Origin of the sequence: Pseudomonas fluorescens, assembly GCF_902497875.1 — a bacterium.
Lineage (GTDB): Bacteria > Pseudomonadota > Gammaproteobacteria > Pseudomonadales > Pseudomonadaceae > Aquipseudomonas > Aquipseudomonas fluorescens_BR.
Genome location: NZ_CABVHY010000011.1, coordinates 115,188 through 172,858 on the forward strand (window position 1 = coordinate 115,188; position 57,671 = coordinate 172,858).

The 57,671-nt window shown below is 58.8% G+C and carries 51 protein-coding genes (2 of these 51 cut by a window edge); 25 read left to right on the top strand and 26 right to left on the bottom strand.

Features of this window, described 5'->3' with window-relative positions; translation table 11 throughout:
* The 6 genes from F8N85_RS13075 to F8N85_RS13100 form a co-directional block, all read right to left on the bottom strand.
* On the bottom strand, nucleotides 1-244 hold the start of the coding sequence (locus F8N85_RS13075) for a hypothetical protein (RefSeq protein ID WP_150804015.1). 977 nt of this gene lie to the left of the window's left edge; only the first 244 of its 1,221 coding nucleotides appear in the window; the start codon lies at nucleotides 242-244; its stop codon lies beyond the left edge, outside the window.
* Between the two features lie 111 nt (nucleotides 245-355).
* A complete protein-coding gene (locus tag F8N85_RS13080; protein ID WP_224795683.1) occupies nucleotides 356-1,612 on the bottom strand; it encodes a hypothetical protein in 1,257 nt (418 codons plus the stop codon).
* Between the two features lie 56 nt (nucleotides 1,613-1,668).
* Nucleotides 1,669-2,157 (bottom strand): CS1 type fimbrial major subunit, encoded by a 489-nt coding sequence (locus tag F8N85_RS13085; RefSeq protein WP_150804016.1) that lies wholly within the window; start codon nucleotides 2,155-2,157, stop codon nucleotides 1,669-1,671.
* A gap of 33 nt (nucleotides 2,158-2,190) precedes the next feature.
* Nucleotides 2,191-2,934, bottom strand: coding sequence for a molecular chaperone (locus F8N85_RS13090; protein ID WP_150804017.1), 744 nt, complete (start codon nucleotides 2,932-2,934; stop codon nucleotides 2,191-2,193).
* A 38-nt stretch (nucleotides 2,935-2,972) separates the two neighbouring features.
* Nucleotides 2,973-5,495: a CS1-pili formation C-terminal domain-containing protein gene (locus F8N85_RS13095; protein ID WP_150804018.1), complete on the bottom strand. Its 2,523-nt coding sequence runs from the start codon at nucleotides 5,493-5,495 to the stop codon at nucleotides 2,973-2,975.
* Nucleotides 5,496-5,601: 106 nt separating this feature from the next.
* Nucleotides 5,602-6,090: a CS1 type fimbrial major subunit gene (locus F8N85_RS13100; protein ID WP_150804019.1), complete on the bottom strand. Its 489-nt coding sequence runs from the start codon at nucleotides 6,088-6,090 to the stop codon at nucleotides 5,602-5,604.
* 592 nt (nucleotides 6,091-6,682) lie between these two features.
* Here F8N85_RS13100 and F8N85_RS13105 point away from each other — a divergent pair.
* A complete protein-coding gene (locus F8N85_RS13105) occupies nucleotides 6,683-7,255 on the top strand; it encodes a PadR family transcriptional regulator (RefSeq protein ID WP_150804020.1) in 573 nt (190 codons plus the stop codon).
* Nucleotides 7,252-8,037, top strand: a complete 786-nt coding sequence (locus tag F8N85_RS13110; protein WP_150804021.1) for a siderophore-interacting protein — start codon at nucleotides 7,252-7,254, stop codon at nucleotides 8,035-8,037. The genes F8N85_RS13105 and F8N85_RS13110 overlap by 4 nt, the downstream gene beginning before the upstream one ends.
* A gap of 178 nt (nucleotides 8,038-8,215) precedes the next feature.
* On the opposite strand, the gene F8N85_RS13115 is transcribed toward F8N85_RS13110, so the two are convergent.
* A complete protein-coding gene (locus F8N85_RS13115) occupies nucleotides 8,216-8,881 on the bottom strand; it encodes a Pr6Pr family membrane protein (RefSeq protein WP_224795684.1) in 666 nt (221 codons plus the stop codon).
* Nucleotides 8,882-8,890: 9 nt separating this feature from the next.
* Nucleotides 8,891-9,121, bottom strand: a complete 231-nt coding sequence (locus tag F8N85_RS13120) for a VF530 family DNA-binding protein (protein ID WP_150804022.1) — start codon at nucleotides 9,119-9,121, stop codon at nucleotides 8,891-8,893.
* Between the two features lie 414 nt (nucleotides 9,122-9,535).
* Between F8N85_RS13120 and F8N85_RS13125 the strand changes: the two genes are divergently transcribed.
* From F8N85_RS13125 to cmoB, 8 genes are all read left to right on the top strand, one after another.
* Nucleotides 9,536-10,918: a carbohydrate porin gene (locus tag F8N85_RS13125; protein ID WP_150804023.1), complete on the top strand. Its 1,383-nt coding sequence runs from the start codon at nucleotides 9,536-9,538 to the stop codon at nucleotides 10,916-10,918.
* A 106-nt stretch (nucleotides 10,919-11,024) separates the two neighbouring features.
* Entirely contained in the window at nucleotides 11,025-13,448 is a 2,424-nt protein-coding gene (locus tag F8N85_RS13130; RefSeq protein WP_150804024.1) for a glucose/quinate/shikimate family membrane-bound PQQ-dependent dehydrogenase, read from the top strand.
* A gap of 302 nt (nucleotides 13,449-13,750) precedes the next feature.
* A complete protein-coding gene (gene lon / locus F8N85_RS13135) occupies nucleotides 13,751-16,168 on the top strand; it encodes an endopeptidase La (protein WP_150804025.1) in 2,418 nt (805 codons plus the stop codon).
* 217 nt (nucleotides 16,169-16,385) lie between these two features.
* Nucleotides 16,386-16,820: a hypothetical protein gene (locus tag F8N85_RS13140; RefSeq protein WP_150804026.1), complete on the top strand. Its 435-nt coding sequence runs from the start codon at nucleotides 16,386-16,388 to the stop codon at nucleotides 16,818-16,820.
* A gap of 192 nt (nucleotides 16,821-17,012) precedes the next feature.
* Nucleotides 17,013-17,405 carry a protease inhibitor I42 family protein gene (locus F8N85_RS13145; RefSeq protein ID WP_150804027.1) on the top strand — a complete coding sequence of 131 codons (393 nt, stop codon included), beginning with the start codon at nucleotides 17,013-17,015 and terminating at the stop codon, nucleotides 17,403-17,405.
* Between the two features lie 2 nt (nucleotides 17,406-17,407).
* The gene (locus F8N85_RS13150) at nucleotides 17,408-18,058 is read left to right on the top strand and encodes a lysoplasmalogenase (RefSeq protein WP_150804028.1); all 651 of its coding nucleotides are present in this window, start codon (nucleotides 17,408-17,410) and stop codon (nucleotides 18,056-18,058) included.
* A 205-nt stretch (nucleotides 18,059-18,263) separates the two neighbouring features.
* Nucleotides 18,264-19,043 (top strand): carboxy-S-adenosyl-L-methionine synthase CmoA, encoded by a 780-nt coding sequence (gene cmoA, locus F8N85_RS13155; RefSeq protein WP_191636177.1) that lies wholly within the window; start codon nucleotides 18,264-18,266, stop codon nucleotides 19,041-19,043.
* Nucleotides 19,040-19,996, top strand: coding sequence for a tRNA 5-methoxyuridine(34)/uridine 5-oxyacetic acid(34) synthase CmoB (gene cmoB, locus F8N85_RS13160; protein ID WP_150804030.1), 957 nt, complete (start codon nucleotides 19,040-19,042; stop codon nucleotides 19,994-19,996). Before cmoA ends, cmoB begins: the two co-directional genes overlap by 4 nt.
* A gap of 149 nt (nucleotides 19,997-20,145) precedes the next feature.
* Here cmoB and tadA read toward each other — a convergent pair whose 3' ends face one another.
* Both tadA and F8N85_RS13170 read right to left on the bottom strand, forming a co-directional pair.
* Nucleotides 20,146-20,643: a tRNA adenosine(34) deaminase TadA gene (gene tadA, locus F8N85_RS13165; protein ID WP_150804031.1), complete on the bottom strand. Its 498-nt coding sequence runs from the start codon at nucleotides 20,641-20,643 to the stop codon at nucleotides 20,146-20,148.
* A complete protein-coding gene (locus F8N85_RS13170; protein ID WP_150804032.1) occupies nucleotides 20,643-22,016 on the bottom strand; it encodes a multicopper oxidase family protein in 1,374 nt (457 codons plus the stop codon). The genes tadA and F8N85_RS13170 overlap by 1 nt, the downstream gene beginning before the upstream one ends.
* Before the next feature lie 220 nt (nucleotides 22,017-22,236).
* On the opposite strand from F8N85_RS13170, the gene F8N85_RS13175 reads away from it, so the two are divergent.
* Both F8N85_RS13175 and rlmF read left to right on the top strand, forming a co-directional pair.
* Nucleotides 22,237-25,083: a valine--tRNA ligase gene (locus F8N85_RS13175; RefSeq protein WP_150804033.1), complete on the top strand. Its 2,847-nt coding sequence runs from the start codon at nucleotides 22,237-22,239 to the stop codon at nucleotides 25,081-25,083.
* A gap of 273 nt (nucleotides 25,084-25,356) precedes the next feature.
* The gene (gene rlmF, locus F8N85_RS13180; RefSeq protein ID WP_150804034.1) at nucleotides 25,357-26,370 is read left to right on the top strand and encodes a 23S rRNA (adenine(1618)-N(6))-methyltransferase RlmF; all 1,014 of its coding nucleotides are present in this window, start codon (nucleotides 25,357-25,359) and stop codon (nucleotides 26,368-26,370) included.
* Between the two features lie 80 nt (nucleotides 26,371-26,450).
* Here rlmF and F8N85_RS13185 read toward each other — a convergent pair whose 3' ends face one another.
* The gene (locus F8N85_RS13185; RefSeq protein ID WP_150640524.1) at nucleotides 26,451-26,732 is read right to left on the bottom strand and encodes an HU family DNA-binding protein; all 282 of its coding nucleotides are present in this window, start codon (nucleotides 26,730-26,732) and stop codon (nucleotides 26,451-26,453) included.
* 396 nt (nucleotides 26,733-27,128) lie between these two features.
* Between F8N85_RS13185 and yejK the strand changes: the two genes are divergently transcribed.
* Together yejK and F8N85_RS13195 are read left to right on the top strand one after the other, a co-directional pair.
* Nucleotides 27,129-28,133 carry a nucleoid-associated protein YejK gene (gene yejK, locus F8N85_RS13190; RefSeq protein WP_150804035.1) on the top strand — a complete coding sequence of 335 codons (1,005 nt, stop codon included), beginning with the start codon at nucleotides 27,129-27,131 and terminating at the stop codon, nucleotides 28,131-28,133.
* Nucleotides 28,133-28,483, top strand: a complete 351-nt coding sequence (locus F8N85_RS13195; protein WP_150804036.1) for a glutaredoxin family protein — start codon at nucleotides 28,133-28,135, stop codon at nucleotides 28,481-28,483. The genes yejK and F8N85_RS13195 overlap by 1 nt, the downstream gene beginning before the upstream one ends.
* A gap of 128 nt (nucleotides 28,484-28,611) precedes the next feature.
* Here F8N85_RS13195 and F8N85_RS13200 read toward each other — a convergent pair whose 3' ends face one another.
* The 5 genes from F8N85_RS13200 to F8N85_RS13220 form a co-directional block, all read right to left on the bottom strand.
* A complete protein-coding gene (locus F8N85_RS13200; RefSeq protein WP_150804037.1) occupies nucleotides 28,612-29,550 on the bottom strand; it encodes a glutathione S-transferase family protein in 939 nt (312 codons plus the stop codon).
* A 170-nt stretch (nucleotides 29,551-29,720) separates the two neighbouring features.
* Nucleotides 29,721-30,041 carry a GIY-YIG nuclease family protein gene (locus tag F8N85_RS13205; RefSeq protein ID WP_150804038.1) on the bottom strand — a complete coding sequence of 107 codons (321 nt, stop codon included), beginning with the start codon at nucleotides 30,039-30,041 and terminating at the stop codon, nucleotides 29,721-29,723.
* A 53-nt stretch (nucleotides 30,042-30,094) separates the two neighbouring features.
* Complete coding sequence (locus F8N85_RS13210; protein WP_150804039.1) at nucleotides 30,095-30,565, bottom strand: nuclear transport factor 2 family protein; 471 nt, start codon at nucleotides 30,563-30,565, stop codon at nucleotides 30,095-30,097.
* Nucleotides 30,566-30,666: 101 nt separating this feature from the next.
* Entirely contained in the window at nucleotides 30,667-31,989 is a 1,323-nt protein-coding gene (locus F8N85_RS13215) for a CynX/NimT family MFS transporter (protein ID WP_150804040.1), read from the bottom strand.
* Nucleotides 31,979-32,638, bottom strand: coding sequence for a FadR/GntR family transcriptional regulator (locus tag F8N85_RS13220; protein WP_150804041.1), 660 nt, complete (start codon nucleotides 32,636-32,638; stop codon nucleotides 31,979-31,981). Before F8N85_RS13220 ends, F8N85_RS13215 begins: the two co-directional genes overlap by 11 nt.
* 284 nt (nucleotides 32,639-32,922) lie before the next feature.
* Here F8N85_RS13220 and F8N85_RS13225 point away from each other — a divergent pair, with 284 nt between their 5' ends.
* Entirely contained in the window at nucleotides 32,923-34,572 is a 1,650-nt protein-coding gene (locus F8N85_RS13225; protein WP_150804042.1) for a S8 family peptidase, read from the top strand.
* Between the two features lie 91 nt (nucleotides 34,573-34,663).
* On the opposite strand, the gene F8N85_RS13230 is transcribed toward F8N85_RS13225, so the two are convergent.
* From F8N85_RS13230 to F8N85_RS13245, 4 genes are all read right to left on the bottom strand, one after another.
* A complete protein-coding gene (locus F8N85_RS13230) occupies nucleotides 34,664-35,428 on the bottom strand; it encodes an amino acid ABC transporter ATP-binding protein (RefSeq protein ID WP_150804043.1) in 765 nt (254 codons plus the stop codon).
* 11 nt (nucleotides 35,429-35,439) lie between these two features.
* The gene (locus tag F8N85_RS13235) at nucleotides 35,440-36,537 is read right to left on the bottom strand and encodes an amino acid ABC transporter permease (protein WP_150804044.1); all 1,098 of its coding nucleotides are present in this window, start codon (nucleotides 36,535-36,537) and stop codon (nucleotides 35,440-35,442) included.
* 10 nt (nucleotides 36,538-36,547) lie between these two features.
* A complete protein-coding gene (locus F8N85_RS13240; protein WP_150804045.1) occupies nucleotides 36,548-37,729 on the bottom strand; it encodes an amino acid ABC transporter permease in 1,182 nt (393 codons plus the stop codon).
* Nucleotides 37,730-37,794: 65 nt separating this feature from the next.
* Nucleotides 37,795-38,823 carry an amino acid ABC transporter substrate-binding protein gene (locus F8N85_RS13245; protein ID WP_150804046.1) on the bottom strand — a complete coding sequence of 343 codons (1,029 nt, stop codon included), beginning with the start codon at nucleotides 38,821-38,823 and terminating at the stop codon, nucleotides 37,795-37,797.
* 469 nt (nucleotides 38,824-39,292) lie between these two features.
* Between F8N85_RS13245 and F8N85_RS13250 the strand changes: the two genes are divergently transcribed.
* The 5 genes from F8N85_RS13250 to F8N85_RS13270 all read left to right on the top strand — a co-directional run bounded on the left by F8N85_RS13250 (nucleotide 39,293) and on the right by F8N85_RS13270 (nucleotide 44,678).
* On the top strand, nucleotides 39,293-39,949 hold the full coding sequence (locus tag F8N85_RS13250) for an alpha/beta hydrolase (RefSeq protein WP_150804047.1): 657 nt from the start codon (nucleotides 39,293-39,295) through the stop codon (nucleotides 39,947-39,949).
* Nucleotides 39,950-40,040: 91 nt separating this feature from the next.
* Nucleotides 40,041-41,528, top strand: a complete 1,488-nt coding sequence (gene rhlB / locus F8N85_RS13255; RefSeq protein WP_150804048.1) for an ATP-dependent RNA helicase RhlB — start codon at nucleotides 40,041-40,043, stop codon at nucleotides 41,526-41,528.
* Between the two features lie 129 nt (nucleotides 41,529-41,657).
* Complete coding sequence (locus F8N85_RS13260; RefSeq protein ID WP_150804049.1) at nucleotides 41,658-42,611, top strand: ornithine cyclodeaminase family protein; 954 nt, start codon at nucleotides 41,658-41,660, stop codon at nucleotides 42,609-42,611.
* A gap of 215 nt (nucleotides 42,612-42,826) precedes the next feature.
* Nucleotides 42,827-43,954: an NAD(P)/FAD-dependent oxidoreductase gene (locus F8N85_RS13265; RefSeq protein WP_150804050.1), complete on the top strand. Its 1,128-nt coding sequence runs from the start codon at nucleotides 42,827-42,829 to the stop codon at nucleotides 43,952-43,954.
* Nucleotides 43,955-44,042: 88 nt separating this feature from the next.
* Nucleotides 44,043-44,678: a transcriptional regulator gene (locus F8N85_RS13270; RefSeq protein ID WP_150804051.1), complete on the top strand. Its 636-nt coding sequence runs from the start codon at nucleotides 44,043-44,045 to the stop codon at nucleotides 44,676-44,678.
* 146 nt (nucleotides 44,679-44,824) lie between these two features.
* Here the strand turns inward: F8N85_RS13270 and F8N85_RS13275 are convergent, their stop codons facing one another.
* The 6 genes from F8N85_RS13275 to F8N85_RS13300 form a co-directional block, all read right to left on the bottom strand.
* Nucleotides 44,825-45,601 (bottom strand): ABC transporter substrate-binding protein, encoded by a 777-nt coding sequence (locus F8N85_RS13275; protein ID WP_150804052.1) that lies wholly within the window; start codon nucleotides 45,599-45,601, stop codon nucleotides 44,825-44,827.
* Nucleotides 45,602-45,927: 326 nt separating this feature from the next.
* Complete coding sequence (gene moaE, locus F8N85_RS13280; RefSeq protein ID WP_150804053.1) at nucleotides 45,928-46,380, bottom strand: molybdopterin synthase catalytic subunit MoaE; 453 nt, start codon at nucleotides 46,378-46,380, stop codon at nucleotides 45,928-45,930.
* A 2-nt stretch (nucleotides 46,381-46,382) separates the two neighbouring features.
* On the bottom strand, nucleotides 46,383-46,625 hold the full coding sequence (locus tag F8N85_RS13285; RefSeq protein WP_150804054.1) for a MoaD/ThiS family protein: 243 nt from the start codon (nucleotides 46,623-46,625) through the stop codon (nucleotides 46,383-46,385).
* Nucleotides 46,625-47,095, bottom strand: coding sequence for a cyclic pyranopterin monophosphate synthase MoaC (moaC, locus tag F8N85_RS13290; protein WP_150804055.1), 471 nt, complete (start codon nucleotides 47,093-47,095; stop codon nucleotides 46,625-46,627). Before moaC ends, F8N85_RS13285 begins: the two co-directional genes overlap by 1 nt.
* 264 nt (nucleotides 47,096-47,359) lie before the next feature.
* On the bottom strand, nucleotides 47,360-48,754 hold the full coding sequence (locus tag F8N85_RS13295; protein ID WP_150804056.1) for a PhoH family protein: 1,395 nt from the start codon (nucleotides 48,752-48,754) through the stop codon (nucleotides 47,360-47,362).
* Nucleotides 48,755-49,115: 361 nt separating this feature from the next.
* Nucleotides 49,116-50,240 (bottom strand): polysaccharide deacetylase family protein, encoded by a 1,125-nt coding sequence (locus F8N85_RS13300; protein WP_150804057.1) that lies wholly within the window; start codon nucleotides 50,238-50,240, stop codon nucleotides 49,116-49,118.
* A 306-nt stretch (nucleotides 50,241-50,546) separates the two neighbouring features.
* Here F8N85_RS13300 and yaaA point away from each other — a divergent pair, with 306 nt between their 5' ends.
* The 5 genes from yaaA to algK form a co-directional block, all read left to right on the top strand.
* A complete protein-coding gene (gene yaaA / locus F8N85_RS13305; protein WP_150804058.1) occupies nucleotides 50,547-51,326 on the top strand; it encodes a peroxide stress protein YaaA in 780 nt (259 codons plus the stop codon).
* Between the two features lie 810 nt (nucleotides 51,327-52,136).
* On the top strand, nucleotides 52,137-53,453 hold the full coding sequence (locus tag F8N85_RS13310) for a nucleotide sugar dehydrogenase (protein ID WP_150804059.1): 1,317 nt from the start codon (nucleotides 52,137-52,139) through the stop codon (nucleotides 53,451-53,453).
* 200 nt (nucleotides 53,454-53,653) lie between these two features.
* A complete protein-coding gene (gene alg8, locus F8N85_RS13315; protein ID WP_412072490.1) occupies nucleotides 53,654-55,135 on the top strand; it encodes a mannuronan synthase in 1,482 nt (493 codons plus the stop codon).
* A gap of 47 nt (nucleotides 55,136-55,182) precedes the next feature.
* Entirely contained in the window at nucleotides 55,183-56,355 is a 1,173-nt protein-coding gene (locus tag F8N85_RS13320) for an alginate biosynthesis protein Alg44 (protein ID WP_150804103.1), read from the top strand.
* A gap of 87 nt (nucleotides 56,356-56,442) precedes the next feature.
* Nucleotides 56,443-57,671, top strand: partial view of an alginate biosynthesis TPR repeat lipoprotein AlgK gene (gene algK / locus F8N85_RS13325; RefSeq protein ID WP_224795685.1) — the 5' portion only. It continues 193 nt past the right edge of the window; only the first 1,229 of its 1,422 coding nucleotides appear in the window; the start codon lies at nucleotides 56,443-56,445; the stop codon falls past the right edge of the window.

Consider the following 57,671-nt stretch of genomic DNA (forward strand, 5'->3'; position numbering starts at 1 on the left):
GTCGTTCGCCATGGTTGGGCTGTATGGCGGTCCTTGAAACAAAACGAATGGGCAGGCGAAGGCTGAAAACGTTGTCTCTCTTGCAGAGTTCAGGATACTTCGCGCAATACCCGCTCACCGGCGTCTGATTGACAAACTTGTTCTCCTGTGGATTTGCAGGATCAGGCTTGAATACGGCAGTAATTTCCTGAGTGACCGCCGCGACCGAACCTACATATAAGCAACACATCAGCCCAGCACTCATTAAACCGACAATCTTTCTTCCATATTGCCGTATACACTTCATATAAAATCTCTTGCGTTAATGTGTTTAACCCTCAAAACAGAAGTTTTCTAGCTTGACGGAAACGGGCTGTTAAACTTCCGAATCCCAGATAACCGTAATATTCCCCATAAACGCACGACCTTTAGCATTCAGTATCAGCCAACTGACATCCTTTGGGGGCATTTCAAAGTGCAGCGTTCCCGGTGCGCGATCTACGTAAAAACCCGGTTGGAATGGCCCTGTTGCATCCCGGCTTAACAGGACACGACTAACCGGTTGCCCGCTGCTATCGGTCAAACCATTGGGCAGGCTGACGTAGACATTGACCAGCCCTCCATATCCCGACACTGGATCGGCTATCCCACAGCCTTCACTCAGGTCGATCTGGCATTCCAGGATCATCTTGAACCGCGATGAGGCTGATATATTGAATGTTTGATCCCGGAACAAGCGAACGGGTTTGCGTCCTTGCTGCAGCCAGGCTTGCCAGCCGCCCTGGGGAATCAGTTCGATCCTGTGCCCTCCAGGCGGGATGTCGACCTTGAGCGTATGTTGAACATCCAGTTTGAAATCGAGGGTAATGACCGAGTCGTTCGGCAGCATCATATCGCCCATGTCAAAGTCCAGACCGGGCCCTACTTTGTAATTGAGCGTGCCGGTATAGGTGCCTGACGACATGCCCAAGGGGTTAGGCGTGCGAAGCTCGTAGGCAAAATCCAGGTAGGTGTAAGACATGCCCGGAATAAGATATCTAGCTGGTTTTTCACAGCTACTCTCGATGGGTGTCTTCCAAAAGAACATGTATGTACTGTCGCCGTAGAAGCCTACACCACTGTAGAGACATGGCGCTGGCGCATAGACCCAACTTGACCCGCCCCATAGCTGCTGATGCCCCACGACGGCACTCGGAGCTCCCCCGACAAGATTGGCTGCCGTATCACTGAGTACATATTCAGAGCCTAAACCGACGATGCGTACTTCAACACTTTCTTCCTCATTAGTTGCCAGATTTCGCACTGACAACGCTCTCCAGCTTGCCGGTACTTTAAAGGTCGCCCCCTGACGTGGACCATGATTGGGCTGGATAGCGCTTCGGGCCTCAAATCGAATCGGCAGCCGAATGCTGAACATATTCTGGTTCCGGCATTCCCCCGGATAGCTCGCGCAATATCCACTTTCCGGCGTCTGATTGATGAAGGTGTTCTGGTGCGGTTTTGCAGGATCCGGCCTGAATACGGCACTGATTTCCTGCGTGACCGCCCCGACCGAGCCCAGGTACAACCCACTGGCTAACCAGACAATCGTAAAAGCGATTATCTTTTTTATATACTGCTGTATGAACTTCATCTAAATCCTCCGGGCACGATCATTCAGCGCCGTGAATCGTCTTGCGCGCAGAGAGCTCAGCCCTCGGGATTCTGGGCTTCAAACATCATATGAACAGTTCCGTAGTAACTACCTGGCAGATAACCTCCGGTCGGTATGAGCGCCGCAATCTCCAACATCACTTTGCGGCCCGACTTGGCATCCGTCGCCGAGACAACCGGTGCATTAACCAGCGTCAGTTTCATGTTGTTGAACATGACATTTAAATCAATCCTGTCTCTGCCGTTATAAATATAGGGTTCAGCCTCAAGGCGAGCCGAGATTCCGCCGTTAGCATTTTTGACATCGAAATGTTTGCGCAACGGGCGCAGTTCGGAAGCCACCAGATCCCACGTCAGTTTTTGTTCACGCCCCATCCAGCCGGGGTCCGTGGGCAACACGTAGAACTCGTGGTTTGGAATAGTCACGGACACTTCGAAGGTTTCACGTTCTTGAGCCGCGAACGCAAAAGAACCGGCCCATGAAACGCTGAGCAGTGAAACCGCGAAGATTAATTGTTTGAGCATGTTGATCACCTGTTGCGTTGCGCCTGCTCGCCGTTATCGGCTGACCACTTTCACGGTCTTTTTCTTCTCACCTTCGACCACTTCAAAGCGATACTCGCGGCCCGGCTGTTTATCGAACTGGAAGCTTCGGCCGGCCAGGATGTGATGTTTGAGGGTGGGCTGACACTCATTTTCGTTCTTGAGCGAACAGTCCTTGAACTCATCGATCACCACGACACTGTTGCCGTTATTGCGCAGTTCATATCGATTCGCTGCATCGTCGATTTTGCTGTCGAAGCGGGTATTTGTGGGTCGCACGAAGAACACCGTGCCATAGCCCGCGAGCACGTTGACCCCTGCCGACAACTCCTTTTTGTACTGATCGCGCTCCTCGTTCGACACTGCGAACTCGTCCTCCGTTTCCGGTACGACCGGCACGAAACGCACTCGGAAGTACCGTTCGCGGTCGCGCTCACCCATGTACAGCAAGCGTGTGCCCTGCATACCGTTGGCCGGTACGATCAGCCGCGCCGGACTCGCCATCAACCCATCGCGAGCGGTGGCGTCGGTTTGAGCCTTGATCGGCACTTCGCGAGAAGTCCCGTCGCCGTCATAGAGAATCTCAAAAATATTCACTTTGACGAATGCAGTGGAATCACCACCGTTGAATACCCGTTTCAAATAGGTACTTTTATCGCCATCCAGGTAGTCATACACCACCCCGACATTAATCTGCGGCCCGGCCTGAGCCATCAGTGCATGCAGAGATAAACCCACCACTGCCAACAAACGCTTCATCGTTTCAAACCTCATTGATTAAATACCGCCAGCGCGCTTCAACCCGACTTTTCAGTGTTGTAGGCCGCCTCCGCCAAGGTATCGGGCGTACAACGCAAATCACCGATCATCAGGACATTGTTCTCGACGCGCTGACGAGACGGGTCAAGCCTGAACTGGCACAACAATTGGCTGCCGGAACGCACTTCAAGGGTCGGTGAGCCGGCGTTCATTTCCATGGAGAAGAAGCCATCGACCTCACTGACCCCACGGCTGGCGTGGTTGATGATGTGATGGCCCTTGAGGGGTTGGCCTTGGGGATCGAGCAGACGGCCGAGCACCGTCAAGGTTTTGCTGATGGTGATCTTGCGGTAGTCCACGCCCCCCTTGTTCAGGTGATAGCGGGTGCGCGCCGGCTGAATACTGGCCGTCGGCACATGGTTGCCCTCGAAGTCGAAACTCACCGAACTGCTCCTGTAAGCGGTGATCGGGACAAAGTTGCGCCCAGGGCGCAAGATCGCGCTCCCCCCGCTCAAGTCGTCGGCACGCAAGGTAATGTCTTCGATATCGGACTCGACATCGATGATCATCCCGGCCCCGCGGCCTTGATGCTGGCTGGTCATGACCATCTTGCGGGCGCCCACCGCGATCGTGCTGTCCAGGTTCAAACCGCCAGTGAAGTTGCCATTGAACGATGAGCGCTGAACGAAGGCGTCGCCATTGATTGCAGTAGTGCTGAAGGTCGCCATGCTCGACAAACCGACGCCATAAGTGTCGGTGATTGCGGTGGCCGAGACGCTTTGCAGTACGTGATCCTGCAAATCCTTGCGGTAAGTGAGCGACGCATTGTTGTCACGACCGCCATCTCGGGCGGTACGCGAGCCGATACTGCCGGAGATCTGTTGTCCCGGCGGCCCCAACGCCAGACTGACACTCAGGTCCACCCCGCGATTGCGGCTGTTTCCCGAACTGAAGCTGCCCGGACGGTCGAACACTGCCAGCCGCCAATTGGCATCATTGCCAAACAGCTCGCTACGTCGGGCCCACCCCAGGTCAAGGCCCACACCCTCGGTATTGCCCTCGCTGTGAGAGACGCGGGCATTGAGTGAGTTTCTGTTGTCGAGCCGATGGTTAAGCGACAGCGACGAGTTGCTGGTCTGACCGATGAACACATTGCGCTGGCGAATGCGGGTACCGTCGGGCAGGGTGTCGTAGATCTTGCGGGTGTCCAGCCAGCTGCGGTTGTGACTGATCACGACGCTGCCGTGGCCGTAGCTGTAAAGCCCTTGGACATCGAGGCCCGTGCCGTGGTCTTCGGTTTGATAGACATTGGCGTAAATGCTGGCGCTGTTGACAATTGCCCAGTCGATCGAGGTGCCGTACTGCATGCTGTCCCGGACCTGGCGGCCCGACAGGCCAAGAATCACTCGCGGGTGCAATAAAAAATTGAATGCAGCGCCAGCCGTCATATCACCCGCGGCTTGTTCTTCCCAATTGCTGAGCAGCTTTGTCTCGCGCCCGGCAAACAAGTTGTAGCGCCAGCGTTCATCGTGGTTGCGCCAGTTGTTTGGTTTGTAGACCAGCTCTTGCGTGGTGGAGGTGGTTTGACCGTCTTCGATCAACCGCACTTCCACTTCGTAGATACCGCCAGGCAATGGACGTGTATCGAGCGTTTGCAGACCGGCCGGCACGGCTTGGGTATTGATCAATAGACCGTTACGGTAAATCTCCACCGAAGCCTGACGGTTAGCCGTGACATAGATCGGATAAACCGCGGGTTTGGGGTAGTTGATGGCCAGGCTGTCGGAGCTGCCATACATCGCGCCCAACGTTGTGTCAGGGCTTGCACCGAACGAGCGTGGCTGACGACTCAGGCCCTCGGATGTCGGTGTGAAATAGCCCAGGCGCAGAAAGTTGCCTTCCAGTTCGCGCTGGGTGTAGAGCTCATGCACGGCATGGTAAAGCTGGTCATCCGGGCCGCCGAGGCGGGCCAGTTGCAGATTGACCGCCTGGGTCCAGTTGCCCAGGCTACTGCTGGCTTCCAGACCATAACGCCCCCCCAGATTCTGATCCTGGCCACCATTGAGGTTCAACAGATTGCGCACGATCAAGCCACTGCTGCCGCCTTCCGGCTGGGCGTAGAATCGTTGTTCTTCGGTGTTACGCTCCGCATTTTCAGTGAGGATCGACACCTGGGAATTCTCGAGGCTGTAATGCACCGCCAGCATCTGCTCGGGGCAGTTTTTTTCGCAGGCACCCAATGCCGCGCCTTGTTGAAGATACATTGACCAGATTTCACGCTCGCTGGCCTTGATGTTGCTATCGCTGACATCGGTGAAGTCAACGAGGGTGATGCGATCATCGCGAGATAACACGACCATTGCCTCACCGAGAAACTGTTGGTCAAGTTCCACGCGCACGGCCAAAGGTACATCGAAGAAGTGTTCTTCGAACTCAGCCGGCAACCCCTTGGCTTGAGCGAGCAAACTTCGGGGTGTATCGCCACGATCAGTGGGCGCAGCCAAAGCGGTCGCGCACATGAGCAGTGCAAGCGCCGCCGCGATGGGAGTCATCGGGAACATGAACGGAATACTCTGAAGATGACAATCTTTGAACCCGGCCGACAGATAACAGCGCCCGTCGGCCGGTGAACATCATTAAGCAAGGAACAACTTACTTAATAACCGCTTATGGAGCGACGCGAGGGATAGCGTCAAAAACCACAACAGGTGTCGCGGTATACAAACCGTTTTGACCGCCAGCAGGGTCTGCAGCGCTAATCACCAAACGGGCTTTCATTGGCATGTTGGACTCGGCATCGCCGACGACTTCCGCCGAAGAACCCGTCAACACTTTACCGTTGAACGTATAGGTCAAGGCGATGGTGTTGGCTCCGTTGAACAGCGGCTGCGGGCCACCTTCAACATAGGCGGCTACCGAGCCATTAGTATGCTGCACGTCGTAGTCGGCCTCCAGGGTGGTCAGTTTGTTTGACCCGAGGATGAGCGACATTTTTTCGTCTTTACCGAAGTTTGGATTAGTGGGCTGTGCGTGGAACACCGTGCTCGGAATGTTTGCGCTGATGTTGATTGCGCTACGGGATTCTTCAGCAAAAGCCGTCGAAGCGCTCAGGGCTAGAATTGCGAAGGGGGCAGCGATTGCGATTTTTTTGAACATTGTGGATACCTGTCATTTGAAAGGGTCGGACCGTTGAAAGTTTTTGATCAGCCGTGACGCGCCCTTCCGTTGTAGAAAGGTGCTGGCACGTCACTATTTCTTAATTGCCATAACGGCTATTTAGTTCAACTTTCAACGCCAGGCCATGATCGACCAAACCCCAATCAAAGTAAGCAGGCAACGTCCGGAACATGCGTAGTTAACTCACCTCGCAACGACAGTGAAAAAACCAGAAAAAACCAGAAAATAGATGATTAACCGTAAGTACCGGATGACAGACAGATTAAATCAAAACGCATGACAGATCAGTTCCTCCCTGCAACTTCCGTAAGACTAATACCACGAACCTTATAAATAAAGGCCGAACTCGATACATTAGAGAGTTAACACTAAATCATTCTCTTTTGAATATGAATAAATAAGAAGTTTTAGCGATCGACAATTGTTCGACAATCGAACAATTTCCAAACCTGATGGATCCGCCAGCTCCCGGCACCGGGGTTGCATTCGCCTGCACCGCTGGTCCTGCCCTCTTGCTTTTTCATTAAGATATATCTTAAGTTATATCTAAACCCGACGAGAGAGAAAAAAAATGAGAGAGCATCATCCCCATCGAGAGCAGGGTGACGGCCGCGACGGCTTCGAAAAACGCCCCGGTCGTGAGCGCGGCGGCCGTGGCCCGCGAGTCTTCGCCCCGGGTGATCTGAAATTACTGCTGCTGGCGCTGATCGCCGAACAGCCGTGTCATGGCTACGACCTGATCCGCCAGATCGAAGGTATGTTCGACGGCGCCTACAGCCCCAGCCCCGGAGTGATTTACCCGACCCTGACCTTCCTCGAAGAAAGCGAGTTGATCCAGGGCGACGCTGAAGGCGGAAAAAAACGTTACAGCCTGACCGATGCCGGTCGTCTGTCCTTAAGCGAGCAAGCAATAGCCCTGGACGGCGTGCGCACGCGCATCGATGTCAGCAAGCGCTCATTGCGTGGCTATGACCGTCCGGCGGAGGTCCACGAGGCCGTGCACAACCTGCGGCATGCCCTGCAACTGCATCACGGACGCTGGAGCCCGGAAGAAATCCTCCGGGTGCGCGACCTGCTGAACAACACCGCCAAAGCCATCGTCGACGGCCCTGCCGTTCAACCTGCGCCGGAGACAGTCGAATGACCACCGTTACCGTGCAAACGATTCACCGTGTCAGCCATGAGATCAAACGTCGTCGCCTGCAAGTGCTGCGAGTCGTCGATCTGACCCCGCGCATGCGCAGGATTACCCTCGGTGGGCCGGAACTGGCCGGGTTCGTCAGCCTGGGCAGCGATGACCATGTGAAGTTGCTGTTCCCGCAGACGCCTGAAGAACATGCCGCGCTGGAAACCCTGGTGCTCGGCGCCGGCAAAGACGGCGGCCCGATGCCCGCCATGCGCGACTACACCCCGCGACGCTACGACCTGCAAACCCTTGAGCTGGACATCGACTTCGTGCTGCACGGCGACGGTCCTGCGGCGACCTGGGCTGAACAGGCCAAACCAGGGCAATACCTGCACATCGGCGGGCCACGCGGCTCGATGGTGGTGCCGGACATCTTCGACAGCTACCTGCTGATCGGCGACGAAACCGCCCTGCCCGCCATCGCCCGCCGCCTGGAAGGCCTGGGCGCCAATCGCCGCGCACGGGTGGTGGTCGAAGTGGAAAACGCCGCCGAACGGCAAACGCTGGAAAGCGCTGCTCAAGTCGAGGTGATCTGGGTACTGCGCGAAGGCGGCACTGAGGACTTGTTGAGCACCGTGCAGCAGCTGCAAATGCCGAGCGGCGAGTTGTATGCCTGGGTGGCGACTGAAGCCAAGGTGTCCCGGCAGATTCGTCGAGTGCTGCTCGATGAGCACCAGCTCAATGAAGCATTCGTTAAAGCCGTTGGGTATTGGCGGTTGGAGGGGGGTGAGGAGGAGTGATTCACCCTCACTGGAGAGCGAACTTTTGTGGCGAGGGGGCTTGCCCCCGTTGGGTCGCGTAGCGGCCCCAAAGCCAGCCAGCCGCGGTGTTCCTGACAAAACACACAGGTTTTGGGAGTGCTTCGCACTCCAGCGGGGGCAAGCCCCCTCGCCACAGCAAGCTCCCTCGCCACAACATTCAATCTGCGCTGGAGCGCCGTCCCCGCCACCGATCCACCCCAACCACCACCAACGAAATCAACACCAACCCGACCAGTATCCCCGCGGCGTTGATAAACACCTGTGGATAACCCAGGCGGGCAACATCGATAAAGGGGTACGGGTACTGCCCCAGCGATTGCCCTCGCATCAGCGCATAGGCGAAGTACACCAACGGGTAGATTACCCACAAGGCGATATGCCTGAGACGCAACGTCCCCTTCGGCACACAGAGCCACCAATAGCCAAAAAACAACAGCGGCATCACGTCGTGCAGCAACTCATCGGCGAGAAACTGCCAGCCTTGCGGATGCCATAAATGCCGCAGCAACAGGCTGTAGGCCAGCCCGACCAGTGTGATACTCGCCGCTATCCCACTGCTGACCCATGGCTGCAGAAAAAAATCCCGGGCCTTCGATACCTGCGGGTTCAGCTCATAGGTCAGTACCACGGCAACCAGAGTGTTGCTGAGCACGGTAAAGAAGCTGAAAAAACTCACCAGGCCACCCAGCAGACTGGCTTCGACACTCCAGCGACCATAGAGAATCAGATACAGCTGAATGCTCAATCCCGCCCAGCCAAGGACCGCGGCCGTCGCAATAAAACTCCGCATCGTGCGTGAGTAGGTAGCCTGCTCGGCGTGCATCCTGGTGTCCTAGATCGGACGTTTGGTGCGTTGCAGCTTTACGTACAAGCCTTCGACTTTCTCACGAGCCCAAGGGGTTTTACGCAGGAAGGTCAGGCTCGACTTGATGCTTGGATCACTCTTGAAGCAGCGAATATCAATGCGCTCGGCCAGCCCCGACCATTCATAGTGTTCAACCAGCGCGGTGAGGATCTGTTCCAGGGTCACGCCGTGCAGCGGGTCGTTGTTCGGTGCGGTCATGCCAGGCCTTTGAGCGAAGAAGGAAAAGGAAGCCGCGCACCTTAGCCGATGTGCTAGACGGTTAACTATAGGTGAACCAGAAAAGATCGCAGCCTGCGGCAGCTCCTACGGATTGCGTTCACATATAGATAACGGATGTACCCGATCCCCGGATTGCGTTCACACATTGATAACGGATGTACCCGGTCTGTGTAGGAGCTGTCGCAGGCTGCGATCTTTTGACTGTTACCAAATCCGAAATGATCCATGTCAATAAAAGCGCTTTCTCTCTCGTCGGCAGCGCTTTATCCTTCCAACCCTTGATGCTGAATCGCTTCATCTTCCTTTTTTAAATCAGCGGCATGCCGTTCTCGAATCGAGAGCGAGCAGCTTCTATTTCTACCCATTCCCAGAAAAAGATCTAAACCCGCCTCCATGCCCGACTACCAGAAACTCAAAGACAGCGCTGTCCGAAGCCCTTTTGCCGGCCGAAAAACCCTGATCCTGCTCGGCGGCCTCACTGCCTTCGGCCTCACCACCGGCACCCAGGCGGCCCCGGCATTCGACAGCGACTCCCCCTGGATGCTGGGCGACTGGAACGGTACTCGCACGGAACTCGCGGAAAAAGGCTACGACTTCAAAGTCGATTACACCGGCGAAATGGGCTCCAACCTGCATGGCGGTTACAACCACGACCGCACTGCGCGCTACAGCGACCAGTTCGGCCTCGGCACCCATCTGGACCTGCAGAAGATCCTCGGCTGGGACGACGCCGAGTTCCAGCTGACCATCACCGAACGCAGCGGCAACAACATCAGCAATGACCGGATCAACGATCCACGGGTCGGCGGCTTCACCTCGGCGCAGGAAGTCTGGGGTCGCGGCCAGACCTGGCGGCTGACGCAGATGTGGTATCAGCAGAAATTCTTCGACCAGAAACTCGACATCAAGGTCGGCCGTTTCGGTGAGGGAGAGGACTTCAACAGCTTCCCCTGCGACTTCCAGAACCTGGCGTTCTGCGGCTCGCAAGTCGGCAACTGGGTCGGCGACATCTGGTACAACTGGCCGGTCAGTCAGTGGGCTCTGCGGGTCAAATACCACCTGACGCCTGAACTCTACGCGCAGGTCGGCGCTTATGAGCAGAATCCGTCGAACCTTGATCGCGACAACGGCTTCAAGCTCAGCGGCAGCGGCACCCAGGGCGCGATCCTGCCGGTCGAGCTGGTCTGGACTCCGAAGCTTAATGGCCTGCCCGGGGAATACCGCGCCGGTTACTACTACAGCACTGCCAGCGCCACTGACGTTTATAAAGACCACAATGGTCAGCCCGCCGCCTTGAGCGGTGAGGCCTATCGCAGCAGTTCGAGCAAGCACGGCGTCTGGCTGGGGCTGCAGCAGCAACTCACTAGCCGTGCCAGCGACCACTCCCGGGGCTTGAGCGTGTTCGCCAATGCCACGCTGCACGACAAGAAAACCAACGCGATCGACAACTACGTCCAGGGCGGTGTCGTCTACAAGGGCCTGTTCGATGCACGGGCCAAAGACGATATCGGGTTCGCCATGGCCCGGGTCCACGTCAACCCGGCTTTTCGCAAGAACGCCGAGGCCAGCAACCAGGCCCGCGCCGTCTACGACTTCGATGACCCGGCCTTCCTGCCGCCGCAAGACACCGAGTACAGCGCCGAGCTCTATTACGGCGTGCACCTCACCGATTGGCTGACCGTGCGCCCGAACCTGCAGTACATCCGCCACCCCGGAGGCGTCGACAAGGTCGATGACGCGCTGATCGGCGGGATCAAGGTGCAAAGCTCGTTCTGACAGCCTCATCTGAACCAACCCGCTTTAGCTGAACCAATCCCGCGCCTGATCGTCATCTACAGTGAACTTGCGCGGGAACACTCTTAACGTCACGGAGAACCACACTATGAGCACTGATGGTGCTTTGAGTCGAAGCCGTCTGTTGCCGAGCCTGCTCGGTATCCTGCTTCTGCTAATGGGCCTGGCCTTGCTGGCCGGGGGGATCAAGCTGAGCATGCTCGGCGGCTCGCTGTATTACCTGCTGGCCGGTATCGGTCTGGTGCTCACCGGGCTGTTACTGCTCGCGGCCCGCCGCGCGGCACTGGGCCTGTACGCACTGGTGCTGTTTGCCAGTACGGTATGGGCGCTGTGGGAGGTCGGCCTGGACTGGTGGCAACTGGTACCGCGTCTGGCGATGTTGTTTGCCCTGGGTATCGTCCTGCTGTTGCCGTGGTTCCGCCGTCCGTTGCTGCGCGGCCAGACCGCTACCCTGGGCACCAAGGCGCTGAGCGCGGCGGTGGTCATCGCCGGCGTTACCGCGCTGGCCAGCCAGTTCAACAACCCTGGTGAAATCAAGGGCCAGCTGGATCGCGACGCTGTTCCCGGCATGACCAACACCGCCCCGGCCATGCCCGACGGTGACTGGAATTCCTACGGCCGTTCGGCCCACGGCGACCGTTATTCGCCACTGGCGCAGATCACTCCAGAAAACGTCAGCAAACTGGTGCCGGCCTGGACGTATCGCACCGGTGACCTGCCAGGGCCGAACGACCCGGGTGAGACCACCGCGGAAAACACCCCGCTCAAAGCCAACGGCATGCTCTACGTCTGCACGCCCCACAGCCAGGTGATCGCCCTGGACCCGGATACCGGCAAGGAAATCTGGCGTTTCGATCCGAAGCTGAGCACGCAGAATGCGGCGAACTTCAAGGGCTGGGCGCACATGACCTGTCGTGGCGTGTCGTATCACGATGACGCGGCCTATGCGGCCACCGAGCAAAGCCCGGTCACGCCCGATACCAGCGCGACTGCAGCGCCGGCGAGCAACGTCTGCCCGCGACGGATCTTCCTGCCAACCGCCGACACCCGTCTGATCGCCCTCGACGCCGACACCGGGAAAATGTGCGAGGACTTCGGCGACAAGGGTCAGGTCGACCTGCGCAGCAACATCGGCAGCTTCACCGCCGGTGGTTACTACTCCACCTCGCCAGCCGCGGTCACGCGCAACCTGGTGATTATCGGCGGTCACGTCACCGACAACGTCTCCATCGATGAACCCAGCGGCGTGATCCGCGCGTTTGACGTGCACACCGGTCGCCTGGTATGGAACTGGGACAGCGGCAATCCGGATGACACCACGCCGATTGCCGAAGGCCAGGTCTACACCCGCAACTCGCCGAACATGTGGTCGATATTCAGCGTCGACGAAAAACTTGGCATGGTTTACCTGCCGATGGGTAACCAGACACCGGACCAGTGGGGCGGCGACCGCACCCCAGAGTCGGAAAAGTACAGTGCGGGTGTCACTGCGCTGGACATCGACACCGGCCACGTGCGCTGGACCTTCCAGTTCACCCATCACGACCTGTGGGACATGGACGTCGGCGGTCAACCGACCCTGATGGACCTGAAAACCGCTGACGGGGTCAAACCGGCGCTGCTCGCCTCGACCAAGCAAGGCAGCATCTACGTGCTCGACCGCAGCACCGGCCAGCCGATCGTGCCAATCAAAGAAGTGCCGGTTCCACAAGGCGCTGTAGAGGGCGACCACACCTCGCCGACCCAGCCAATGTCGGACCTGCACATGATGCCGCCGGTGCTCGAAGAGCACGACATGTGGGGCGTCACCCCGTTCGATCAGATGCTCTGTCGGATCGACTTCAAGTCCCTGCGTTACGACGGCATCTATACCCCGCCTTCGCTGCAAGGCTCGATCGTTTATCCCGGCAACTTCGGGGTATTCGACTGGGGTGGTATCTCGATCGATCCGGTGCGCCAGATCGCTTTCCTCAACCCAAGCTACATGGCCTTCAAATCGAAACTGGTGCCTGCTGCTGAAGTGGCCGGCGGCCCGGGTCGCAAAAGCGAAACCGAAGGCGTGCAGCCGAACAAGGGCGCGCCTTACGGTGTGATTCTCGAAGCCATGCTCTCGCCCATGGGCCTGCCCTGCCAGGCGCCGGCCTGGGGTTATGTGTCGGCAATCGACCTGACCACCAATAAAGTGATCTGGAAACACAAGAACGGCACCGTGCGTGACAGCGCCCCGGTTCCGATCCCGCTGAGCATGGGCGTGCCAAGCCTGGGCGGGACCTTCACCACCGCCGGTGGCGTCGCCTTCCTCAGCGGCACCCTCGATCAGTACCTGCGCGCCTACGACGTGAAAAACGGCAAGCAGCTGTGGGAAGCTCGCCTGCCAGCGGGCGGTCAAACCACCCCGATGACCTACACCGGTAAAGACGGCAAGCAATACGTGCTGGTCGTCGCCGGCGGCCACGGCTCGCTGGGCACCAAACAGGGTGATTATGTCCTGGCGTTCAAACTGCCGGATTAAGCATTAACGGCAAAAGACAAAGGCGACTATCGAGAGGTAGTTGCCTTTTTTTGTGAGTACATAAACCAGAGACTTTCGGCGAGTGTGAGATCGCCAAGATCGCAGCCTGCGGCAGCTCCTACACGGGCTCCGTACACCCGCAAAATATCTGGCGTATTCAAAACCCGTAGGAGCTGCCGCAGGCTGCGATTTTTTTGGCCCCCCTGAATATCGCCCATGAAATATCCATTAACAAACTCCCACCATTGAAACCACTGCCCACCTGCCCCATCTAACCACCATACCCAATGCGCAGGTGCCCCATGAGCGACCAGCAAGAATTCCCGGAAGACCCCAGCGAATACGCCGATCCAGAAAACGCCGAACACCACACCACAGGCACCGGCCTGGCCTTGCCCGGGCAGAATCTGCCGGACAAGGTCTACATCATCCCGATCCACAATCGGCCGTTCTTCCCGGCGCAAGTGCTGCCGGTGATCGTCAATGAAGAGCCGTGGGCCGAAACCCTGGAACTGGTCAGCAAGTCCGATCATCACACCCTGGCGCTGTTCTACATGGACACGCCCCAGGAAGACCCACGGCATTTCGACACCTCGAGCCTGCCACTCTACGGCACCCTGGTGAAGGTCCATCACGCCAGTCGCGAAAACGGCAAACTGCAATTCGTCGCCCAGGGCCTCACCCGCGTGCGCATTCGCACCTGGCTCAAGCACCATCGCCCGCCGTATCTGGTGGAAGTCGAATACCCGCACCAGCCGAGCGAGCCGACCGACGAGGTCAAGGCCTATGGCATGGCGCTGATCAATGCGATCAAGGAACTGCTGCCGCTCAACCCGCTGTACAGCGAAGAGCTGAAGAATTACCTCAACCGCTTCAGCCCCAACGACCCGTCGCCGCTGACTGACTTCGCCGCCGCGCTGACTTCGGCGACAGGGAGTGAGCTGCAGGCAGTGCTCGACTGCGTGCCGATGCTCAAGCGCATGGAAAAAGTCCTGCCAATGCTGCGCAAGGAAGTCGAAGTCGCGCGCCTGCAAAAAGAAATCTCCGCTGAAGTAAACCGCAAGATCGGCGAGCACCAGCGCGAGTTCTTCCTCAAGGAACAGCTCAAGGTCATTCAGCAGGAGCTGGGCCTGACCAAGGACGACCGCAGCGCCGACATTGAACAGTTCGAGCAGCGGCTGGTGGGCAAGGTCCTGCCCCCGCAGGCGCAAAAACGCGTCGAAGAGGAAATGAACAAACTGTCGATCCTCGAAACCGGCTCACCGGAATACGCGGTGACCCGCAACTACCTGGAATGGGCCACTGCAGTGCCATGGGGCGTGTATGGCGAGGACAAACTCGACCTCAAACACGCGCGCAAGGTGCTCGATCAACACCACGCGGGGCTCGGCGACATCAAGACGCGGATTCTCGAGTTCCTCGCGGTGGGCGCCTATAAAGGCGAGATCAGCGGTTCCATCGTGCTGTTGGTCGGCCCGCCGGGCGTGGGCAAAACCAGTGTCGGCAAATCCATCGCCGAATCCCTCGGGCGGCCGTTCTATCGCTTCAGCGTCGGCGGCATGCGCGATGAGGCGGAGATCAAGGGCCACCGCCGGACCTACATCGGCGCCCAACCGGGCAAGCTGGTGCAGGCACTGAAAGAAGTCGAAGTGATGAACCCGGTGATCATGCTCGACGAGATCGACAAGATGGGCCAGAGCTACCAGGGCGACCCGGCCTCGGCACTGCTGGAAACCCTCGACCCGGAACAGAACGTAGAATTCCTCGATCACTACCTGGACCTGCGCCTGGACCTGTCGAAGGTGCTGTTCGTCTGCACCGCCAACACCCTGGACTCGATTCCCGGCCCCTTGCTGGACCGGATGGAAGTGATTCGCCTGTCGGGCTATATCACTGAAGAAAAAATGGCCATCGCCAAGCGTCACTTGTGGCCCAAACAGCTGCAAAAGGCCGGCGTTTCCAAAGGCAGTCTGTCCATCACCGACGGCGCCCTGCGCGCGGTAATCGACGGTTATGCCCGTGAGGCCGGGGTGCGGCAGCTGGAAAAACAATTGGGCAAGCTGGTGCGCAAATCAGTGATGAAGCTGATCGACGAGCCGAGCGCGGTGATCAAGATCGGCAACAAAGAGCTGGAAGCCTCACTCGGTCATCCGGTGTTCCGTAACGAGCAAGTGCTGTCCGGCACCGGGGTGATTACTGGCTTGGCCTGGACCAGCATGGGCGGCGCGACCCTGCCGATCGAAGCCACGCGGATTCACACGCTCAATCGCGGCTTCAAACTCACCGGGCAACTGGGTGAAGTGATGAAAGAGTCGGCGGAAATCGCCTACAGCTACGTCAGCTCCAATCTGAAGTCGTTTGGCGGTGATCCGAAGTTCTTCGACGAAGCCTTCGTCCACCTCCACGTTCCGGAAGGCGCCACCCCGAAAGACGGCCCGAGCGCCGGCGTGACCATGGCCAGCGCCTTGCTGTCCCTGGCGCGCAACCAGCCACCGAAAAAAGGCGTGGCCATGACCGGCGAACTGACCCTGACCGGGCATGTGCTGCCCATTGGCGGCGTGCGCGAGAAAGTGATTGCGGCGCGGCGGCAGAAGATCTTCGAATTGATCCTGCCAGAGCCCAACCGCGGCAGCTTTGAAGAATTGCCGGAGTATCTGAAAGAAGGCATCACCGTGCACTTCGCCAAGCGCTTTACGGATGTGGCGAAAGTGCTATTCTAAAAATCTTATGCGTGAATAGCTGCCAGGTTCACGCTTGGCAGCGACTGCATCTTAAATAGCAAAAATACAAAAAATCAGCACCACCCTATACAAAAACAATCCAACCAACTGTTACTTCTGACAGTTCACCTTTTCAAAGCCTGATGCCTATAGTGGTCGCCAATGGCTTTACGCCTGTGAAGTCATTATTTAATTTTGCTTTTAAAAGGGATTTGAAATGACGACCATCACCAGCGCTATCAAAAAAGTTACCAGTACTATCACAACAACGGGCACCTTTACCGCCAAAATTGAAAAACAGCCTGACTTCATCGCAGACAGCGTAAACGTCTATAAAGACATAGATGGCTATATTCATTTAAGTGGCAAAGAAACATACCCTAATGGCGATGACAGAATCCTTTATATCATTCCAGAAAAAGATGTAAAAAACGGCCAACACACTTTCCCCCAAGGCATTTCCCATATAATTTTTTCTACCCGAATCGGTGGGATAACCGATACGGCACGTATTATTGAGGGAAATTGCACTATTAATTTCGACGAAATAAAAGAACACTACAAAATGTCTTTCCATGTGAAGGTCAAAAATCACGATGGCGTTCTCATAGACATTCTGGGAAATCTTGACCTTAATCATCCCATGGACTGATTGCTCGTTCCCACGCTCCCGCGTGGGACGCTCCGCGTCACAGAACCGGACGCAGAGCGTCCAGTGAGGCATTCCCACGCAGAGCGTGAGAACGATCAAACCATCGCCAGCCACAGCCCACCTCTCGTCACAATTTGTCTCATCTTCGGTTATGCTCGCCGTTCGTCGTGAATGACCGGAGCGTCCTGACCCATGTCCCCCACTCGCCTGCTTCTCCCCCTCAGCCTTGCCCTGCTTGCTGCCTGCGCCAGCCAATCCAGGCAGAACGTCACGGTGGAAAAACAAAGCGAATGCCCGGTGCAGTTGAAGTCCGGGCAGAACCTGATCCTCATCCTGCCAAGCAATCCGACCACGGGTTATCGCTGGGCGATTCAGGATTCGGCCGGGGGCGTGCTGCGCAGCCTCAGCCCTGAGGTCTACAGCAACCCGGAAGACGCCGGGCTGGTGGGCAGTGCCGGGCAGTCGACCTGGCGTTTCAAGGCCGCGGCAGCGGGCAGCGCGCGGTTACGCCTGACCTATCAGCAGCCGTGGGCGCCAGAAGTCGCTCCGGTGGAAACCTTCGAATGCTCGATTGCGGTTAACTGATCGTGGGCTGGCTGATCCTGGCGCTGATGGGCGCGGTGACGTTCATCTATGGGTTGAGCGTTCACGCCACCTTGCTGTGCCTGGTGGTCAAACCCTTGCCGGTGCTGGCGTTGCTGGGTTGGCTGCATGATGCACCGCCCAGTGAATATCGACGCTGGATCAGCCTGGGCCTGATTTTTTCCCTGCTCGGCGACGTGCTGCTGGCATGGCCAAGCGATTTGTTCGTGTTCGGCCTCGGGGCGTTTTTAATCGCGCACCTGGCCTATCTGAAAGCCTATCTGAGCGACTGCCGTCGGCTGGCATTGCTGCCTCTGTTACTGGCACTGAGTGTCGGCGCGCTGTTGCTCGGCGTGCTGATTGCCCATGGTTTGGGTCCATTGCTGGTTCCAGTAATTGTTTATGGCCTGGCCATCAGCGCCATGCTCTGGCGCGCGCTGGCACGCCTGGGCAGCGACGTCCCCAGGCGCTCGGCGTTGCTCGCGGCAGGCGGTGCCGTGGCGTTTGTATTCTCCGACAGTGTGATTGGCATCAACCGCTTCGTGGTGCCCTTTGAGGCCGCGCCCTACCTGATCATCCTCAGTTACTGGCTGGGGCAATGGGGGATCACGGCGTCGGCGTTCAACCAACAGAACGGCGAACGGCGCAATCCGTAGCAGCTGGCGAAGCCTGCGTTCGGCTGCGCAGCAGTCGCAATTCGGACACCACGATTCATCTGATGAACCGTGTGCATAGGTTTACGACCGCTTCGCCCGGATGCGGCCCAGACCGAACGCAGCCTTCGGCAGCTGCTACAAAGGATCGCGTCTCCCGCAGCGCTTTATCAGACAACCCGCGCATCCGCGCGCCAACTTGGCTAAAATGCCGGCCTTTTCCACCGACACCGCCGGAACCGCCGTGAGCAAAGACCCCGATCGCCTTTTCGCCCAACCCCTGCCTCAGGTGCCGGACTTCGCCTTCAATGAGGACGTGGTGCGGGTGTTCCCGGACATGATCAAGCGTTCGGTGCCGGGTTATCCGACCATTGTCGAGAACCTGGGAGTACTGGCGGCGCAGTTCGCCCAGCCCAATAGCGTGCTCTACGACCTGGGATCGTCCCTCGGTGCCGTGACCCAGGCCCTGCGTCGCCATGTGCGCACCGACGGTTGCCGGGTGATCGCTGTGGATAACTCGGCGGCGATGGTCGAGCGATGCCGCGAATACCTCAATGGCCAGGACTCGATGTTCCAGGAGTTGCTGCCGGTGGAAGTGATCGAGGGTGACATCCTCGCGCTGCAGTTCCAGCCAGCCTCGGTGGTGGCGCTGAACTTCACCCTGCAATTCATCGCCCCGGACCAGCGCCTGGCATTGCTGGGCCGTATTCGCCAGTCGTTGTTGCCGGGCGGCGCACTGATTCTCTCGGAGAAATTGCGCTTCAATGATCCCGAGGAACACGCGCTGCTCACCGACCTGCATGTCGCCTTTAAACGGGCCAACGGCTACAGCGAACTGGAAATCGCCCAGAAGCGCAGCGCCATCGAAAATGTAATGAAACCCGACAGCCTCGAAGAACACCGCGAACGCCTGCTGGCGGCCGGGTTCTCGAAAGTCGTGCCGTGGTTCCAGTGTCTTAACTTTGCCTCGTTGATTGCCTTGCCATGATTGATCTGTCCCCCCTCGCCCGCCGCCTGGCAGGTACCCCGCTGGCCGAATGGGCCAACACCCTGCAAGCGCAACTCGATACCAGGATGGAAAAAGGTCACGGCGACCTGGAGCGCTGGCAAAGCGCGCTGGATGCCTTGCCCAGGATCCAGCCGAGCGAGATCGATCTGCTCAACGGCCTGACGCTGGACACCGACTGCGACGAGCAAACCCGCGCGCAGATGCGCAGTGCGCTGATGGGCCTGTCGCCATGGCGCAAGGGGCCGTTCGATCTGTTCGGGGTGCACGTCGACACCGAATGGCGCTCGGACTGGAAATGGTCGCGGGTCGCCCCGCACCTGGACCTCAGGGGCAAGCGCATCCTCGATGTCGGTTGCGGCAACGGCTACTACATGTGGCGCATGCTCGGTGCCGGTGCCGACAGTGTGATCGGCGTCGACCCGAACTGGCTGTTCTTCTGTCAGTTCCAGGCGGTGCAGCGTTATCTGTCAGAACCGTCGGCCTGGCATCTGCCCTTCCCCTTCGAAGACTTGCCGGCGAACCTGGAAGGCTTCGATACGGTGTTTTCCATGGGCGTGTTCTACCACCGGCGCTCGCCGATCGAGCATTTGCTGGCGCTCAAGGACTGCCTGGTCAAGGGCGGCGAACTGGTGCTGGAAACCCTGGTGGTGGAAGGCGACAAGCACCAGGTGCTGGTGCCGGAAGACCGCTATGCGCAGATGCGCAACGTCTGGTTCCTGCCGTCGGTGCCGGCCCTGGAGTTGTGGCTACGGCGGGCGGGGTTCAGTGATGTGCGCTGTGTGGATGTCAGCGTTACCAGTGTCGAGGAACAGCGTGCCACTGAGTGGATGAAGTTTCAGTCGCTCAGTGACTACCTTGATCCGGATGACCACAGCAAAACCGTCGAAGGTTTGCCGGCGCCGATGCGGGCCGTTATCGTGGCTCGCAAATAGATCGCAGTTTCCTGAGGTTACAAGGATCCAATGTGGGAGCGAGCTTGCTCGCGATAGCATCACCGCGGTTTTTCAGATACACCGCAGGGCCTGCATCGCGAGCAAGCTCGCTCCCACAGTAGATCTCCATTTGTATTCTAGAAATGCGTTCAGTCGGCTGGCCGCGCCCGCCGCGCCTTGAAAAACTCGCTCAACACCGCACCACACTCTTCAGCCAGCACCCCACCCTCGAACAGCACCCGATGGTTGAGGAAACCCTGGCTGAAGAATTGCCCCTGGCTTTGCACGATCCCGGCCTTGGGTTCCAGGGCCCCATACACCACCCGCGCAATCCGCGAATGCACGATCAACCCGGCGCACATGCTGCATGGCTCCAGGGTGACGTACAACGTACTGCCCGGTAGCCGATAGTTGCTCGCCGCTTGCGCAGCAGCACGAATCGCCACCATCTCGGCATGGGCACTGGGGTCGCTGCCGCTGATCGGGCAGTTGAAGCCGCGGCCGATGATTTCACCATCCTGCACCAACACCGCGCCGACCGGCACCTCGCCCAGTGCGGCGCCTTGGGCGGCAAGAACCAGGGCTTCGCGCATGAAGTCCTGATCGCGACTGCGATCGATGATTTGCGCTGGACGCATCTGACGCATCAGGAGACCTCGATGGCGGCCATCAGGCCGGTTTCCATATGGTCGATCACATGGCAGTGGAACATCCACACCCCCGGATTATCCGCCACCAGCGCCACCCGGGCGCGCTCGTTCTTGCCCAGCAGATAGGTGTCGGTGAAGTACGGGGTGATCTTCTTGCGGTTCGAGGCGATGACCTTGAAGCTCATGCCATGCAGGTGGATCGGGTGCTGATACTGAGTCATGTTCTTCAATTCGAAAATGTAGCTCTTGCCCTTTTTGAGCGTGGCAATCGGGCGGTCGGCGCAGGTCTTGTCGGTGATGTCCCAGGCCTTGCCGTTGATCTGCCACAGGCTTGGAGGCCTATTCTCCACGTTCACCGAGACCGAGCCAACCCACTCGAAGTTGAAGTTGAGTTTCTCGGCGTTGGCGAGGTCCGGTTCGGCGATCGGGTTGGCCGGCAATGCGGGTGGCCACTCGGTCGGAGCATCGTTGTGCGCTACCGAACGGAACGTTCCCAGGCGCACCGGGCCATTGCGCAACGAGAGCTCTTCGCCGACCGGCGGCGCCTTGATCGCCAGGCAGATCCGCATGCCGGGTCCCAGCCAGTATTCCTTGCCCAGCGGCCGCGGTTCGATGGGATTGCCATCCAGCGCGTAGATCTGCGCTTCGACGCCGGGGATGTTGAGGCGGTAGGTCAGGGTGTTGTCCAGATTAAGCAAGCGCACCCGGGTGATCTGCCCGGCTGGCAGGTCGATCACCGCCTGCGCTACGCCGTTAATGGTCGCCAGGCGTCCGGCCGTACCGCCACGGGCCGCTTCACGGGGAATACTGAAGGGCAAGTAAGCGCCTTGTTCGTCGACGTGCCAGCTCTTGAGGCTCAGGGTCCGCTCGTAGTTGAAACCGGTGGGCTCGCGCTCTTCGATGATCAGCGGTCCGACCAGCCCCTTACCCAGTTCTTCGCTGCTGTTCACGTGAGGGTGATACCAGTAGCTGCCAGCGTCCGGCACGCGGAATTTGTAGTCGAAATATTCACCGGGCAACACCGGCAACTGCGAGACGTAGGGGACGCCGTCCATTTCCAGCGGCAGGCGAATACCGTGCCAGTGAATGGTGGTCGCCACCGGCAGATGGTTGATGAAACGCACCCGCAGCCACTCGCCTTGGCGCACTCGCAGCTCGGTGCCCGGTGCCGAAGGACCAAAGGCCCAAGCCTCGGTTTTATGCCCGGGAACCAGTTCAACGTCCAGCGGCGCGGCGATTAGCTGATAATCGTGGCCCGCATCGGCGTCGGCCATCTTCCCCAACCAGTAGCGCGACGCACCGCCGGCCCCGACCCCGACCACCACAAGGCCGGCCAGACCACCGAGTATTTGTCGACGGGTAAAGGACATGGACTCAACTACCTCGCGTATCCGCAACAGGCCTGGGCCTGCAAAAAGCGAATACGATACACCCGCAGTTGAGAAACAGTAAGGGTGGCGCGGCGACGGGACGCAGGGCCAGTGGCCGCAATTTCCTCTCCTCATCATCACCTCAGGCTACGCCCGGGGGCACATCCCCGCTATACTTGCCGGCTTTTCCTGAATAAATGCCAATAGGGTCCCGCCGCGCATGGATAAGACCTACCAGCCGCACGCCATTGAAACTTCCTGGTACAACACCTGGGAGTCCGAGAATTATTTCGCTCCGCAAGGCGCGGGCGATTCCTACACCATCATGATTCCGCCGCCGAACGTCACTGGCAGCCTGCACATGGGCCATGGCTTCAACAACGCGATCATGGACGCGCTGATCCGTTTCCGCCGCATGCAGGGTCGCGACACCCTGTGGCAGCCGGGCACGGACCACGCCGGTATCGCCACGCAAATGCTGGTGGAGCGCCAACTCGAAGCCCAAGGCCAGAGCCGTCATGACCTGGGCCGCGAGAAATTCCTCGAGAAAGTCTGGGAATGGAAGGATCAGTCCGGCGGCAACATCAGCCGCCAGATCCGCCGCCTCGGCTCGTCCGTGGACTGGAGCCGCGAGCGCTTCACCATGGACGACGGCCTTTCCGAAGCCGTTAAAGAAGCCTTTGTGCGCCTGCACGAAGACGGCCTGATCTACCGCGGCAAGCGTCTGGTCAACTGGGACACCAAGTTGCACACGGCGATCTCCGACCTCGAAGTGGAAAACCACGACGAAAAAGGCTTCCTGTGGAACCTGCGTTATCCGCTGGCCGATGGCGCTAAAACCGCTGACGGCCTGGATCACCTGATCGTCGCCACCACGCGTCCGGAAACCATGCTCGGCGACGCCGCTGTCGCGGTGAACCCGGAAGACGAACGTTATAAAGCGCTGATCGGCAAGTTTGTCGAGCTGCCACTGGTAGGCCGCCGCATTCCGATCATCGCCGATGATTACTGCGACCCTGAATTCGGCACCGGCTGCGTGAAAATCACCCCGGCCCACGATTTCAACGACTATGAAGTCGGCAAGCGCCACAACCTGCCGCTGCTGAACATTTTCGACAAGAACGCCGCTGTACTGCCAGCCGCTCAGGTGTTCAACCTCGACGGCAAGCTTAACGAGCAAGTCGATGGCAGCCTGCCAGCCAAATACGCCGGCCTCGACCGTTTCGAAGCGCGCAAGCAGATCGTGGCCGACCTCCAGGCTCTGGATTTGCTGGTGAGCGTTGATGATCATGCCCTGAAAGTGCCGAAAGGCGATCGCTCCGGGACCATCATCGAACCGTGGCTGACCGACCAGTGGTACGTCTCCACCAAGCCTCTGGCAGAACCGGCGATTGCCGCCGTTGAAGACGGCCGGATTGCCTTCGTGCCCAAGCAGTACGAAAACATGTACTTCTCCTGGATGCGCGACATCCAGGATTGGTGCATCAGCCGTCAGCTGTGGTGGGGCCATCGGATTCCGGCCTGGTACGACGAGTCGGGCAAAGTCTATGTCGGTCGCGACGAAGCCGAAGTGCGCGCCAAGAACAACCTTGGCCCGGACGTCGCGTTGCAACAGGACAATGATGTCCTCGACACCTGGTTCAGCTCGGGCTTGTGGACTTTCTCCACCCTCGGCTGGCCGGAGCAGACCGAGTTCCTGAAGAAATTCCACTCCACCGACGTGCTGGTGACGGGCTTCGACATCATTTTCTTCTGGGTCGCCCGGATGATCATGCTCACCATGCACTTGGTGAAGAACGAAGACGGCACTCCGCAGGTACCGTTCAAGACCGTCTACGTGCACGGTCTGGTCCGCGATGGCCAGGGCCAGAAGATGTCCAAGTCCAAGGGCAACGTCCTTGACCCGCTGGACATCATCGACGGCATCGACCTGGAAACCCTGGTGCAGAAACGCACCCAGGGCTTGATGCAGCCAAAACTGGCGAAGAAGATCGAGAAGCAGACCCGCGACGAGTTCGCCGAGGGTATCGCCAGCTACGGCACCGATGCCCTGCGTTTCACTTTCTGCTCGCTGGCCTCCACCGGCCGCGACATCAAGTTCGACATGGGCCGCGTCGAAGGCTATCGCAACTTCTGCAACAAGATCTGGAACGCCGCGCGCTACGTGCTGGACAAGGGCGAAGACTGTGGCCAGAACGGCGAAGCCTTCGAGCTGTCCCTGGCCGATCGCTGGATCATCTCGCAGCTGCAACGCACCGAAGCCGAAGTGACCCGCCAACTCGACCAGTTCCGTTTCGACCTGGCCGCGCAAGCCTTGTACGAGTTCATCTGGAACCAGTATTGCGACTGGTACCTGGAACTCTCCAAGCCTGTGCTGTGGGACGACAACGCGCCGGTGGAACGTCAGCGCGGCACCCGTCGCACGCTGGTTCGGGTGCTGGAAGTTGCCCTGCGCCTGGCGCACCCGTTCATGCCGTTCATCACCGAAGAAATCTGGCAGCGCCTGGCGCCGCTGGCCGGCGTTGAAGGCAAGACGATCATGCTGCAACCGTGGCCAGTGGCCAACGACGAACGCATCGATCCGGCAGCCGAAGACGACATCGAATGGCTCAAGAGCCTGATGCTCGGCACTCGCAACATCCGTGGCGAAATGAACATCGGCCCGGGCAAGCCCCTGACCCTGTTCCTGAAAAACGTCAGTGCTGAAGATCAGCGTCGTCTCACCGAGAACGATGCCCTGCTGAAGAAGCTGGCCAAGCTCGAGTCGATCACCATTCTCGCCCCAGGCGCCGAAGCACCGCTGTCCGCTACCGCTCTGGTCGGCGAGATGGAAGTGTTGGTGCCAATGGCCGGCCTGATCGACAAGGCCGCGGAACTGGCGCGCCTGGACAAGGAAATCCAGCGTCTGCAAGGCGAAGTGCAACGGGTCGGCGGCAAGCTGTCCAATGCCGCGTTCGTTGACAAGGCCCCGGCCGAAGTCATCGACAAGGAACGCGCCAAACTGGCCGAAGCCGAACAGGCACTGGGCAAGCTGGCCGAGCAACATGCGCGGATTGCCAGTTTGTAACGGTAGATCGCAATGAAAGAGGGAGGCCTGTGTGGCCTCCCTTTTTTATGCCTGCCCCTTTTTCCAAAACACTGAGCCCCCCTGTGGGAGCGAGCTTGCTCCCGATAGGGTCCTGTCAGCCGACATCAATATCGAATGTTGCGGCCCCATCGCGAGCAAGCTCGCTCCCACATTATTTGATCAGTGTTGCCACTTTTTGTGATCGACCCTGAAACAGGGTCGGATGTGGGACAATACCCCTCACTTTGAGCCAGCCCCGAATCGACTTCGCCCATGACCACCCCCAGAACACCGCACAAAAAGCCCCAGTCAGCGACTCCCGCCAAAGCTGCCGTTCCCCGCGAGAAGGCCACCCTTCACCCGCGCAATCGCCACCAGGGCCGCTATGACTTCGCCCAACTGATCAAAACCACGCCGGAACTGGCGCAGTTCGTGATCATCAACCCGTACGGCAAGGAAAGCATCGACTTCGCCAGCCCGGACGCGGTACGGGTGTTCAACCGGGCTTTGCTCAAGTCGTTCTACGGCATCGCCCACTGGGACATCCCGGCCGACTACCTGTGCCCGCCGGTTCCAGGCCGCGCCGATTACGTGCATTTTCTGGCCGACCTGCTGGCCAGCGGCAATGAAGGCGTGATCCCTCGTGGCGCCGCGGTGAAGGTGCTGGATATCGGCATGGGCGCCAACTGCGTGTATCCGCTGATCGGTTACAGCGACTACCGCTGGCAGTTCCTTGGTTCGGAAGTCGACCCCAAGGCCATCGCCGCGGCCAAAGCCATTATCCAGTCCAACGGTCTGAACAAAGCCATCAGCTTGCGCCTGCAAACCAACCCCAAGCAGATCCTGCTGGGTTTGCTCGAACCCGGCGAGCGGTTTGACCTGACCATGTGCAACCCGCCCTTCCACGCCTCCATGGACGAAGCCACCCGTGGCAGCGAGCGTAAATGGCGCGCCCTGGGCCGTGCCGACCCGAAACGCAAACTGCCGGTGCTGAACTTCGGCGGTCAATCGGCAGAGCTGTGGTGTGAAGGCGGCGAAGCACGGTTTGTGACGCAGCTGATCGCCGAGAGCGCGCATTTTCAGCAAAAAGTGCTGTGGTTCAGCACCCTGGTGTCGAAAGCCTCGAACCTGCCGGCGATCCAGACTGCGCTGAAAAAGGCCGGTGTATTGGAAAGCCAGGTGGTGGAGATGTCCCAGGGCCAGAAGCAGAGCCGCTTCGTCGCCTGGACCTTCCAGACCAAAACCGAGCAACAGGCCTGGCGCCAGCGCTGGGTTCGCAAGGACTGACCAGGTGACGCCCGGGTAAAGCCCGGGCAACAAAAAACCGTGCCCGGATCGCTCCGGAGCACGGTTTTTTTTGCTGCGTCTTACTTGTTAACAGCGTCGGTCAGGCCTTTAGCCACAACCAGCTTGATAACTTTCTTGGCAGCGATTTCGATGGCAGCGCCAGTCGATGGGTTACGGCCAGTACGGGCAGGACGCTCGGTCACTTTCAGCTTGCCGATACCTGGCAGAGTGATTTCGCCGCCATTTTCCAATTGATCAGCAACGATTTGGCCCAGTTGGTCCAGAGCGTTACGCGCGGTGGTTTTCGGCGCGTCGATGGCTTCAGCGATATCAGCGATCAGTTGGTCTTTAGTCATAGCCATGGTGGTGTTCCTTCCCTATCAAATTCATTTGGATTGCAGAGTGCAGTGTCAGCCATCGAGCCAGGTCGCCTGGACCTGGCACCCGATTACAAACCGCGACGAATCGGGGATGTAGATAACAAATTCAGGGTTTGGTTCGACCTGACAAATGCTGAATGCACGCTTAACGCCTTTACTGGGCGCAAGACCGGGCAAAACTAGCACAGAGACGGGGAAATATCCGCCTCTACCTACCCATTTGGTCAGCTTTATCGCACTAAAACCGTAAAAATTTGCATACCTGTGGTCAGACCGGCCCAAAAGGCCTGTCGGACACCGCCAAAACTAGCAGGTGCGGTACACTGGGCGCTTTTTCGGGGAGCTCGCCCCTCCCCCATTCAACCAGCCGAGAAGCCCATGCCGATCCGTCATTGCATCGTCCACCTGATCGACAAAAAACCCGACGGTACACCTGCAGTTCTCCACGCTCGCGACTCCGAACTGGCGCAATCCCAGGCCATCGAGCACATGCTTGCCGACCTCAACGAGAGCTACAACGCCAAGCAAGGCAAAGCCTGGGGCTTGTTCCATGCGGAATCCGGGGCGCACCCTTTCAGCGGCTGGCTGAAGGAATACCTCGACGGCGGCAAGGACTTCACTGGCTTCAGCCGTGTGGCGGTCGAACACCTGCAAAAACTGATGGAAGAGTCCAACCTCTCGGTGGGTGGCCACGTGTTGTTTGCCCACTACCAGCAAGGCATGACCGACTACCTGGCCATCGCCCTGCTGCACCATAGCGAAGGCGTCGCGGTGAACGCCGAGCTGGACGTGACCCCCTCCCGCCACCTTGATCTGGGCCAGTTGCACCTGGCGGCGCGGATCAACATCTCGGAGTGGCAAAACAACAAGCAATCCAAGCAGTACATCTCGTTCATCAAGGGCAAGAACGGCAAGAAGGTCTCGGAGTACTTCCGCGACTTCATCGGCTGCCAGGAAGGCGTCGACGGCCCTGGCGAGACCCGCACGCTGCTCAAGGCCTTCAGCGACTTCGTCGAAAGCGAGGACCTGCCGGAAGAGTCCGCCCGGGAAAAGACCAAGACCCTGGTGGATTACGCCAGCAGCCAGGCAAAAATGGGCGAGCCAATGGGGCTGGAGGAATTGTCCGAGCTGATCGACGAAGAGCGTCCGAAAGCCTTCTACGATCACATCCGCAACAAGGACTACGGCCTGTCGCCGGAAATTCCTGCCGATAAACGCACCCTCAACCAGTTCCGTCGCTTCACCGGCCGCGCCGAGGGCTTGTCCATCAGCTTCGAAGCGCACCTGCTGGGCTCGAAGATCGAATACGACGAAGAAGCCGGGACACTGATCATCAAGGGCCTGCCGACCCAACTGACCGACCAGCTCAAGCGTCGCAACTGATGTTGAACGGGATACTGAAGAAATTTCTGCTGATCCTGCTGGTGGTCGTGGCTTATCAGAACTGGGGCAAGATCGAGCGACTGTTCAACCCGCAGGCGTCAGTGTCCGAGCAGACCCAGGCCAACGCCAGGGTCGTGCTCTACGCCACTGACTGGTGTGGCTACTGCAAGCTGACCCGGCGCTTCCTCGATCAGCAAGGCATCCCGTACAACGAGTTCGACATCGAGAAGAATGCCGAAGCACGCAAGGCCTATGAGGCCCTGGGTGGACGGGGGATTCCCCTGCTGGATGTGAATGGCACCTTAATTCGCGGTTACAGCCCTGAGGCTATCCTGACAGCATTGAAATAGGAGCCGCCGCACCAGACCGGCCGTACGCCCCCCCCGTGTAGGAGCTGCCGCAGGCTGCGATCTTTTCAGTGGTTCACCGGTTTTCCAACCGGACGCGAAGATCAAAAGATCGCAGCCTGCGGCAGCTCCTACGAGAGCGCTTCGATGCAAAACCCAAAGCGCGGAAAGTGCACGTGCACCACCCCGCCGCGCTCATCTTCACGACGCAGGATCAACTCTTCGCTGCCGGCAAACAGCAACTCGCCGGCAACCGGGTCGACGCCATAGTCCGTTGCGGCAATCACCACCTGCTGACCGGCCTTGAAACCATTCGGGTCCTGGAAAACTTCATCAGGCAAGGCTGCCGGCTCGGTCCGGCGGGCAATTTCCAGGGCTTCGCTCGAGCTCATTTCGTTTGAGGCGCCATGGCCGAAACTCAGTACCCGAGCCAGCCACGAGGAGACCGCCGGGTAGTTGTCGACAAAGGGTGCAGTCACGGGTGTTGCCTTGAGGAACCACAGGCTGTGTGCCAGGGCGAAGTCAGCGATCGACGGCTCACCGAACAGGAAATCCCCCTCTTCTCTTTGCAGCTGTTGCTCGAGCCGCCCCATGATGGTTGGCCATTGATGCTTGGCCTGCGCTGCCGATAATCGAGTGGCACTGCCGCCAGCGAACAAACCTGCACGGTCAGCGACAAAGTACTCAACGGCTTCGGGCGCCATTTTGGCGAAGCGTACGGCTATCGATTCCGGCTGGAATACCAGGCTCACCGCGTGCTGGAATACCACCGAATCAGCCCAGGCCGCAAAAGCCGCAACCACCAGTTCCTTGCCTTCCGGAAACAGCGCCGGCGAGGATTTTTCCTGTTCGAGGCGACGGGCGATCAGCGCGGTATCGCAGTAGATATCGGCGCCGACCTGCAGCACGGGAGTCTTGCGATAGCCGCCGGTCAACGCCGTCAGATCCGGCTTGGGCATCACCGCCGGGATGTTTACCGAGCGCCAGGACAGCCCCTTGAAGCCCAGCAAAAGACGGGCCTTCTCAGCAAAAAGCGACGTGGAGTAATGGTGAAGAATCAACTCTGACATGCTGCAGCCCGCCGGGTGAATAGAGACAACCAGCTTAACGCGCAAAAGGTAAGCAGCCTACCCATCTGGCTGATGGGGGCTTATCAGGCAGATTGATAAAAGGTAAAGACACGCCAGTGCCAGGCCCACCATCACAAACTAGACAATACCCGGGCACCCTGACGTTACCGTCAGCTTGATGTGCCGACCGAAGCACTGGCCACCAGGCATTCCTTGGCGCTTTTCTTGAGTTTTTTGATCAGGCGTTCCTGACGCAGGGCTTCACCCTTGTCGCGGCAGATTTCTGTGTAGACCAGGGCCACCGCCGGGCTCGACAGGAAAAAGCGCGCGCCCTTGCCACGTTGATGGGTGGCGAACCGGCGCACGGGATCATCGCTGATCCCGCAATAGAGTGAACCATTGGCCGCGCGCACCAAATAGACAAACCACGGTTTGCTGATCGCAATCGCGGGTTCGACGCTGTTGACGGAGGTGGGGACGCTACTGTTCACGTGACGATCTTGGTGTGATGAAAACCAACGGCGATCTTAGCAGAGGCCAACCTTTAACGACTGCTCTGGAACGCCCTCAAACCTTTCAACGCTTGCGCCCGGACGGCGTTTCTCACCAATGGCGTCCAGCCCAGCAACAGGCCTTTGACGCCCAGCGCCTGCCGCGACCAGCGCCACAAATCGAACTGGTCGTGGTGCTCACAGATTTTGCCGTCGCGAAAAACGAAGCGCGCCTGGATATCGTTGACCACGATGTTCCCGGTCTGGCTGAACAGGTAAGTCGCCAGCCAATGGGCGCTGCCGCTGCGTTCATCACTGCGCACGTTGTCGAAGGTCAGGGTGAAGTCTTTGGCCCGAGTGGTCAGCATGCGCCACATGTCACCGACATCACGCCCGCGCAACTCGCCAAACGCCGGATCACTGAACACCACATCCTCGGTGTAACAGGCACTCATGGCCTCGGCATCCCGCCGCTGGAAAGCTTTATAGAACTCAGTGATCAATGCGTTGTGGGCGTCACTCATGAACAAGGCTCCGATGTATCGAAAGGGTACCTGCACGATAGTGGGCAAATGCGCTGAAAACTATCGGCATTCATGACAGCAATACCGACAGTGCGCTTGCGTCAGACCTTTTCGCTTTCGACCTGGACGTACAGCGAACGTCCGGCGCCGAGGCCGGCGAGGATCGCGGCTATACCGATCACCCCGAAAATCCAGCCCAGCGCAGTCCAGCCGCCCGTCAGGTCGTGCACCAGGCCGACCGCGAACGGGCCCATGGACGCCAGGGTGTAACCGATACCCTGGGCCATGCCCGACAGATTTGCCGCGACATGGGCGTCGCGCGACCGCAAGACAATCAGGGTCAGCGCCAGACTGAACGCCCCGCCCTGCCCCAGACCGAGCAGAATCGCCCAACCCCAGAGGCCTTCGAGCGGCGCGTATAAACAGCCAAACAATCCCGCCATCACCAGCGCCATTACGACCACTATCGCCAGACGCTGATCCTTGCCTCGGGTTGCCAGCCACGGCGCAGCCAGCGAGCTGGCCAGCTGGACGATGACCGAACCGGACAATACCAGCCCCGCCTGTGTCGGAGTCAGGCCGCGGCCGATCAGAATCGACGGCAACCAACCGAAGACGATGTAGGCTAGAGAGGATTGCAAGCCCATGTACAAGGTCACTTGCCAGGCCAGCGGATCACGCAGTAAACCGCGCACCCGATAAGCCACATTGTGCGCACCCTGTTTGTGCCCGACTTGCGGCAACCAGAACACGGCCGCGACCAGTGCCGGCACGATCCACAACCCCAGCCCCATGGCCCAGCTGCCGTCGAAATGCTGGCTGAGCGGGACCGTCGCCCCCGCCGCCATGGCCGCGCCCAGGCACAGCGCCATGGTGTAGACCCCGGTCATGGTCCCGGCGTGTCTGGGGAAATCGCGTTTGACGATGCCCGGCAGCAACACGCCGATCACCCCGATACTGGCACCGGCCAGGATGCTGCCGGCAAACAAACCGGTTTCTCCAAATGAACTGCGCAACAGGATTCCGCCCGCCAGGGTCAGCAGGATGCCCAGGACCACCCGCTCGGCACCGAATCGTCGCGCCAGAATCGGTGCCAGCGGAGCGAACAGGCCAAGACAGAGCACCGGCAAGGTGGTCAGCAACCCCGCTTGCGCCGCCGACAGCCCGAGGCTTTTCGACACGTCGCTGAGCAACGGCGCCATACTCGACAGCGCCGGGCGCAGGTTCAACGCCACCAGCATCAAGCCCAGCAGCAACAGCCACGGGCGGTGCAGCAGCGGATGGCTTTGCTGGACTACGTCGTCATCGGCTTCGGCATCGATCAACAGCTGTTCGAGTTCCGCCGTGCGTTTGGTCTGGGTCATGCTGCTACGGGTCGCCTGTGGGGCGTTATCGGACATGGGGTTCTCGGTCTCAAGGTTCATTGATCAGCTTCCGGGAAATGGCTTTGGCCAGTTCCGGGTCGCGTTGCTCGACGGCATTCAGCAGCTCGATGTGCAGGTCGAACACCTCCTGGCGCCGCGGCGTGATATTCAGGGTCTGGCGCAGATGCGCGCCAACGATGCTGGAAAAGTAGCGGTACAGCTCGCTCAAGGTCGGGTTGTGCGCGGCGTCCACCAGTCGACGGTGGAACACCAGATCGCAGGCGATGTAACTGTCGAGATCACCGTGGTAGTGGCTGCCGCTGACGCCAAGGGCTTCATGCAGTGCCTTGAGGTCGTCATCGGTGCGCCGCAGTGCCGCCAGGCCAATGGCCTCGACTTCAAGAATGTGCCGAGTCTCCCGGGCCTGCTCGGGGGAGCAGCGGGACAACGCCTTCATGGTATCCAGCGGATCAACCACTGCCCGCAGGTAACTGCCGTCGCCCTGGCGAATTTCGATCAACCCGGAAAACGCCAACACGCGCATGGCCTCACGCACCGTATTGCGGCTGATGCCCAACTCAAGTGCCAGTTCCGGCTCGGTGGGCAAGCGCTGGCCGATGGTCCAGGTGCCGTTGTTGATGCGCAAGCGCAACCGCTCCAGGGCCTGATCGACCAAAGATCGCTTAACTAATGGAGAAATATCTGACACAGGACTCGCCTTTTCATCCAATCATAGGATGAATTTTCTGACATGTTAGTCAGCTTTGCCGGGTAACACAACGCACCGGAAAGAAATCAATGAGCGGGTGAATGTCGAGATCCTGATCGCAGCCAGGGAACAGAACGCCAGGATTCTCTGCGAAGACAAGGAATCAACCCACAGGCAGGAGGTCAGGCCGCTGACTTCGCCTCATCACCTTGCCTGTCACGCTTAGACCCTGCGCTACAGGCGCTCCAGCCTGCTGGTCCTTGAAGCAGACAACGGGAGAAATCATGGAAGAAATCAAATTCGGCACGCGCCACTCATGCTCTTTTTTTCTTGAAAAGAGCCCCGACCTGATCGTCGTTCGCAGCCATACGGGAAAATGTCTGGAATCGACCCTTCACTGCGAAGACGCCCATGAGGCGATTGGCGACGGCCAACTGATCATGCAAGTAGCCGACGCAGGTGTTCAAGTCTTCAAAGTCCCTGTGGCGGTGAACTGTTTATCCAGACGCAAAGCTCTGCTGCGCGCTTTGCCGCAGCTACGCTTCGCCGGCAGCGTGCTGATAGATCCGGATACGCAGGAACCCGTGCTGTACACGGAGAATATTTTTCTCAAGTTCATTGATCAACTCACCCCGACGCAATGCCAGGCAATCCTTGAAGAGCTTGGTCTGCAAATAAAGCAGCACGCTCCCTACGCCACCAACGCTTTCTTCGTGAACCATAAAGACCACGGCGGGTCGGGTGTATGTTCATTCGCGCTGGATCTGCTTGAGCGTACAGACGTCGAGTATTGCCATCCTGAAATTTTGCGGCAGCCGCAACGGCGCGCCATTCACCCAAATCAATGGCATCTGAAAAGAACCACTGTGACGTATCAGCTTCATATCGACGCCAGCGCCAACGTCGAGGCAGCCCATGCGCTGAGCCAAGGTGAGGGTGTTGTTATCGCGGTCATTGATGACGCTTTCGATATAGACCATCCCGAGTTCGCAGGCCCTGGGAAAATTGTAGCGCCACAGAACTTCGATCGTCTCAATGCCAAGAGCGGCCCACGCCCAAAAAATCAACACGAACAGCACGGTACAGCGGCTGCAGGCGTGGCCTGCGCCAATGGCCAGGAGGGTGCAAGCGGTGTTGCTCCCCAAGCCAGGCTGATGCCTTTGAAGCTGACCAAACCCTTGGGCGCACGGGCTGAAGCCGATGCTTTTTTCTGGGCGGCCGATAACGGCGCTGACATCATTTCATGCAGTTGGGGGCCCGCCGAAGGGCATTGGGCCGACCCGACGGATCCCAGGCATCTGAAGGAATTCCCCTTGGCTGCAAGTACCCGGTTGGCGATGCAGTACGCCGCCACCAAAGGGCGCAAAGGAAAAGGCTGCGTCCTCTTCTTCGGGGCGGGCAATGGCAACGAGAGCGTGGATATCGACGGTTATTCCAGCCATCCGATGGTCATTGCAGTCGCCGCCTGCAACGACCAGAACCGCCGCAGTGCCTACAGTGACTTCGGCAAAGCGATCTGGTGCTGTTTCCCTAGTGGCGACCAGCAGCACCCGGATCCGAAATTCAAGCCAACCACCTCAAAGCCACAGACGCGCGGAATACGCACCACAAGCCTGAGTGGCGAGATCGCTGACAACGGCACCTCAGGTGTAGATGGGTCAGGCAGATATACCGAGACTTTCAGCGGCACCTCCAGCGCTTGCCCAGGAGCGGCCGGAGTGGCGGCGTTGGTTCTTGCGGCCAATCCGGCACTGACACGCGAAGATGTGCGAAAAATTCTCGCCGATTGCTGCGACAAGATCGGTCACCCCGACGATGGCGTTCTCGGCCAATACGACCCTAACGGTCACAGCCACTACTACGGTTACGGACGGCTCAACGCACATCGTGCCGTACGCTTGGCGCTCGACAAAATCGATACCCTGGCAACGTAAACAGCACGTACCAAAAAGCCCCGCAAGCGTTAGCTAACGGGGCTTCAAGGCGGCAAACGTTAACGTTCACCCAGCAACCGCGCTCACCTCATCAATGCAGAATCTGGCTCAGGAACAGCTTGGTCCGATCGTTCTGCGGGCTGTCGAAGAAGTCGTTCGGTGGGGCCTGTTCGACGATTTCACCCTTGTCCATGAAGATCACGCGGTTGGCCACGGTGCGGGCGAAGCCCATTTCGTGGGTTACGCAGAGCATGGTCATGCCGTCTTCGGCCAGGCCGATCATGGTGTCCAGAACCTCTTTCACCATTTCCGGATCGAGGGCTGAAGTCGGCTCATCGAACAGCATGATTTTCGGCTTCATGCACAGTGCCCGAGCAATCGCCACGCGCTGTTGCTGACCACCGGAAAGCTGCCCCGGATACTTGTGCGCCTGCTCTGGAATGCGCACGCGTTCCAGGTAGTGCATGGCAATTTCTTCGGCCTTGCGCTTGGGCATCTTGCGCACCCACATCGGCGCCAGCGTGCAGTTCTGCAGGATGGTCAGGTGCGGGAACAGGTTGAAGTGCTGGAACACCATGCCGACTTCACGACGAATCGCTTCGATCTGCTTGAGGTCGTTGGTCAGTTCCACGCCATCAACGACGATGCGGCCCTGCTGGTGCTCTTCCAGGCGATTGAGGCAACGAATGGTGGTCGACTTGCCGGAACCGGACGGCCCGCACAAGACAATACGCTCGCCTTGTTTGACGTTCAGGTTGATGTCTTTCAGTACGTGGAACTGGCCGTACCACTTGTTCACGCCCTGCATCTGAATAATGCCTTCAGGGCTCACAGGCTGTTTGATCGCTTCACTCATAAACTACGCTCCTAACGCTTGTGGCCTGTATCCAGCTTGCGTTCCAAATGCATGGAATAGCGGGACATACCAAAACAGAAAATCCAGAACACCAGGGCTGCGAACACATAGCCTTCGGTGGCCATGCCCAGCCATTTCGGGTCGGCGGCGGCTTGCTTGACGCTGTTGAGCAGGTCGAACAGGCCGATGATGATCACCAGGCTGGTGTCCTTGAACAGCGCAATGAAGGTGTTGACGATGCCAGGGATCACCAGCTTCAAGGCTTGCGGCAGAATCACCAGGCCCATGCTACGCCAGTAACCGAGGCCCATCGCCGCAGCCGCTTCGTACTGACCTTTGGGAATCGCCTGCAGACCGCCGCGCACCACTTCGGCCACGTAGGCCGACTGGAACAGAATCACCCCGATCAGCGCCCGCAGCAACTTGTCGAAGTTCATGCCTTCGGGCAGGAACAACGGCAGCATCACCGAGGACATGAACAGCACAGTGATCAACGGCACGCCGCGCCAGAATTCGATGAAGGTCACGCAGACCACTCGAATCGCCGGCATGTTCGAGCGACGCCCCAGGGCCAGCATGATCCCCAGTGGCAAGGCGCCGGCAATACCGACAGTAGCGATCACCAGGGTCAGCATCAGGCCGCCCCATTGGCTGGTCGCTACTTCGCTCAGACCAAACCAGCCACCGTGCAGCAAGGTGTAGGCAATGATCGGATAGAGCACCAGGAAGCCCAGGCCGTAGATCGCCTTGCGCGGGAAGCGCGAGATGAACAATGGCGCAACGCCGATCACCGCCAGCCACACGGTCAAGTCGACCCGCCAGCGCAAGTCGGTCGGATAGTAGCCATACATGAACTGACCAAAGCGCTGCTGGATGAACACCCAGCAGGCGCCTTCCTTGGTGCAGTCGGCGCGCGTGGTGCCAACCCAGTTGGCATCGAGAATCGCCCAACTCAGGATCGGCGGTACTATCAGCCAGATCAGGTAGAACGCGAACAGTGTCAGCAGGGTGTTGAGCCAGCTGGAGAACATGTGCGCCCGCATCCACGCCACGACACCGATGCTGCTGCTCGGTGGTGGCATGTCGGGTTTGAAAATATGAGTCGTCATGTGCGCTTCCTCACCGCTCGATCAGCGCAATGCGCTTGTTGTACCAGTTCATCAGCAGGGAAATGCTGATGCTGATCGCCAGGTACACGCTCATGGTGATGGCAATGACCTCGATGGCCTGCCCGGTCTGGTTCAGCACCGTACCGGCAAACAGCGAGACCATTTCCGGATAACCGATACCGGCCGCCAACGAGGAGTTCTTCGCCAGGTTCAGGTATTGGCTGGTCAGCGGCGGAATGATTACCCGCAGCGCTTGCGGAATGATCACCTTGCGCAGGGTCGGACCGTTGCGCAGGCCGAGGGAACGGGCTGCTTCGGTCTGGCCATGGCTGACCGACATGATCCCCGAACGCACGATCTCGGCGATGAACGCCGCGGTGTACACCGTCAAGGCCAGGGTCAAGGCCAGCAGTTCCGGGATCAACACCCAGCCACCGACAAAGTTGAAGCCTTGCAGCTTCGGCAATTCCCAGTGCAACGGAGCGCCAAAGATCAGTGCGCACAGTGCAGGGATCACCAGGAACAGCGCCAGGCCAACCCAGAACTTGTGGAACGGTACACCGGTCGCTTCGAAACGCTTGTTGGCCCAGCGGCACATCATCACGACGGCAACGATCGCCACCACGATACCGGCCATGAACGGCCAGAACCCGTCGGCGGTCAGGGCTGCCGGCATATTCAGGCCACGGCTACTGACGAAGAAAGTATCGCCGAAGTTATGACTGTTGCGCGGCCCCGGCATGGTCAGGAACACCGCGAAGTACCAGAACAGAATCTGCAGCAGCGGTGGAATGTTGCGGAAGACCTCGACGTAGACGGTCGCCAGCTTGCTGATGATCCAGTTCTGCGACAGCCGGGAAACGCCGACAATGAAGCCGAGGATCGTCGCCAGGATGACGCCGATGAAGGTCACCAGCAGGGTATTGAGCAGGCCGATGACAAACACCCGGGCATAGCTGTCCGATTCGGTGTAGTCGATCAAATGCTGAGCGATGCCGAATCCGGCGCTGCGCTCGAGAAAGTCGAAACCGGAGGTAATGCCCCGGTGTTGAAGGTTGGTTTGGGTGTTATCGAACAGATACCAGCCCATCGAGACCACCGCGACAATCGTGATGATCTGAAATGCCCACGCACGCACTCGTGGATCGCTGAGGCTGAGCCTCTGCTTTGGTGCGCCGATTGAATTTTGCATGAAGTGCCCCAGAAATAATGGAACAGAACATCACCCGGTGGTTGGCCCACCGGGTGATAGAACCATCAGCGCACTGGTGGTGCGTATTGAATGCCGCCGTTGTTCCACAGAGCGTTCAGCCCGCGGTCGATGGCCAGTGGAGTGCCTTTGCCGAGGTTTTTCTCGAACACTTCACCGTAGTTGCCCACTTGCTTGACGATCTGCACAACCCAGTCTTTCGGCAGTTTCAGATCCTTGCCGTATTCACCGTCAGCACCCAGCAGACGTGCAACGTCGGGGTTCTTGGTGGCTTTGGCTTCGGCTTCGACGTTTTTCTGAGTAATACCCATTTCTTCGGCATTGAGCATGGCGAACAGGGTCCACTTGACGATGCTGAACCACTCTTCGTCGCCTTTACGCACGACCGGGCCCAGTGGCTCCTTGGAAATGGTTTCCGGCAGCACGACGTAGTCGGTCGGGCTCGCCAGCTTGCTGCGCTGTGCGTAGAGCTGGGATTTGTCGGAGGTCAGTACGTCACAACGACCGGATTCCAGCGACTTGGCGCTTTCATCGGAGGTGTCGAAAGTGATCGGGGTGTATTTCAGACCGTTGCCGCGGAAGAAGTCGGAAACGTTCAGTTCGGTCGTGGTACCGGCTTGAATGCAGATGGTTGCGCCGTCGAGTTCTTTAGCGCTCTTGACGCCCAGCTTGTTGTTTACCAGAAAGCCGATGCCGTCGTAGTAAGTCACACCGGCAAACACCAGGCCCATGCCCGAATCGCGGGAACTGGTCCAGGTGGTGTTACGCGACAGTACGTCGATTTCGCCGGATTGCAGCGCGGTGAAGCGCTCCTTGGCGTTCAACTGGCTGAATTTGACCTTGGTCGCGTCGCCGAATACGGCAGCGGCCACAGCGCGGCAAACGTCGGCGTCGATCCCGAGGATCTTGCCGGTTGCGTCCGGTACCGAGAAGCCAGGCAAACCGTCACTCACGCCACACTGTACGAAGCCTTTTTTCTGCACTGCATCCAGGGTTGCACCCGCCTGAGCGAACCCACTGACACCGAGCACTGCGGCCGCAGTCACGATAGCCAGGGTGGATTTCAACATCTTCATTCAAACCTCCAGTTCTTGCTCTTGTTGTGTCGGAGCTTGAGCCTTGCCGCACCCTTATGAGGCGCTGTTGACCCGTGTTGGCTTTTATTAGGGTCAAGCGGCGTAAGACCTTCGCTATGAGTCTCGTAGGAGAAAATCCATAGAATGGAAAACTCACTTCTCACCAATCGGCCGAACGGGCTGTAGCCCTTTCATGTTCGCGAAGCCCGTAGCGGCCTTTGGCGAACGTCCATCAGCGGATTTTTTTGCTATCCCACAACCGAAGGTAGACTGATAGTGTTACCGCTCGGCGCAGGATTACTGCACAGCTTTCCCCATAGCAAAGGCCGTACCAAACCGCGCGCTAAAGCGCTTTAGTGACAGGTCAATAGCAAAACTTGCAGCCTTGCGACATCTTCGTAACTGATCAACCAGGCGCGCACTCTGACCACGCACACAATCAGCGCGCACGCACACTATTGGAGCAGACATGACCCAGACCTTGATTCTTCAGCCCAGCAACCCCGTCGACGCCTGCGTGATCTGGCTCCACGGCCTGGGTGCCGACCGCTACGATTTCCTGCCGGTGGCCGAAGCGCTGCAAGAAATACTGCTGACCACCCGCTTCGTTTTGCCTCAGGCACCGACCCGCGCCGTGACTATCAATGGCGGTTACGAGATGCCCAGCTGGTACGACATTCTGGCCATGAGCCCGGCCCGGGCGATCAACTGCGAGCAGTTGGATGAGTCCGCGCAAACGCTGATCAATGTGATTGAAGAACAGCGCGCCAGCGGAATAGACGCCTCGCGGATTTTTCTTGCCGGTTTTTCACAGGGTGGCGCGGTGGTTCTGCACACCGCTTTTTTGAAGTGGCAAGGACCATTGGGTGGCGTAGTTGCCCTCTCCACTTATGCACCAACCTTCAGTGACGAACTGCAATTGTCCGCCAGCCAACAACGGATTCCGGTGTATTGCCTGCACGGTCATTACGACGAGGTCGTACAAAACGCCATGGGCCGAACCGCTTACGAGCACTTGAAACGACTTGATGTCACCGTGACATGGCAGGAATACCCAATGGGCCACGAAGTGTTACCCGAAGAAATTCGCGACATTGGCGCCTGGCTCGCCGACCGTTTGCGCTGAAAACTGAAACTTCCTGTAGCCGTATGACCAATGAGCTACGCCGCGCCCGATTCTTGCATTACACTGCCCGGCACTTAACCAATTTGATGAGATGACCGTGCTCAAAGCACTCAAGAAAATGTTTGGTAAAAGCGAGGCTGAGCAGCTCGCGCCTGGCTCTATTGCACCTTCCCACAGCTCCGGAACCCGCACCGACGCTAATCAGCCGGATCGCGCAGTGTCTGGGGCCGTACCCAAGAAAGAGCCGGTGAGCACAGCCGTCGCCCAACCTGCTGCGGCTCCGGCCTGCGAGCAACCGCGCAGCGAAGAAGCCAAACCTGCGCAACCTCGCCGCCAACGCGCGCCGAAACCGCCAGTCACACCCTGGAAACTCGAAGATTTCGTCGTCGAACCCCAGGAAGGCAAAACCCGCTTTCACGATTTCAAACTTGCACCAGAACTGATGCACGCGATCCAGGACCTGGGTTTCCCGTACTGCACGCCGATCCAGGCCGAGGTGTTGGGCTTCACCCTCAAGGGTGAGGACGCCATCGGGCGTGCCCAGACCGGCACCGGTAAAACCGCCGCGTTCCTGATCTCGATCATCACCCAGCTGTTGCAGACCCCGCCGCCCAAAGAGCGCTACATGGGTGAACCGCGGGCGCTGATCATCGCTCCGACCCGCGAACTGGTGGTCCAGATCGCCAAGGACGCGGCCGATCTGACCAAATACACCGGACTGAACGTCATGACGTTCGTCGGCGGCATGGACTTCGACAAGCAACTCAAGCACCTCGAAGCCCGCCACTGCGACATCCTCGTGGCCACCCCCGGCCGCCTGCTGGACTTCAACCAGCGCGGTGACGTCCACCTCGACATGGTCGAAGTGATGGTGCTCGACGAAGCTGACCGCATGCTCGACATGGGTTTCATCCCGCAAGTGCGTCAGATCATTCGCCAGACCCCACCGAAAAACGAGCGTCAGACGCTGTTGTTCTCCGCGACCTTCACTGAAGACGTGATGAACCTGGCCAAGCAATGGACCACCGATCCGGCCATTGTCGAAATCGAAGCGATCAACGTCGCCAGCGACATGGTCGAGCAGCACATCTATGCCGTCGCCGGCAGCGATAAATACAAGTTGCTCTACAATCTGGTGAACGACAACGGCTGGGAACGGGTGATGGTCTTCGCCAACCGCAAGGATGAGGTGCGGCGCATCGAAGAACGCCTGGTGCGTGACGGCGTCAACGCCGCGCAGCTGTCCGGCGACGTGCCGCAGCACAAGCGCATCAAGACCCTGGAAGGCTTTCGCGAAGGCAAGATCCGCGTACTGGTCGCCACCGATGTCGCCGGCCGCGGGATTCACATCGATGGCATCAGCCACGTGATCAACTTCACCCTGCCGGAAATGCCGGACGATTATGTGCACCGCATCGGCCGTACCGGTCGGGCTGGCGCCAGCGGTGTTTCGATCAGCTTTGCCGGTGAAGATGACTCCTACCAGCTACCGTCCATCGAGGCGCTGCTGGGTCGCAAGATCAGTTGCGAAACTCCACCCACGCATCTGCTGCGCGCAGTAGAGCGCAAGCACCCGTAAAACCCGGCGCAATAAAACAGACGCAGACCGGAAACGGCCTGCGTTTTTTTTCGTCTGGATATTGTCAGCGAGAACTATAAGTCCATAATGGACAAATTAGTTTACTTTCATCTCCACGGGAGCATCTGCATGTCCAGCACGCCTTATGTGATCGCCCAGACCCAGGCCCGCCAGCTCCTCGAGCAAGTCGACGTGCCGCAGATCCTGCGCAAGCTGTTCCGTGACCTGGCTGCCGGGCAAGCGGTGCAACCTGCCCAGCAGTTGGTGGAGTTCCCCCACGGTGCTGGCGATTTCATCAACTACCTTGGGGTTCTGGCCGAAGACCGCGTCTACGGGGTGAAAACCTCGCCCTATATCGTACGCAGCGAAGGCCCGCTGGTCACCGCCTGGACATTGTTGATGTCGATGGAAACCGGCCAGCCATTGCTGCTGTGCGACGCTGGCGAATTGACCACCGCCCGCACCGCCGCGACCACCGCGGTGGCGGTTGATGCGCTCGCCGCGCCTGATGCCCAGCGTCTGGCCATCATTGGCAGCGGCCCTGTAGCCCAGGCGCACCTGCACTACGCGAAAAACCTGCGCGACTGGCAAAGCATCAATCTCTATTCGCCGGGCCTGGCGGACAAAAGTCCGGAAGCGCTGGCGTCACTGCGCGCGCTTGATCCGCGCCTGCAGATCGTTGCCAGCCGTGAGGAAGCGCTCAGCGATGTCGACGTCATCATGCTCTGCACTTCCTCGGCTGGCCCGGTGATCGATCCGCTTACTTTGAGCAAACCGGCACTGATCACCTCGATCAGCACCAACGCACCGCGAGCTCACGAAGTGCCGCCGCACGCGCTGAATGAAATGCAGGTCTATTGCGACTATCGTCAGACCACACCTGGCTCGGCTGGAGAAATGCTGATCGCCAGCGAGCAGCATGGCTGGGATAAAAGTGCCATTCGCGGCGATCTGCCAGAGTTGCTCAGCGAACAGACACCACGTCCAGCCTACGACCGTCACGTGTTCTTCCGCTCCATCGGCCTGGGCCTGGAAGACATCGCACTGGCCAATGCGCTCTACCAGTTACAGCGCAATAGCTAACACAGCCCGGATACGGTCCCCTGTGGCGAGGGGGCTTCCCCCCGCTCGGCTGCAAAGCAGTCGTAAAACGGTTGACGCGTTCTACCTGACAAAATGCGGTTACCGATTTTAGGACCGCTTCGCGCTCCAGCGGGGGCAAGCCCCCTCGCCACAGCAATCTCCCTCGCCACAAAAAGCCCCGCCAGACTCAGGCTCACAATTTCCAGGAGAACCCCATGACTCAGGCAGATTTCATCATCATCGGCGGTGGTATCGCCGGTGCGTCCACCGGTTACTTCCTGTCACGTCACACTCGGGTGATTGTGCTGGAGCGCGAAGCGCATCCGGCCTATCACTCCACCGGACGTTCCGCCGCCTTGTACACCGCCGCCTATGGCACGTCTCAGGTCCGCGCATTGACCCTGGCCAGCCGAGACTTCTTCGATGCACCACCGGCGGGTTTCTGCGAGCATCCGTTGCTGACTCCGCGCGGGGAAATGACCGTGGATTTCACCGGCGACCCCGAAGAGCTGAATAATCAATACCTGAGCGCCAAGGCCAGCGTGCCTGAGATGCAGCTGCTCAGCGCCGACGAAGCCTGTGCTCGATTGCCGATCCTGCGCCGGGAAAAAGTCCACGGTGCGATCTACGACCCGAGTGCCAGCGACATCGACACTGACGCCCTGCATCAGGGGTATCTGCGGGGTATCCGACGCAATCAGGGTGAAGTGCATACCGACTGTGAAGTGCAGAGCCTGAGCCGTGACGCCCAGGGCCAATGGCAGGTGAAAACTGCCGGACAAACCTTCAGCGCTCCAGTGGTGATCAATGCGGCTGGCGCCTGGGCCGACAAAATCGGCGAGATGGCCGGGGCCAAGGCGATCGGCCTGCAACCCAAGCGCCGGGCAGCGTTTATCTTCGCCGGTCCCGAAGGGCTGGATATCCACGACTGGCCGATGCTGGTCAGTCTCGACGAGTCGTTCTACATGAAACCGGATGCCGGCATGTTCCTCGGCTCCCCGGCCAACGCCGACCCGGTCGAGCCCCACGACGTGCAGCCCGAAGAGCTGGACATCGCCATGGGTATTTACCAGATCGAGGAAGCCACTACCCTGACCATTCGCCGGCCGACCCGAACCTGGGCCGGGTTGCGCAGTTTCGTCAGTGACGGCGATCTGCTGTGCGGCTTCGATCAGCAGGTGCCCGGCCTGTTCTGGGTCGCGGCTCAGGGCGGGTACGGAATCCAGACCTCACCCGCCATGGGCCAGGCCGCTGCCGCCCTGGTACGTGGCGATGCCTTGCCGGAACAGCTGACACGCTTTGGCCTGAGCGCCGCCATGCTCTCCCCCGCTCGCCTGGGTTAGCACCCTCAGGTGACGACCCGCCTCGATTGCGGCAAACTCCCAGCGCCCTTACCGATAGGGCGCTGAACGCTGCCTGGAGCAACACCCTATGACACCACCTCGACAAGACCCCGCCCTGGATAACTTCCGGGCGATTGCCGATGCTATTGCCACGCTGTTTTACCCCCACGCCGAGGTGGTGCTGCACGACCTGCGCACGCAAAAGATCGACTACATCGCCAACAACCTGTCCAAGCGCGAAGTGGGCGACGATGCGGCACTGGAAGACATGCTCAGTGAAGAGGTCAGCGAACGGAACATTGGTCCCTACGAAAAGCTCAACTGGGACGGCCAGAAAATCCGCAGCCTGAGCAGCGTGCTGCGCGACAGCAATGGTCAACCGCTGGCCGTGCTGTGCATCAACCTGAATATCTCGCTGTTCGAAAACGCCAAGGCCGCGCTGGATCTGTTCCTGTCGCCGAGCAAGCTGATTGCGCAACCGGACTCACTGTTTCGTGACGACTGGCAGGAGCGCATCAACACCTTCCTGCACGCATGGCTGCGCGAACGTCAGTTGAGCCTCAACCTGCTGACCCGCGAGCACAAACGCGAGCTGGTGCTGGCCCTGCACGCCGAAGGCGCCTTCAAAGGCAAAAGCGCCTCCAATTACGTGGCGAATGTGCTGAATATGGGGCGGGCGACGGTGTACAAGCATTTGAAGGAATTGAAGGAATTGAAGGGCTGAAGATCAAAGGATCGCAGCCTGCGGCAGCTCCTACACTGGCCGAGTACACCTGTGAAATTGCAGGAGCATGCGATCCTGTAGGAGCTGCCGCAGGCTGCGATCTTTTCCGCACCGCCAGGCACCATCGCAATACCTGGCGTGCGCGATCAGTCGCCGTAGATATCCGACTTGAAGTACTTGGCCTGGATCTTTTGGTATTCGCCATTGGCGCGAATGTCGTCGATGGCCTTGTTCAGCTGGCTCACCAGAGCGGTATTGCCCTTGCGCACGGCGATCCCGGCGCCCTCACCCACGTATTTCGGGTCTTTGAGTTCCGGGCCGACAAAGGCGTAATCGGCGCCACGTGGCATCGACAGGAAATCATCCAGAGGAATGGTATCGGCAAAAATGGCGTCCAGGCGACCAGACGCGAGGTCCATGTAGATCTCTTCATTGTTGCCGTAACGCTTGACCGTGATCCCCTTGGGCTCGAAGACTTCGGTAGCGTAACGATCAGTGGTGGTGGCCCGTTGCACGCCAACCGTTTTGCCTTTGAGGCTGGCGTACTGATCATCCACCACAGCGCCTTTCTTCATCACCAGTCGCGACGAAGTGAAATAGTACTTGTGGGTGAAGTCGACCGAATTCTTGCGCTCCGCGGTGATGGTCATCGACGACAGCGCGGCATCGATTTTCTTCACCTTCAGCGATGGAATCAGGCCGTCGAACTCGCTCTCGATCCACTCGCACTTGACCTGCATCTGCGCGCACAGCGCATTGCCGATGTCGTAGTCGAAGCCGCTGATTTTCCCCTCGGAAGTCTTGAATGCAAACGGCGGATACGCCGCTTCAATGCCAATGCGCAGGGGTTTCTCGGCGGCGAACAGGCTGCTGCATGCCAACAGGCTGAGGGCCAGGCCACTGATGAGGGTGAGTTTCTTCATGTTCATTTTCTCGCGGGTTGTTGTTGGTTTGGCAAGAGAGAAGAAAAAGTGAAACGTGAGACGCCTTTTTTGTACTTATAATTCCATACTGGACTTTTATGTATTGTTCGTCAATCGAGTGGCCGCACTTCATTCTTCCTTTGGTCGCGAGGATGAATGGGGTGAACCTGAAAGGTAGAGGATGCTGCTGATGGCCCTATCGCGAGCAAGCTCGCTCCCACAGTGAACTTGTGGTGAACACAAAAAAAGTGATCACACCGATCCAATGTAGGAGCGAGCTTGCTCGCGATGACTGACTTACAGCCGACAGAGAATGGGCAGCCTGTTTATTTGCTCCAGCGCTCCACCGCCGCATGATCGCTGTCCTTCCCTTCCACCCAGCGAGGCCCATCACTGGTGTTTTCTTTCTTCCAGAACGGCGCACGGGTTTTCAGGTAGTCCATGACAAAGGCGCAGGCGTCGAACGCGGCCTGGCGGTGGGCACTGGCGGCGCCGACGAAGACGATCGGTTCCCCCGGCTCCAAAGCGCCGATCCGGTGCAGCACTTCAAGCTTGAGCAGAGGCCAGCGCTGTTCGGCTTCGACGGCGATCTTGCCGAGGGCTTTTTCGGTCATGCCCGGGTAGTGCTCAAGAAACATTCCGGCAACCTCAAGCCCATCGTTGAAGTCACGCACGTAGCCGACAAAACTCACCACCGCACCGACGCCGACATTCGCCGCGTGCATCGCATTGACTTCAGCGCCCGGGTCGAACGCCATGGATTGCACGCGAATCGCCATGCTCAGCCTCCGGTCACGGTGGGAAAAAATGCCACTTCATCGCCGTCGGCCAGTGGCTCGTCGAGCTGACACAGGTCTTCATTGCGCGCGCACATCAGATTCTGTTCACTCAACACCTCGGCGCCGTCACGCTGTGCCAACAGCACTCGCACATCATCGACCGAAGCGAAGTCGCCTTCGACCTTCAACGAGTCCACACCCAGCGCCTCGCGGTAGCGGGCAAAAAACTTCACCGTCACTTTCATTATTCGGATACCTGATAGTGGCCGCTCTTGCCGCCCAGTTTCTCCAGCAAGCGCACGTTCTCGATGATCATGCCGCGATCCACAGCCTTGCACATGTCGTAGATGGTCAGCGCGGCGACACTGGCGGCGGTCAGCGCTTCCATCTCGACACCGGTCTGCCCGGCCAGCTTGCAGCGGGCCACGATGCGCACCGCGTCCTCGCCTTCGGCGCTGAGTTCGACCTTGACGCTGGTCAGCAGCAACGGATGGCACAGCGGGATCAAATCTGAGGTTTTCTTCGCCGCCTGAATCCCGGCAATCCGCGCCACGGCGAACACATCACCCTTGGGGTGACCGCCGCTGACGATCATCTGCAGGGTTTCGGGGAGCATGCGCACAAGCGCTTCGGCCGTGGCTTCACGTGACGTCACGGCTTTTTCGGTGACGTCGACCATATTGGCGCGACCTTGGGAATCGAGATGAGTCAGCACAGGGTTACTCCTGATCAGGAGCGTCGATTGTAAACCTGCGGGTCAATTATTCGCACGTTTGATTGCAAGATCACCGCCGGCCCTATGTAGGAGCTGCCGCAGGCTGCGATCTTTTGATCTTCATCAATCTTGCCGACGCCAAAATATCGCAGGCTTCGCCAGCTCCTGCAAGATCAAAAGATCGCAGCCTGCGGCAGCTCCTACGGGGGATCGTCGTTTGTCAGAATGAAACCGGGCGGCTTTGGCCCGCCCGGTTCGCAGAGGTTACAAATGCGATTCGGCGTATTCGGCCAGAATCGAACGAGGCACTCCTTGCAGGGTGATATGCACCCCGTTGGGGAAGTCTTTGAAGCGTTCGGTCAGGTAGGTCAGCCCGGAACTGGTCGCGGACAGGTAAGGGGTGTCGATCTGCGCCAGGTTGCCCAGGCACACCACTTTGGAACCGGCACCGGCACGGGTGATGATGGTTTTCATCTGGTGCGGGGTGAGGTTCTGGCATTCATCGATCAGGATCAGACTCTGCTGGAAGCTGCGGCCTCGAATGTAGTTGAGGGATTTGAACTGCAACGGCACTTTGCTGAGGATGTAGTCGACACTGCCATGGGTGCTCTCGTCGTCCATGTGCAAGGCTTCGAGGTTGTCGGTGATGGCACCCAGCCAAGGCTCCATTTTTTCCGCTTCGGTGCCGGGCAGGAAGCCGATCTCCTGGTCCAGTCCCTGCACGCTACGAGTAGCGATGATCCGCCGATAGCGTTTGCTGACCATGGTCTGTTCGATCGCCGCGGCCAGTGCCAGGATGGTTTTACCGGACCCTGCTGCCCCGGACAGGTTGACCAGATGAATATCCGGATCGAGCAAGGCGTACAGCGCCAGGCTCTGATAGATGTCACGCGGTTTCAGGCCCCAGGCTTCCTGGTGCAACAGGGGTTCCTGGTGCAGGTCGAGAATCAGCAGCCGGTCTTCCTCGATCTCCTTGATCCAGCCGACAAACCCCTGTTCGTCGATGATGAACTCATTGATATGCACCGCCGGCAGGTTGTCGATCAACTGCACCTGATGCCAGGTGCGACCGTGGTCCTGACGGGTTTCGACATTCTTCACGCGGTCCCAGAAGGAGCCGTCCATGTTGTGATAACCATTAGGCAGCAGCGAGACGTCGTCAACCAGTTGGTCGGTGCTGTAGTCCTCGGCCGCGATCCCACAAGCCCGGGCCTTGAGGCGCATGTTGATGTCTTTGGTGACCAGCACCACGGGCAGTTTGGGTTCGCGCGCGTGCAGGTCGATCAACTGGTTGATGATGATGTTGTCGTTCAGATGCTCGGGCAGAATGATGTTAGGTTCGGCGCGTTTGCTCATCAGAATTGACAGCAAACCCTTGGGCCCGCTTTTGCCGCGCTGGATCGGCACACCCAGTTCAACGTCTTCAGGGCTGGCGTCGCCCAGGGTCTTGTCGATCAGGCGTATGGCCTGACGGCATTCCGCAGCCACGCTGTGATGCCCGCTCTTGAGCTTGTCGAGCTCTTCAAGCACGGTCATCGGGATCGCGACGTGGTGTTCTTCGAAGTTAAGCAGAGCGTTTGGATCGTGAATCAATACGTTGGTATCGAGTACATAAAGGATTGGCTGGTTGGAGGAAGAACTACGTCCGTGATCATCCATACTCGGTCACCTTTGTGGGAGCCAGTCGACGCAATACCGTGACAGTGCTGCGCCTCGAAGTGGCCACCGAATTCACCCCGCCCTACCTAAAAAGAGCAGGACTCAAGTGAACTGCACACAAGGGGTCTTGGAAGACGCCACCTGTGTTGCAGGTTTCGGCGGTCTGTCTTCGTAATACTCTAAAACCCATGACAGAAAAAAGTACTTTGACGTTTTTTTGAAGTTTATTTTTCAGAGTGACCAATAGCACTTGGCGGACTGCCATCACCCCGTTTAAAGTCGGAAGTCCGCCTGCAATGAAATCTTCGTAAAAATTTCTCTTTTCAGCCTTTCCCCCAGCATTTGCTGGCCTTTGGTCTTTTCAGCGAAAAGCGTCCTGGCAATCCTCCCAGCCGATCCCGCTTTGTGCGGTTTGGGTGATCAACCAAGGCATCGCGGTTTTTACCGCATCCTGTTTTACATTAAAATTGATCACTCCACGGCGCCACAGCAACATCAGGGTCAACACCCGCTCGCCACTCTGTTGAGCCTTGAGCTTGCCGCCTGCATCCTGTGGATCGATGTCCCACAAGGCCACCTGCAAACCCTGAGCCTTGAAAAAACCTTCGCCATCGGCGCGACGCTGGCCATAGGGCGGGCGAAACAGGGGTACGTAGTTCTCCGGCAGCTTGCCTTTGAGCAGTTCGACGCTGCGCTGGATCGAGTTTTGCCAGTCCTGCCAATGACTATGGGAGCGGTACTCCCAGCCCTGCACACCAACGCACTGCTGTGAGTACAGCGCTTGCAGATCGGCCACCGAGCGCTGGGTCAATCGCGTCTGAATATCGCTGCCCAGGACAAAAAAACTCCCGCTCAGGTTCGACTCGCGCAGGTACTCGGCGACCCTGGCGCTGTTATCCGGCGAGGCGGCGGCAGCGCTGTCGAAGGTCAGTAGAAACAGCCGGTCGTTGAGTTCGTCGCCGTTGCGCTCGTAGTCGCCAAAACGATCGATTTCGCTGCTGGTTTGCGGGAACAACGCCGCCTTGCGCAGCTGCTCGTCCAGATAGCGCTCATGGAACATCCGGCTCGGCTCGGCCCAGCGCGTGTAGTAGGAATCGGCCGCGACCTGAAACTTGCCGGCCTGATCGCGCAGACTGTCCAGGTCTTCGACCAGATAACAGAAAGACGCGTCCTGATCGCAGCTTTGCTGGGCGAAGTTGTAGTTGGCGAGCAAGCGCTGCCACATCCGTTGACGAACGCGATCGATCGACTCCAGATTGATCATCCGCAGCCCCAACCGCTGCTTCAACGCCGCCTCGTCCAGCGCCTCGCTGGCGAGCAAGGCGCGAGCGAAGGTGAGGATCTCCGCCCGCGACGCCACGTCGAACAGGGTCGGGCTGCTCAGCGGCTCCGGCCAGGTACTGCGGTCCAGCGTGGCGACGTCAGCTGGCGCGGCGATAGCGCCGAGGCTGAACAGCCAGGCCGAGAAAACGAAGGCGATACGCAAAGGGATGTCTCCATAACAAAACCCGCGGCGCACTATAGCTGATATGCGCCGCAGTTCCCTGTGGCGAGGGGGCTTGCCCCCGTTGGGCCGCGCAGCGGTCCTGAAATCAGCAACCTCATAGTGTCAGGTAAAACGCATCTGCTGAATTACGACTGCTGCGCAGCCGAACGGGAGCAAGCCCCCTCGCCACAGTAAGCCCCCTCGCCACAGGGGACCGTGCCCGCCGCCGATCACCTATGACCTTGATAGCTGGAGTCAACTCCGACAACCCCCTAGAATCCCCCGACGATTTCAGGAGACGACTTCATGCTGATGGTGATTTCCCCAGCCAAGACCCTCGATTACCAGTCCCCGCCGGTAACCCAGCGCTTTACTCAGCCGCAATACCTCGATCACTCACAGGAACTGATCCTGCAGTTACGCGAGCTGAGCCCGGCGCAGATCAGTGAGTTGATGCACGTCTCCGACAAGATCGGCGGGCTCAACGCCGCGCGTTTTGGCAGCTGGACCCCGGGCTTCAACCAGGACAACGCCAAGCAGGCACTGCTGGCGTTCAAAGGCGACGTGTATACCGGCATGAATGCCGAAACCTTCAGCGAGGCGGATTTCGCTTACGCCCAGCAACACTTGCGCCTGCTGTCGGGCCTGTACGGCCTGTTGCGCCCACTGGACCTGATGCAACCGTATCGACTGGAGATGGGCACCAAACTGGCCAATGCCCGTGGCAAGGATTTGTATGCCTTCTGGGGTACCCGGATCAGCGAGTGGCTGAACGAAGCCCTCGCCGAGCAAGGCGATGACCTGTTGCTCAACCTGGCGTCCAACGAATACTTCTCGGCGGTCAAGCGCTCGTCGCTGAATGCGCGAATTATCAACACCGAGTTCAAGGACCTGAAAAACGGTCAGTACAAAATCATCAGCTTCTACGCGAAAAAGGCCCGGGGCATGATGAGCCGCTTCGTTATTCAAGAGCGGATCAACGACCCCGCCGCACTCAAGCAATTTGATGCGCAGGGTTACCGCTTCAGTGCCGAACAGTCGAAACCCGACACCCTGGTTTTTCTGCGCGACCACGCCGCCGAATAACGCACTCTTTCGGCGCACGTCATTTTCAGGCACGTGCGCCGACCGCTATTCCCCTCCGATTTCCCCTACCGAATACGCCATTTTTTTGGCGTCAAAAATACCTCTTAATCATTTTGAACTTTTCATTCGCTCGATATATGTCACTTTTTTTCGTAGTGGCACATATTTTTTTTGAGGATAGTGGCATATACCCATCCAAAGCGATTCATCCCCCGTTAATAAAGGGCCATATGGCCGATGATATCAATTTGAAAGCGGTGCCATCTTTGGCAATATTTCAAGAGATTTCAGATTTCAGGATGGGCGGGCAGGAACTATGTCCAGATGAGTCGTTCATACCACCGGTAACGATTATCTTTGGGAACGTACGAGATAACTTACGTAGCAAGGCGATCACCGTAGCGAAGTTGTCACATGAACTTCGACACTCTGATCCCTGGTGTGGAATAAACGTGAAGGACGGGAGATAAGGCAACATCACTATCCCCTATAAGGCCATGGCCGCGCCCCTATAATTGCGCTCACCTGAGTGCATAACCACTTGATTTTAATGGCTTTAAGTCAATTATCGAGTGCGAGAAATTCTTTGCACGAATGTCTTCCCCAGGAAGACCGGCTGCATATCAGGGCAGGTCATAACAATAAGGCCAAGTTTCGCACACCTTGAGTGCTTTATTTAGACACTCGGAACTTAGTATGCCTGCACACGGCCTGTGGCGCCTTACGGTCACACTTTCGAGTGCACTATGACCGCTGAACATCATTAATTCCGGCCATCTAATGGCGTAATAAATTACAGAGGTAAATGCGATGCGCATCAGCATATTTGGTTTGGGTTACGTCGGTGCAGTCTGTGCCGGCTGCTTGTCTGCACGAGGCCATGAGGTCGTTGGCGTAGACATCTCCAAAGACAAGATTGACCTGATCAACGCCGGCAAATCACCGATCGTTGAACCGGGTCTGGGCGAGCTGCTGACCCAGGGCATCGAGACCGGTCGTCTGCGTGGCACCACCAACTTCGCCGAAGCGATTCGTGACACCGACCTGTCGATGATTTGCGTCGGGACGCCAAGCAAGAAAAACGGCGACCTGGAACTCAACTACATCGAAGCGGTATGCCGCGAGATCGGTTTTGTTCTGCGTGACAAGACCACCCGCCACACCATCGTGGTTCGCAGCACCGTATTGCCGGGCACCGTGAAGAACGTGGTGATCCCGATCCTCGAAGACTGCTCCGGGAAGAAAGCCGGCGTCGACTTCGGTGTCGCGGTCAACCCTGAGTTCCTGCGTGAAAGCACCGCGATCGCTGACTACGATCTGCCACCGATGACTGTGATCGGCGAGTTCGACACCGCCTCCGGTGATGTTCTGCAATCGCTGTACGAAGAGCTCGACGCGCCGATCATCCGCAAGGACATCGAAGTCGCCGAGATGATCAAGTACACCTGCAACGTCTGGCATGCGACCAAAGTGACCTTCGCCAACGAGATCGGCAACATCGCCAAAGCGGTCGGTGTCGACGGTCGCGAAGTGATGGAAGTGGTCTGCCAGGACAAGACGCTCAACCTGTCCCAGTACTACATGCGTCCAGGCTTTGCATTCGGCGGCTCTTGCCTGCCAAAGGACGTCCGTGCCCTGACCTATCGCGCCAGCACCCTGGACGTCGATGCGCCGCTGCTCAACTCGCTGATGCGCAGCAACGTGTCTCAGGTGCAGAACGCCTTCGACATCGTTTCCAGCCACGACAAACGCAAAGTCGCCCTGCTGGGCTTGAGCTTCAAGGCCGGCACCGATGACCTGCGCGAAAGCCCGCTGGTAGAGCTGGCGGAAATGCTGATCGGCAAAGGCTACGACCTGAGCATCTACGACAGCAACGTCGAATATGCCCGCGTCCACGGTGCGAACAAGGATTACATCGAGTCGAAGATCCCTCACGTCTCGTCCTTGCTCAACTCGGACTTCGACGAAGTGATCGGCAACTCCGACGTGATCATCCTCGGCAACCGCGACGAGAAGTTCCGCGCCCTGGCCGAGAACGCACCTGCCGGCAAGCAAGTGGTCGACCTGGTCGGCTTCATGTCCCAGGCCACCAGTGTCAGTGGCCGGACCGAAGGCATCTGCTGGTAACGCTGCATCCGCGTAGGAGCTACCGCAGGCTGCGATCTTTTGATCTTTGGCGCCTGTAAAGACGCCAAAGATCGCAGGCTTCGCCAGCTCCTACAGGATTACTGGCGTCACCCGAAACGGGTGTCGCCAGTTTTCGTCGACTGCCTTAACCCCATCGGGCCACCCTACTGGCTCGCCCGAGATCGAGACGGATGCAGATTATGCACAGGCTAAAGCACGGCCTACTTCAGGCCGCCGGTTGGCTGTTTTACCTAAGTTTATTGTTGGGCATCGCTGCGGCGTTGCCTACGTCCACATTCGACGCCGAGTCGAAGGACTTCATTTTCCTGATTGGCGTCGTGGGCATCTGGCGCTACTCCATGGGGGCCACGCACTTTCTGCGCGGCATGCTGTTTCTGTACGTGGTCTATCCGCACCTGCGGCGCAAAGTGCGCAAGCTCGGCAAGGCGTCCGACCCGTCCCATGTGTTCCTGATGGTCACCAGCTTTCGTATCGATGCGCTGACCACCGCGCAGGTCTACAGCTCGGTCATCCGTGAAGCCATCGAATGTGGTTTCCCGACCACTGTGGTCTGCTCGCTGGTGGAAATGTCCGATGAGCTGCTGGTCAAGAGCCTCTGGGCAAAATTGAACCCGCCAGCCCACGTGAAGCTCGACTTCGTGCGAATCGCCGGGACCGGCAAACGCGACGGCCTGGCCTTCGGTTTCCGTGCCATCTCCCGCCACCTGCCGGATGACCGCGCAGTGGTTGCAGTGATCGATGGCGACACCGTGCTGGCTCCGGGCGTGGTGCGTAAAACCGTGCCGTGGTTCCAGCTGTTCGGCAATGTCGGCGGCCTGACCACCAACGAGTTCTGCGAAGTGCGCGGCGGCTACATCATGAGCGAGTGGCACAAACTGCGCTTCGCCCAGCGTCACATCAACATGTGCTCGATGGCACTGTCCAAGCGCGTGCTGACCATGACCGGCCGCATGTCGGTGTTTCGCGCCACTGTGGTCACCGACCCGGACTTCATCGCCGACGTTGAAAGCGACTCGCTGCAACACTGGCGCCTGGGTCGCTTCAAGTTCCTCACCGGCGATGACAAGTCGAGCTGGTTCAGCCTGATGCGCCTGGGTTACGACACCTTCTACGTGCCGGACGCAGCGATCAATACCGTTGAACACCCGCCGGAAAAAAGCTTCATCAAGGCCAGCCGCAAGCTGATGTTCCGCTGGTACGGCAACAACCTTCGGCAGAACTCCCGGGCCCTGGGCCTGGGCATGAAGCGTCTCGGTTTGTTCACCTCGGTGGTGCTGTTCGACCAACGCGTGTCGATGTGGACTTCCCTGCTCGGGCTGACGGTCGCGATCATCGCCAGCTTCAAATACGGCATGGCCTTCATCCTCGTGTACCTGCTGTGGATCGGCATCACCCGGTTGATTCTGACCCTGCTGCTGTCCTGCTCGGGGCACAAGATCGGCCCGGCCTATCCGATCATTCTCTATTACAACCAGATCGTCGGCGCGCTGGTGAAAATCTACGTGTTCTTCCGCCTCGATCAACAGTCCTGGACTCGCCAGGACACCAAACTGACCCGTGATCTCGCCAGCTTTCAACGTTGGTTCAACACTTGGTCGTCTCGGACCATGACCTTCTCCGCCGGCAGCATTTTCGTCGCCGTGCTGCTGATGATGGTCTGACCCTGCCTCGCCTGAATTAACTAGGAATTACATCGATGAACAGCCCAATCAATACCGCCCCAAACTCCAACGTGGTGCATGAATCCGAAGCCCAGCGCCAGCACGCCCGGGTCAAAATCCCGGCCAAGCTGCGCTTCGTCGACAGCGCCGGTGCTGCCATGATCGCGCGGGTCGAAGACCTGTCCGCCGGCGGCCTGAGCTTTAACGCAGGGCCACAAAAGGACCTGAAGATCGGCGCGGTACACAAGGCTCGCCTGCAATTCGTCATCGACAACCTGGGCCTGGCCATGGACGTCGAGCTGCAGGTCCGCTCTTACGATCGTCAGTCCGGCCGCACCGGTTGCCAGTTCCAGAGACTGGACCAGCAAGACATCTCCACCCTGCGCCACCTGATCACCTCGCACCTGAGCGGTGACATCGTCACCATGGGCGAAGTGCTCGCCACCCTGCAGCGCGACAACTTCACCAAGGCGCGCAAGGTCAAGGACGGCGGCCATGGCATGACCGCCCTGGGCCGCATGCGTGCGGTGACCTTCAGCCTGGCGATTTTCCTCGTTGGCCTGACCGCCTTCGGGTTCATCTTCAAGTCGGTCTATGGCATGTACTTCGTCAGCCACGCCCAGGCCGGACTGGTCAGCGTGCCGGCGATGAACGTCACCATGCCCCGCGACGGTACCGTGCAAAGCCTGATCCAGACTGACGGCGTCGCCGCCAAAGGCGCACCGCTGGCGACTTTCAGCACCAGCATGCTCGACGTGCTCAAGGGCCATCTGACCGAAGACCAGTTGCAGCCGTCCAAGGTTGAAGAACTGTTCGGCAAGCAAATGACCGGCACCCTGACTTCGCCCTGTGATTGCACCGTGGCGCGCCAGGTCATTGCCGACGGCCAGTACGCCAGCAAGGGCGACGTGATCTTCGAACTGGTGCCGCGTAACAGTGAGGCCAACGTTGAAGCACGCTTCTCCTATCGCCAGTTCGGCGACGTGCGCCCAGGTACCCCGGTGAACTTCCAGGTGGCCGGTGAAGACCAGATTCGCCGCGGCCAGATCGTCAGCAGCTCCAGCCTGAACAGCAACGACCTGTCGTCCGACATCCGCGTGAAAATCAAGCCCGATGCTCCGCTGGACAGCACGTTGGCCGGTAGCCCGGTTGAAGTGAGCAGCGATCGCGGCCCATCCCTGAACTGGCTGATCGATAAAGCCACGGCCGCCGGTCTTTAAGCGGAGGACATGCCTATGACTAGCCTACCCAATGACGAGTGCTACGCACTCGATCGCGAGCAAGCTCGCTCCTACAAGAGCGACGCAATGACCTGTGGGAGCGAGCTTGCTCGCGATCGGTCGCGTAGCGGCCGCACCTACCTGTGTGCGCTAGCATTGGCAGTCAGCCTGGCCGGTTGCGCCGGTCTGCCCGATCAGCGTCTGGCCAATGAAGCCATGAAGCGTGGCGACACTACACTGGCGGCGCAAAACTACCAGCAGCTGGCAGACCTGGGCTACAGCGATGCACAGGTTGGTCTGGCTGATATCCAGGTGGATAGCAACGACCCGGCGCAGATGAAAAAGGCCGAAGCGACTTATCGCTCGGCCGTCGACAGCTCGCCACGGGCTCAAGCCCGTCTCGGTCGCCTGCTGATGGCCAAGCCCGGTGCCAGCGAGGCCGAACACCACGAAGCCGAAGGCCTGCTGAAAAAAGCCTTCGCCAATGGTGAAGGCAACACGCTGATTCCGCTGGCGATGCTCTACCTGCAATACCCGCACAGCTTCCCGAACGTCAACGCCCAGCAACAGATCAGCCAATGGCGCACTGCCGGTTACCCTGAAGCGGGTCTGGCCCAGGTGCTGCTCTATCGCACCCAGGGCACCTACGACCAGAACCTGGGCGAAATCGAAACCATCTGCAAGGCGGCGCTGCACACCACCGACATCTGCTACGTCGAGCTGGCCACCGTCTACCAGAAAAACGCCAAGCCAGAACAACAGGCCGAGCTGCTCAAACAGCTGCAAGCCGGTTACAGCGCTGGCACGGTTTCGGCACAGCGGGTGGACAGCGTCGCTCGGGTCCTCGGTGATGCCACGCTCGGCACCCCCGACGAAAAAACCGCGCAGTCCCTGCTCGAACAAATCGCTCCGGTCTACCCCGCTTCCTGGGTCAGCCTGGCGCAACTGCTCTACGACTTCCCCGAACTGGGCGATGTCGACAAGATGATGAAGTATCTGGACAACGGCCGCGCCGCCGACCAGCCGCGCGCCGAACTGCTGCTGGGCAAACTCTACTACGAAGGTAAATGGGTCCCGGCCGACGCCAAACAGGCGCAAGCGCATTTCCAAAAAGCAGTCGGTCGGGAAGTCGCCGCCGATTACTACCTGGGCCAGATCTATCGCCGTGGCTACCTCGGCCAGGTCTACCCGGACAAAGCCCTGACGCACTTGCTGACTGCCGCCCGCAATGGCCAGAACAGTGCCGACTTTGCCATCGCCCAGTTGTTCTCCCAAGGCAAAGGCACCCGACCTAACCCGGTCAATGCCTATGTCTT

What these genes read in the sequence shown, in the direction of transcription:
- F8N85_RS13080 (WP_224795683.1), bottom strand. Translation starts at nt 1,612, where the DNA reads ATGAAGTTCATACAGCAGTATATAAAAAAGATAATCGCTTTTACGATT.
- F8N85_RS13085 (WP_150804016.1), bottom strand. Translation starts at nt 2,157, where the DNA reads ATGCTCAAACAATTAATCTTCGCGGTTTCACTGCTCAGCGTTTCATGG.
- F8N85_RS13090 (WP_150804017.1), bottom strand. Translation starts at nt 2,934, where the DNA reads ATGAAGCGTTTGTTGGCAGTGGTGGGTTTATCTCTGCATGCACTGATG.
- F8N85_RS13095 (WP_150804018.1), bottom strand. Translation starts at nt 5,495, where the DNA reads ATGTTCCCGATGACTCCCATCGCGGCGGCGCTTGCACTGCTCATGTGC.
- F8N85_RS13100 (WP_150804019.1), bottom strand. Translation starts at nt 6,090, where the DNA reads ATGTTCAAAAAAATCGCAATCGCTGCCCCCTTCGCAATTCTAGCCCTG.
- F8N85_RS13105 (WP_150804020.1), top strand. Translation starts at nt 6,683, where the DNA reads ATGAGAGAGCATCATCCCCATCGAGAGCAGGGTGACGGCCGCGACGGC.
- F8N85_RS13110 (WP_150804021.1), top strand. Translation starts at nt 7,252, where the DNA reads ATGACCACCGTTACCGTGCAAACGATTCACCGTGTCAGCCATGAGATC.
- F8N85_RS13115 (WP_224795684.1), bottom strand. Translation starts at nt 8,881, where the DNA reads ATGCACGCCGAGCAGGCTACCTACTCACGCACGATGCGGAGTTTTATT.
- F8N85_RS13120 (WP_150804022.1), bottom strand. Translation starts at nt 9,121, where the DNA reads ATGACCGCACCGAACAACGACCCGCTGCACGGCGTGACCCTGGAACAG.
- F8N85_RS13125 (WP_150804023.1), top strand. Translation starts at nt 9,536, where the DNA reads ATGCCCGACTACCAGAAACTCAAAGACAGCGCTGTCCGAAGCCCTTTT.
- F8N85_RS13130 (WP_150804024.1), top strand. Translation starts at nt 11,025, where the DNA reads ATGAGCACTGATGGTGCTTTGAGTCGAAGCCGTCTGTTGCCGAGCCTG.
- lon (WP_150804025.1), top strand. Translation starts at nt 13,751, where the DNA reads ATGAGCGACCAGCAAGAATTCCCGGAAGACCCCAGCGAATACGCCGAT.
- F8N85_RS13140 (WP_150804026.1), top strand. Translation starts at nt 16,386, where the DNA reads ATGACGACCATCACCAGCGCTATCAAAAAAGTTACCAGTACTATCACA.
- F8N85_RS13145 (WP_150804027.1), top strand. Translation starts at nt 17,013, where the DNA reads ATGTCCCCCACTCGCCTGCTTCTCCCCCTCAGCCTTGCCCTGCTTGCT.
- cmoA (WP_191636177.1), top strand. Translation starts at nt 18,264, where the DNA reads ATGCCGGCCTTTTCCACCGACACCGCCGGAACCGCCGTGAGCAAAGAC.
- cmoB (WP_150804030.1), top strand. Translation starts at nt 19,040, where the DNA reads ATGATTGATCTGTCCCCCCTCGCCCGCCGCCTGGCAGGTACCCCGCTG.
- tadA (WP_150804031.1), bottom strand. Translation starts at nt 20,643, where the DNA reads ATGCGTCAGATGCGTCCAGCGCAAATCATCGATCGCAGTCGCGATCAG.
- F8N85_RS13170 (WP_150804032.1), bottom strand. Translation starts at nt 22,016, where the DNA reads ATGTCCTTTACCCGTCGACAAATACTCGGTGGTCTGGCCGGCCTTGTG.
- F8N85_RS13175 (WP_150804033.1), top strand. Translation starts at nt 22,237, where the DNA reads ATGGATAAGACCTACCAGCCGCACGCCATTGAAACTTCCTGGTACAAC.
- rlmF (WP_150804034.1), top strand. Translation starts at nt 25,357, where the DNA reads ATGACCACCCCCAGAACACCGCACAAAAAGCCCCAGTCAGCGACTCCC.
- F8N85_RS13185 (WP_150640524.1), bottom strand. Translation starts at nt 26,732, where the DNA reads ATGGCTATGACTAAAGACCAACTGATCGCTGATATCGCTGAAGCCATC.
- yejK (WP_150804035.1), top strand. Translation starts at nt 27,129, where the DNA reads ATGCCGATCCGTCATTGCATCGTCCACCTGATCGACAAAAAACCCGAC.
- F8N85_RS13195 (WP_150804036.1), top strand. Translation starts at nt 28,133, where the DNA reads ATGTTGAACGGGATACTGAAGAAATTTCTGCTGATCCTGCTGGTGGTC.
- F8N85_RS13200 (WP_150804037.1), bottom strand. Translation starts at nt 29,550, where the DNA reads ATGTCAGAGTTGATTCTTCACCATTACTCCACGTCGCTTTTTGCTGAG.
- F8N85_RS13210 (WP_150804039.1), bottom strand. Translation starts at nt 30,565, where the DNA reads ATGAGTGACGCCCACAACGCATTGATCACTGAGTTCTATAAAGCTTTC.
- F8N85_RS13215 (WP_150804040.1), bottom strand. Translation starts at nt 31,989, where the DNA reads ATGAACCTTGAGACCGAGAACCCCATGTCCGATAACGCCCCACAGGCG.
- F8N85_RS13225 (WP_150804042.1), top strand. Translation starts at nt 32,923, where the DNA reads ATGGAAGAAATCAAATTCGGCACGCGCCACTCATGCTCTTTTTTTCTT.
- F8N85_RS13230 (WP_150804043.1), bottom strand. Translation starts at nt 35,428, where the DNA reads ATGAGTGAAGCGATCAAACAGCCTGTGAGCCCTGAAGGCATTATTCAG.
- F8N85_RS13235 (WP_150804044.1), bottom strand. Translation starts at nt 36,537, where the DNA reads ATGACGACTCATATTTTCAAACCCGACATGCCACCACCGAGCAGCAGC.
- F8N85_RS13240 (WP_150804045.1), bottom strand. Translation starts at nt 37,729, where the DNA reads ATGCAAAATTCAATCGGCGCACCAAAGCAGAGGCTCAGCCTCAGCGAT.
- F8N85_RS13245 (WP_150804046.1), bottom strand. Translation starts at nt 38,823, where the DNA reads ATGAAGATGTTGAAATCCACCCTGGCTATCGTGACTGCGGCCGCAGTG.
- F8N85_RS13250 (WP_150804047.1), top strand. Translation starts at nt 39,293, where the DNA reads ATGACCCAGACCTTGATTCTTCAGCCCAGCAACCCCGTCGACGCCTGC.
- rhlB (WP_150804048.1), top strand. Translation starts at nt 40,041, where the DNA reads ATGACCGTGCTCAAAGCACTCAAGAAAATGTTTGGTAAAAGCGAGGCT.
- F8N85_RS13260 (WP_150804049.1), top strand. Translation starts at nt 41,658, where the DNA reads ATGTCCAGCACGCCTTATGTGATCGCCCAGACCCAGGCCCGCCAGCTC.
- F8N85_RS13265 (WP_150804050.1), top strand. Translation starts at nt 42,827, where the DNA reads ATGACTCAGGCAGATTTCATCATCATCGGCGGTGGTATCGCCGGTGCG.
- F8N85_RS13270 (WP_150804051.1), top strand. Translation starts at nt 44,043, where the DNA reads ATGACACCACCTCGACAAGACCCCGCCCTGGATAACTTCCGGGCGATT.
- F8N85_RS13275 (WP_150804052.1), bottom strand. Translation starts at nt 45,601, where the DNA reads ATGAAGAAACTCACCCTCATCAGTGGCCTGGCCCTCAGCCTGTTGGCA.
- moaE (WP_150804053.1), bottom strand. Translation starts at nt 46,380, where the DNA reads ATGGCGATTCGCGTGCAATCCATGGCGTTCGACCCGGGCGCTGAAGTC.
- F8N85_RS13285 (WP_150804054.1), bottom strand. Translation starts at nt 46,625, where the DNA reads ATGAAAGTGACGGTGAAGTTTTTTGCCCGCTACCGCGAGGCGCTGGGT.
- F8N85_RS13295 (WP_150804056.1), bottom strand. Translation starts at nt 48,754, where the DNA reads ATGGATGATCACGGACGTAGTTCTTCCTCCAACCAGCCAATCCTTTAT.
- yaaA (WP_150804058.1), top strand. Translation starts at nt 50,547, where the DNA reads ATGCTGATGGTGATTTCCCCAGCCAAGACCCTCGATTACCAGTCCCCG.
- F8N85_RS13310 (WP_150804059.1), top strand. Translation starts at nt 52,137, where the DNA reads ATGCGCATCAGCATATTTGGTTTGGGTTACGTCGGTGCAGTCTGTGCC.
- alg8 (WP_412072490.1), top strand. Translation starts at nt 53,654, where the DNA reads ATGCACAGGCTAAAGCACGGCCTACTTCAGGCCGCCGGTTGGCTGTTT.